The 55,778-nt window shown below is 56.0% G+C and carries 62 protein-coding genes, 4 tRNA genes, 2 rRNA genes and 1 pseudogene (2 of these 69 running past the window's edge); 57 read left to right on the top strand and 12 right to left on the bottom strand.

The window, feature by feature from the left end:
* The 52 genes and pseudogenes from ACZ89R_RS14905 to bfr all read left to right on the top strand — a co-directional run.
* Positions 1–1,008, top strand: a 23S ribosomal RNA gene (locus ACZ89R_RS14905) (it extends 1,884 nt beyond the left edge of the window).
* 160 nt (positions 1,009–1,168) lie between these two features.
* Positions 1,169–1,284, top strand: a 5S ribosomal RNA gene (gene rrf / locus ACZ89R_RS14900).
* A gap of 136 nt (positions 1,285–1,420) precedes the next feature.
* On the top strand, positions 1,421–2,380 hold the full coding sequence (gene birA, locus ACZ89R_RS14895; RefSeq protein ID WP_218398907.1) for a bifunctional biotin--[acetyl-CoA-carboxylase] ligase/biotin operon repressor BirA: 960 nt from the start codon (positions 1,421–1,423) through the stop codon (positions 2,378–2,380).
* Entirely contained in the window at positions 2,370–3,119 is a 750-nt protein-coding gene (locus ACZ89R_RS14890) for a pantothenate kinase (RefSeq protein WP_429545391.1), read from the top strand. Before birA ends, ACZ89R_RS14890 begins: the two co-directional genes overlap by 11 nt.
* A gap of 7 nt (positions 3,120–3,126) precedes the next feature.
* Positions 3,127–3,567, top strand: a complete 441-nt coding sequence (locus ACZ89R_RS14885; RefSeq protein ID WP_429545392.1) for a hypothetical protein — start codon at positions 3,127–3,129, stop codon at positions 3,565–3,567.
* Positions 3,568–3,709: 142 nt separating this feature from the next.
* Positions 3,710–3,794, top strand: a tRNA-Tyr gene (locus ACZ89R_RS14880).
* A 24-nt stretch (positions 3,795–3,818) separates the two neighbouring features.
* A tRNA-Gly gene (locus tag ACZ89R_RS14875) sits at positions 3,819–3,892 on the top strand.
* 26 nt (positions 3,893–3,918) lie between these two features.
* Positions 3,919–3,994 (top strand) — tRNA-Thr (locus tag ACZ89R_RS14870).
* 84 nt (positions 3,995–4,078) lie between these two features.
* Positions 4,079–5,272, top strand: a complete 1,194-nt coding sequence (gene tuf / locus ACZ89R_RS14865; protein WP_007896619.1) for an elongation factor Tu — start codon at positions 4,079–4,081, stop codon at positions 5,270–5,272.
* Positions 5,273–5,325: 53 nt separating this feature from the next.
* A tRNA-Trp gene (locus ACZ89R_RS14860) sits at positions 5,326–5,401 on the top strand.
* 45 nt (positions 5,402–5,446) lie between these two features.
* A complete protein-coding gene (gene secE / locus ACZ89R_RS14855; RefSeq protein WP_192345266.1) occupies positions 5,447–5,815 on the top strand; it encodes a preprotein translocase subunit SecE in 369 nt (122 codons plus the stop codon).
* A 9-nt stretch (positions 5,816–5,824) separates the two neighbouring features.
* Entirely contained in the window at positions 5,825–6,358 is a 534-nt protein-coding gene (gene nusG / locus ACZ89R_RS14850) for a transcription termination/antitermination protein NusG (RefSeq protein WP_007896622.1), read from the top strand.
* A gap of 117 nt (positions 6,359–6,475) precedes the next feature.
* Positions 6,476–6,907, top strand: a complete 432-nt coding sequence (gene rplK / locus ACZ89R_RS14845) for a 50S ribosomal protein L11 (RefSeq protein WP_008008888.1) — start codon at positions 6,476–6,478, stop codon at positions 6,905–6,907.
* Complete coding sequence (gene rplA / locus ACZ89R_RS14840; RefSeq protein ID WP_007896626.1) at positions 6,907–7,602, top strand: 50S ribosomal protein L1; 696 nt, start codon at positions 6,907–6,909, stop codon at positions 7,600–7,602. The genes rplK and rplA overlap by 1 nt, the downstream gene beginning before the upstream one ends.
* Positions 7,603–7,800: 198 nt before the next feature.
* Positions 7,801–8,301, top strand: coding sequence for a 50S ribosomal protein L10 (gene rplJ, locus ACZ89R_RS14835; protein WP_007896629.1), 501 nt, complete (start codon positions 7,801–7,803; stop codon positions 8,299–8,301).
* An 80-nt stretch (positions 8,302–8,381) separates the two neighbouring features.
* Positions 8,382–8,747: a 50S ribosomal protein L7/L12 gene (gene rplL / locus ACZ89R_RS14830; RefSeq protein WP_008073881.1), complete on the top strand. Its 366-nt coding sequence runs from the start codon at positions 8,382–8,384 to the stop codon at positions 8,745–8,747.
* A 220-nt stretch (positions 8,748–8,967) separates the two neighbouring features.
* Positions 8,968–13,042 (top strand): annotated as a pseudogene (gene rpoB / locus ACZ89R_RS14825) (DNA-directed RNA polymerase subunit beta).
* Positions 13,043–13,106: 64 nt separating this feature from the next.
* Positions 13,107–17,306, top strand: coding sequence for a DNA-directed RNA polymerase subunit beta' (gene rpoC, locus ACZ89R_RS14820; RefSeq protein WP_007896632.1), 4,200 nt, complete (start codon positions 13,107–13,109; stop codon positions 17,304–17,306).
* 216 nt (positions 17,307–17,522) lie between these two features.
* Positions 17,523–17,894 carry a 30S ribosomal protein S12 gene (gene rpsL / locus ACZ89R_RS14815; RefSeq protein ID WP_002555494.1) on the top strand — a complete coding sequence of 124 codons (372 nt, stop codon included), beginning with the start codon at positions 17,523–17,525 and terminating at the stop codon, positions 17,892–17,894.
* A gap of 118 nt (positions 17,895–18,012) precedes the next feature.
* Positions 18,013–18,483 (top strand): 30S ribosomal protein S7, encoded by a 471-nt coding sequence (gene rpsG / locus ACZ89R_RS14810; RefSeq protein WP_002555493.1) that lies wholly within the window; start codon positions 18,013–18,015, stop codon positions 18,481–18,483.
* Between the two features lie 30 nt (positions 18,484–18,513).
* On the top strand, positions 18,514–20,619 hold the full coding sequence (fusA, locus tag ACZ89R_RS14805; RefSeq protein ID WP_007896659.1) for an elongation factor G: 2,106 nt from the start codon (positions 18,514–18,516) through the stop codon (positions 20,617–20,619).
* A 31-nt stretch (positions 20,620–20,650) separates the two neighbouring features.
* A complete protein-coding gene (gene tuf / locus ACZ89R_RS14800) occupies positions 20,651–21,844 on the top strand; it encodes an elongation factor Tu (RefSeq protein ID WP_007896660.1) in 1,194 nt (397 codons plus the stop codon).
* Positions 21,845–22,001: 157 nt separating this feature from the next.
* Complete coding sequence (gene rpsJ, locus ACZ89R_RS14795) at positions 22,002–22,313, top strand: 30S ribosomal protein S10 (protein ID WP_003186070.1); 312 nt, start codon at positions 22,002–22,004, stop codon at positions 22,311–22,313.
* A gap of 80 nt (positions 22,314–22,393) precedes the next feature.
* Positions 22,394–23,029 carry a 50S ribosomal protein L3 gene (rplC, locus tag ACZ89R_RS14790; RefSeq protein WP_003186059.1) on the top strand — a complete coding sequence of 212 codons (636 nt, stop codon included), beginning with the start codon at positions 22,394–22,396 and terminating at the stop codon, positions 23,027–23,029.
* Between the two features lie 12 nt (positions 23,030–23,041).
* Positions 23,042–23,644 (top strand): 50S ribosomal protein L4, encoded by a 603-nt coding sequence (gene rplD, locus ACZ89R_RS14785; protein WP_095630591.1) that lies wholly within the window; start codon positions 23,042–23,044, stop codon positions 23,642–23,644.
* Positions 23,641–23,940, top strand: coding sequence for a 50S ribosomal protein L23 (rplW, locus tag ACZ89R_RS14780; protein ID WP_002555488.1), 300 nt, complete (start codon positions 23,641–23,643; stop codon positions 23,938–23,940). Before rplD ends, rplW begins: the two co-directional genes overlap by 4 nt.
* Positions 23,941–23,954: 14 nt before the next feature.
* A complete protein-coding gene (gene rplB / locus ACZ89R_RS14775; protein WP_003176423.1) occupies positions 23,955–24,779 on the top strand; it encodes a 50S ribosomal protein L2 in 825 nt (274 codons plus the stop codon).
* A 16-nt stretch (positions 24,780–24,795) separates the two neighbouring features.
* Positions 24,796–25,071 (top strand): 30S ribosomal protein S19, encoded by a 276-nt coding sequence (rpsS, locus tag ACZ89R_RS14770; RefSeq protein WP_002555486.1) that lies wholly within the window; start codon positions 24,796–24,798, stop codon positions 25,069–25,071.
* A 13-nt stretch (positions 25,072–25,084) separates the two neighbouring features.
* Positions 25,085–25,417 carry a 50S ribosomal protein L22 gene (rplV, locus tag ACZ89R_RS14765; RefSeq protein ID WP_003103908.1) on the top strand — a complete coding sequence of 111 codons (333 nt, stop codon included), beginning with the start codon at positions 25,085–25,087 and terminating at the stop codon, positions 25,415–25,417.
* Between the two features lie 13 nt (positions 25,418–25,430).
* Positions 25,431–26,117: a 30S ribosomal protein S3 gene (gene rpsC / locus ACZ89R_RS14760; protein ID WP_003176422.1), complete on the top strand. Its 687-nt coding sequence runs from the start codon at positions 25,431–25,433 to the stop codon at positions 26,115–26,117.
* A gap of 12 nt (positions 26,118–26,129) precedes the next feature.
* Positions 26,130–26,543 carry a 50S ribosomal protein L16 gene (gene rplP / locus ACZ89R_RS14755; protein WP_007896757.1) on the top strand — a complete coding sequence of 138 codons (414 nt, stop codon included), beginning with the start codon at positions 26,130–26,132 and terminating at the stop codon, positions 26,541–26,543.
* Positions 26,543–26,734, top strand: coding sequence for a 50S ribosomal protein L29 (rpmC, locus tag ACZ89R_RS14750; protein WP_002555481.1), 192 nt, complete (start codon positions 26,543–26,545; stop codon positions 26,732–26,734). The genes rplP and rpmC overlap by 1 nt, the downstream gene beginning before the upstream one ends.
* Positions 26,735–26,736: 2 nt before the next feature.
* Positions 26,737–27,003: a 30S ribosomal protein S17 gene (rpsQ, locus tag ACZ89R_RS14745; protein WP_003176419.1), complete on the top strand. Its 267-nt coding sequence runs from the start codon at positions 26,737–26,739 to the stop codon at positions 27,001–27,003.
* Positions 27,004–27,026: 23 nt separating this feature from the next.
* Complete coding sequence (gene rplN / locus ACZ89R_RS14740; RefSeq protein WP_002555479.1) at positions 27,027–27,395, top strand: 50S ribosomal protein L14; 369 nt, start codon at positions 27,027–27,029, stop codon at positions 27,393–27,395.
* A gap of 11 nt (positions 27,396–27,406) precedes the next feature.
* A complete protein-coding gene (rplX, locus tag ACZ89R_RS14735) occupies positions 27,407–27,721 on the top strand; it encodes a 50S ribosomal protein L24 (RefSeq protein WP_007896770.1) in 315 nt (104 codons plus the stop codon).
* Between the two features lie 20 nt (positions 27,722–27,741).
* Positions 27,742–28,281, top strand: a complete 540-nt coding sequence (gene rplE, locus ACZ89R_RS14730) for a 50S ribosomal protein L5 (protein ID WP_003176415.1) — start codon at positions 27,742–27,744, stop codon at positions 28,279–28,281.
* Between the two features lie 13 nt (positions 28,282–28,294).
* Positions 28,295–28,600, top strand: coding sequence for a 30S ribosomal protein S14 (gene rpsN, locus ACZ89R_RS14725; RefSeq protein WP_003176414.1), 306 nt, complete (start codon positions 28,295–28,297; stop codon positions 28,598–28,600).
* Positions 28,601–28,810: 210 nt separating this feature from the next.
* Complete coding sequence (rpsH, locus tag ACZ89R_RS14720; RefSeq protein ID WP_003186040.1) at positions 28,811–29,203, top strand: 30S ribosomal protein S8; 393 nt, start codon at positions 28,811–28,813, stop codon at positions 29,201–29,203.
* A gap of 12 nt (positions 29,204–29,215) precedes the next feature.
* Positions 29,216–29,749, top strand: coding sequence for a 50S ribosomal protein L6 (gene rplF / locus ACZ89R_RS14715; protein WP_003176412.1), 534 nt, complete (start codon positions 29,216–29,218; stop codon positions 29,747–29,749).
* A 10-nt stretch (positions 29,750–29,759) separates the two neighbouring features.
* Positions 29,760–30,110 (top strand): 50S ribosomal protein L18, encoded by a 351-nt coding sequence (gene rplR / locus ACZ89R_RS14710; protein ID WP_003186037.1) that lies wholly within the window; start codon positions 29,760–29,762, stop codon positions 30,108–30,110.
* 3 nt (positions 30,111–30,113) lie between these two features.
* Positions 30,114–30,614, top strand: a complete 501-nt coding sequence (gene rpsE / locus ACZ89R_RS14705) for a 30S ribosomal protein S5 (RefSeq protein ID WP_003186035.1) — start codon at positions 30,114–30,116, stop codon at positions 30,612–30,614.
* A gap of 2 nt (positions 30,615–30,616) precedes the next feature.
* Complete coding sequence (gene rpmD, locus ACZ89R_RS14700) at positions 30,617–30,793, top strand: 50S ribosomal protein L30 (protein WP_003186033.1); 177 nt, start codon at positions 30,617–30,619, stop codon at positions 30,791–30,793.
* A 3-nt stretch (positions 30,794–30,796) separates the two neighbouring features.
* The gene (rplO, locus tag ACZ89R_RS14695) at positions 30,797–31,234 is read left to right on the top strand and encodes a 50S ribosomal protein L15 (protein WP_007896782.1); all 438 of its coding nucleotides are present in this window, start codon (positions 30,797–30,799) and stop codon (positions 31,232–31,234) included.
* Complete coding sequence (gene secY, locus ACZ89R_RS14690; RefSeq protein WP_008073883.1) at positions 31,235–32,563, top strand: preprotein translocase subunit SecY; 1,329 nt, start codon at positions 31,235–31,237, stop codon at positions 32,561–32,563.
* Between the two features lie 27 nt (positions 32,564–32,590).
* Positions 32,591–32,707: a 50S ribosomal protein L36 gene (rpmJ, locus tag ACZ89R_RS14685; RefSeq protein ID WP_002555468.1), complete on the top strand. Its 117-nt coding sequence runs from the start codon at positions 32,591–32,593 to the stop codon at positions 32,705–32,707.
* Positions 32,708–32,837: 130 nt separating this feature from the next.
* The gene (gene rpsM / locus ACZ89R_RS14680) at positions 32,838–33,194 is read left to right on the top strand and encodes a 30S ribosomal protein S13 (protein WP_003186020.1); all 357 of its coding nucleotides are present in this window, start codon (positions 32,838–32,840) and stop codon (positions 33,192–33,194) included.
* Positions 33,195–33,224: 30 nt separating this feature from the next.
* Positions 33,225–33,614: a 30S ribosomal protein S11 gene (gene rpsK / locus ACZ89R_RS14675; protein WP_002555466.1), complete on the top strand. Its 390-nt coding sequence runs from the start codon at positions 33,225–33,227 to the stop codon at positions 33,612–33,614.
* A gap of 18 nt (positions 33,615–33,632) precedes the next feature.
* Positions 33,633–34,253, top strand: a complete 621-nt coding sequence (rpsD, locus tag ACZ89R_RS14670) for a 30S ribosomal protein S4 (protein WP_003176404.1) — start codon at positions 33,633–33,635, stop codon at positions 34,251–34,253.
* 22 nt (positions 34,254–34,275) lie between these two features.
* Positions 34,276–35,277, top strand: a complete 1,002-nt coding sequence (locus tag ACZ89R_RS14665) for a DNA-directed RNA polymerase subunit alpha (RefSeq protein ID WP_003186012.1) — start codon at positions 34,276–34,278, stop codon at positions 35,275–35,277.
* 42 nt (positions 35,278–35,319) lie between these two features.
* Entirely contained in the window at positions 35,320–35,706 is a 387-nt protein-coding gene (gene rplQ / locus ACZ89R_RS14660) for a 50S ribosomal protein L17 (protein WP_007896790.1), read from the top strand.
* A 240-nt stretch (positions 35,707–35,946) separates the two neighbouring features.
* On the top strand, positions 35,947–37,395 hold the full coding sequence (locus tag ACZ89R_RS14655) for a catalase (protein ID WP_429545393.1): 1,449 nt from the start codon (positions 35,947–35,949) through the stop codon (positions 37,393–37,395).
* A 155-nt stretch (positions 37,396–37,550) separates the two neighbouring features.
* The gene (bfr, locus tag ACZ89R_RS14650) at positions 37,551–38,015 is read left to right on the top strand and encodes a bacterioferritin (RefSeq protein ID WP_007896795.1); all 465 of its coding nucleotides are present in this window, start codon (positions 37,551–37,553) and stop codon (positions 38,013–38,015) included.
* Positions 38,016–38,076: 61 nt separating this feature from the next.
* Here bfr and uvrA read toward each other — a convergent pair whose 3' ends face one another.
* Positions 38,077–40,911 carry an excinuclease ABC subunit UvrA gene (gene uvrA / locus ACZ89R_RS14645; RefSeq protein ID WP_429545394.1) on the bottom strand — a complete coding sequence of 945 codons (2,835 nt, stop codon included), beginning with the start codon at positions 40,909–40,911 and terminating at the stop codon, positions 38,077–38,079.
* Between the two features lie 191 nt (positions 40,912–41,102).
* On the opposite strand from uvrA, the gene ACZ89R_RS14640 reads away from it, so the two are divergent.
* Both ACZ89R_RS14640 and ACZ89R_RS14635 read left to right on the top strand, forming a co-directional pair.
* On the top strand, positions 41,103–42,500 hold the full coding sequence (locus ACZ89R_RS14640) for an MFS transporter (protein WP_429545395.1): 1,398 nt from the start codon (positions 41,103–41,105) through the stop codon (positions 42,498–42,500).
* Between the two features lie 9 nt (positions 42,501–42,509).
* Positions 42,510–43,031, top strand: a complete 522-nt coding sequence (locus ACZ89R_RS14635) for a single-stranded DNA-binding protein (protein WP_007933689.1) — start codon at positions 42,510–42,512, stop codon at positions 43,029–43,031.
* 71 nt (positions 43,032–43,102) lie between these two features.
* Here the strand turns inward: ACZ89R_RS14635 and ACZ89R_RS14630 are convergent, their stop codons facing one another.
* The 10 genes from ACZ89R_RS14630 to ACZ89R_RS14585 form a co-directional block, all read right to left on the bottom strand.
* A complete protein-coding gene (locus ACZ89R_RS14630) occupies positions 43,103–45,307 on the bottom strand; it encodes an OsmC domain/YcaO domain-containing protein (protein WP_429545396.1) in 2,205 nt (734 codons plus the stop codon).
* Positions 45,308–45,413: 106 nt separating this feature from the next.
* Complete coding sequence (locus tag ACZ89R_RS14625; RefSeq protein WP_429545397.1) at positions 45,414–46,571, bottom strand: glutathionylspermidine synthase family protein; 1,158 nt, start codon at positions 46,569–46,571, stop codon at positions 45,414–45,416.
* 12 nt (positions 46,572–46,583) lie between these two features.
* Entirely contained in the window at positions 46,584–47,309 is a 726-nt protein-coding gene (locus ACZ89R_RS14620; protein WP_429545398.1) for a DUF1190 domain-containing protein, read from the bottom strand.
* 19 nt (positions 47,310–47,328) lie between these two features.
* On the bottom strand, positions 47,329–47,757 hold the full coding sequence (locus ACZ89R_RS14615; RefSeq protein WP_429545399.1) for a DUF350 domain-containing protein: 429 nt from the start codon (positions 47,755–47,757) through the stop codon (positions 47,329–47,331).
* Between the two features lie 14 nt (positions 47,758–47,771).
* Positions 47,772–48,446 (bottom strand): DUF2491 family protein, encoded by a 675-nt coding sequence (locus ACZ89R_RS14610; protein ID WP_429545400.1) that lies wholly within the window; start codon positions 48,444–48,446, stop codon positions 47,772–47,774.
* On the bottom strand, positions 48,433–49,467 hold the full coding sequence (locus tag ACZ89R_RS14605) for an ion channel (protein ID WP_429545401.1): 1,035 nt from the start codon (positions 49,465–49,467) through the stop codon (positions 48,433–48,435). The genes ACZ89R_RS14610 and ACZ89R_RS14605 overlap by 14 nt, the downstream gene beginning before the upstream one ends.
* Positions 49,468–49,538: 71 nt before the next feature.
* Entirely contained in the window at positions 49,539–50,102 is a 564-nt protein-coding gene (locus ACZ89R_RS14600) for a rhomboid family intramembrane serine protease (protein WP_429545402.1), read from the bottom strand.
* Positions 50,103–50,210: 108 nt separating this feature from the next.
* Positions 50,211–50,909 carry a PspA/IM30 family protein gene (locus tag ACZ89R_RS14595; RefSeq protein ID WP_123498461.1) on the bottom strand — a complete coding sequence of 233 codons (699 nt, stop codon included), beginning with the start codon at positions 50,907–50,909 and terminating at the stop codon, positions 50,211–50,213.
* A gap of 24 nt (positions 50,910–50,933) precedes the next feature.
* A complete protein-coding gene (locus ACZ89R_RS14590) occupies positions 50,934–51,515 on the bottom strand; it encodes a YjfI family protein (RefSeq protein WP_429374670.1) in 582 nt (193 codons plus the stop codon).
* A gap of 322 nt (positions 51,516–51,837) precedes the next feature.
* Complete coding sequence (locus tag ACZ89R_RS14585; protein WP_429545403.1) at positions 51,838–52,386, bottom strand: cysteine hydrolase family protein; 549 nt, start codon at positions 52,384–52,386, stop codon at positions 51,838–51,840.
* Positions 52,387–52,487: 101 nt separating this feature from the next.
* Here ACZ89R_RS14585 and ACZ89R_RS14580 point away from each other — a divergent pair, with 101 nt between their 5' ends.
* From ACZ89R_RS14580 to ACZ89R_RS14570, 3 genes are all read left to right on the top strand, one after another.
* Positions 52,488–53,483, top strand: coding sequence for a GlxA family transcriptional regulator (locus ACZ89R_RS14580; protein ID WP_429545404.1), 996 nt, complete (start codon positions 52,488–52,490; stop codon positions 53,481–53,483).
* Positions 53,484–53,791: 308 nt separating this feature from the next.
* Entirely contained in the window at positions 53,792–54,901 is a 1,110-nt protein-coding gene (locus tag ACZ89R_RS14575; RefSeq protein ID WP_429545405.1) for a DUF3182 family protein, read from the top strand.
* Positions 54,891–55,649, top strand: coding sequence for an alpha/beta hydrolase family protein (locus ACZ89R_RS14570; RefSeq protein ID WP_429545406.1), 759 nt, complete (start codon positions 54,891–54,893; stop codon positions 55,647–55,649). The genes ACZ89R_RS14575 and ACZ89R_RS14570 overlap by 11 nt, the downstream gene beginning before the upstream one ends.
* Positions 55,650–55,735: 86 nt before the next feature.
* Here ACZ89R_RS14570 and ACZ89R_RS14565 read toward each other — a convergent pair whose 3' ends face one another.
* Positions 55,736–55,778, bottom strand: partial view of a lysylphosphatidylglycerol synthase domain-containing protein gene (locus tag ACZ89R_RS14565; RefSeq protein ID WP_429545407.1) — the end only. The gene runs 947 nt beyond the window's last position; only the last 43 of its 990 coding nucleotides appear in the window; the start codon falls outside the window, past its right edge; its stop codon occupies positions 55,736–55,738.

Genomic DNA, 55,778 nt, shown 5'->3' with positions numbered 1-55,778 from the left:
GTAAACGGCGGCCGTAACTATAACGGTCCTAAGGTAGCGAAATTCCTTGTCGGGTAAGTTCCGACCTGCACGAATGGCGTAACGATGGCGGCGCTGTCTCCACCCGAGACTCAGTGAAATTGAAATCGCTGTGAAGATGCAGTGTATCCGCGGCTAGACGGAAAGACCCCGTGAACCTTTACTATAGCTTTGCACTGGACTTTGAATTTGCTTGTGTAGGATAGGTGGGAGGCTTTGAAGCGTGGACGCCAGTTCGCGTGGAGCCAACCTTGAAATACCACCCTGGCAACTTTGAGGTTCTAACTCAGGTCCGTTATCCGGATCGAGGACAGTGTATGGTGGGTAGTTTGACTGGGGCGGTCTCCTCCTAAAGAGTAACGGAGGAGTACGAAGGTGCGCTCAGACCGGTCGGAAATCGGTCGTAGAGTATAAAGGCAAAAGCGCGCTTGACTGCGAGACAGACACGTCGAGCAGGTACGAAAGTAGGTCTTAGTGATCCGGTGGTTCTGTATGGAAGGGCCATCGCTCAACGGATAAAAGGTACTCCGGGGATAACAGGCTGATACCGCCCAAGAGTTCATATCGACGGCGGTGTTTGGCACCTCGATGTCGGCTCATCACATCCTGGGGCTGAAGCCGGTCCCAAGGGTATGGCTGTTCGCCATTTAAAGTGGTACGCGAGCTGGGTTTAGAACGTCGTGAGACAGTTCGGTCCCTATCTGCCGTGGACGTTTGAGATTTGAGAGGGGCTGCTCCTAGTACGAGAGGACCGGAGTGGACGAACCTCTGGTGTTCCGGTTGTCACGCCAGTGGCATTGCCGGGTAGCTATGTTCGGAATAGATAACCGCTGAAAGCATCTAAGCGGGAAACTAGCCTCAAGATGAGATCTCACTGGGACCTTGAGTCCCCTGAAGGGCCGTCGAAGACTACGACGTTGATAGGTTGGGTGTGTAAGCGCTGTGAGGCGTTGAGCTAACCAATACTAATTGCCCGTGAGGCTTGACCATATAACACCCAAGCAATTTGCTGACCTGAAGAGGCACCAGATTGCGGTGTGTGAAGACGAACCGAACCGAAAGTTTGTGACACTCACAAAACACCAAACTATCGCATACCCATTCGCTGGAGCGTGAACCCGCAAGGGCCCACGACCTGGCTACCGAATTTCTTGACGACCATAGAGCATTGGAACCACCTGATCCCATCCCGAACTCAGCAGTGAAACGATGCATCGCCGATGGTAGTGTGGGGTTTCCCCATGTGAGAGTAGGTCATCGTCAAGATTAAATTCCGAAACCCCTATCTGCGTATGCAGGTAGGGGTTTTGTTTTGTCCGCAGGAAAATCTCGCTTGTAGGGTTTCTATGCAACAGCCCGGGGCATGGATATCATGCGGGCCTCATTGTGAGGCGAGACTTGCATGCTGACGTTGTTAAAGCTTCTTAAGGATGGTCGATTCCATTCGGGCCAAGCCCTGGGTGCTGCCTTGGGCGTCAGTCGTAGCGCTGTATGGAAGCAACTTCAGCACCTGGAAGCTGAACTCGGTTTATCCATTCACAAAGTGCGCGGTCGCGGCTATCAACTAGCTGCGCCATTGACACTGCTTGATCCTGCGGAAATAAGCGCGCAGGCGCCTTCTTGTGAGTGGCCCATTCTAGTCTTCGACTCAATTGACTCCACCAACGCTGAAGCCTTGCGCGCTATCGAGCGTGGCCAGCCTGCGCCATTTCTGGTGCTCGCTGAGCGGCAAACGGCCGGTCGTGGACGGCGTGGGCGCAAATGGGTCAGCCCATTCGCGGAAAACATCTATTACAGTCTGGTGCTGCGTATTGATGGTGGGATGCGGCAGCTGGAGGGCTTGAGTCTTGTTGTCGGGCTTGCCGTAATGCAGGCCTTGCGAGAGCTTGGTGTCTCGGGTGTGGGGTTGAAGTGGCCGAATGATGTTCTGGTGGGGCAGCAAAAAATTGCTGGAATACTGCTCGAGTTGGTGGGGGATCCTGCTGATGTGTGTCACGTGGTGATCGGTGTCGGAATAAATGTGAACATGCAGATGACCGATGAGGTTGATCAGCAATGGACGTCCATGCGCCTCGAGTCGGGTAAGGCAGTTGATCGCAATCATCTGGTTGCGGAGTTAGGGTTGATGCTCCAGGCCTATTTAAATCGCCACCAGGCCGGCGGGTTTTCGGCTATCCAGGCGGAGTGGGAGCAAAATCATCTATGGCAGGGGCGGGCGGTATCGTTGATTGCCGGTGTGAGTCAGATAGATGGGGAGGTGCTGGGTATCGATAGTCAGGGTGCCTTGCGCTTGAAGGTGAATGGTGTGGAGAAGGTCTTTAGTGGTGGCGAGCTCAGCCTGAGGTTGCGTGATGATTCTTGAGCTCGATTGTGGAAACAGTTTCATCAAATGGCGTGTGCTCGGCGAGGATGTCCGGCGGGTGATTGGCGAGGGGGTCGTTGATACAGATCTCGCATTGCTGGAGAGCTTGAGAGGGCTCAAGGGGCTCGCTCTCATGAATTGTCGTTTGGTTAGTGTCAGAACCGCCGAAGAAACCAGTGCACTGATTTCTCTGTTGGCCGAGGCTTTTGGCGTTTCCGTCGTGTGCGCGGCACCGGCTCGGGAGATGTCCGGGGTTCGAAATGGCTATGAGGAGTTCGAGCGGCTAGGGCTCGATCGCTGGCTCGCAATACTCGGAGGATTTCATCTGGCTTCGGGTGCTTGTCTGGTGCTCGACTTTGGTACGGCTGTTACGGCTGACTTTATTGCAGGGGGTGGTGAGCATCTCGGAGGATTTATCTGTCCGGGGATGCCTTTGATGCGCAACCAGCTGCGTACCCATACCCGTAGAATTCGCTATGGAGATCTTGCTGCCGAGCGCGCTTTGGAGAGTCTTGTTCCTGGGCGTACAACCGTCGAGGCGGTCGAGCGAGGTTGTTTGCTAATGTTGAGAGGGTTTGTCCTGACTCAGCTAGAGTTGGCGCGCAGCTACTGGGGAGAAGATTTCGCAGTCTTCCTGACTGGAGGGGATGCTGATCTGGTCTCCGAGATTGTGCCCGAGGCCAGGGTGGTTCCGGACCTGGTATTTGTAGGTTTGGCGATGGCGTGTCCCTTGTCCTGAGGTATTTATGCGTTGGTTGTTCCTGCTGTTGCTTGTTCTCAATGTGTTCTATTACGTCTGGCACCAACAGGAGGCTCCGCTTCGCGCGAAGGATGTAACGCCCTTGAGTTTGTATCGCGGCTCGCAGCAGGATATTCGTTTGTTGAGCGAGGCGACGGATACGGCTCGAGACAAAGGAAAATCCACGCAGGCGGATAGCAGTTGTCTCTATCTGGGAGGTTCTGCTCGACAGGACGTCGCCCAGGTAATCGAGCGTCGATTGAGTGACATGGGTATCAGGTTTCAGTCCTTGCCGAAGGATCTCCCCGAATATGCTGGTTACTGGGTGCGCATAGCCCCGGAAAGCCGGCGTTTGCTGGGTGACTCGCAGTTGCAAAACCTTTCTAAAGAATTCAATGAGTTAAAACATAAAATAATGCCGTGCGAGGGGGTTGCACCCGTCGAATAGTTTGCATAGAATGGCGCCCGCTTCGCAGTGAAGACCTTTAGCGGTCAGCAGTGTGGCGCGAGGTCAACGCAGCTAACCTCAGGTTTTTAATGAGAAAATGCTTGACAGAAGGCTGGCATGATATAGAATGCCGGCTCGCTTAGGAGGGGTTCCCGAGCGGCCAAAGGGATCAGACTGTAAATCTGACGTCTACGACTTCGAAGGTTCGAATCCTTCCCCCTCCACCATTTTTAGCGAGAGCTGCAAGCTCCGCGGGTATAGTTTAGTGGTAGAACCTCAGCCTTCCAAGCTGATGATGCGGGTTCGATTCCCGCTACCCGCTCCAAGTTTGCAGGTCCTGCAAAGTGTTACGCTCTTGTAGCTCAGTTGGTAGAGCACACCCTTGGTAAGGGTGAGGTCAGCGGTTCAAATCCGCTCAAGAGCTCCATATAACAAGGCAGATATGAAAATATCTGCCTTTGTTTTAATGGCTGATAGTACTTGCTTAATTCTTCTGCTAGGGGTGATTTCGATGGCTAAGGAAAAGTTCGAACGTAACAAGCCGCACGTCAACGTTGGCACCATTGGTCACGTAGACCATGGCAAGACGACCTTGACCGCCGCTCTGACCCGCGTCTGCTCCGAAGTGTTCGGTTCGGCAAAGGTTGACTTCGACAAGATCGATAGCGCCCCAGAAGAAAAAGCTCGTGGTATCACCATTAATACTGCTCACGTTGAGTACGATTCGGCTGTGCGTCACTACGCACATGTTGACTGTCCAGGTCACGCCGACTACGTAAAAAACATGATTACCGGTGCTGCGCAGATGGACGGTGCGATTCTGGTTTGCTCGGCCGCTGATGGTCCGATGCCGCAAACCCGTGAGCATATCCTGTTGTCCCGTCAGGTTGGCGTTCCGTACATCGTTGTCTTCCTGAACAAGGCTGACATGGTTGACGACGCTGAGTTGCTGGAGCTGGTTGAGATGGAAGTGCGCGATCTGCTGAGCACTTACGATTTCCCAGGTGATGACACTCCGATCATCATTGGTTCGGCGCTGATGGCGTTGAATGGTCAAGACGACAACGAGATGGGTACTACTGCCGTCAAGAAGTTGGTCGAGACTCTGGATAGCTATATTCCGCAGCCTGAGCGTGCTATCGATAAGCCGTTCCTGATGCCGATCGAGGATGTGTTCTCGATCTCTGGTCGCGGTACTGTTGTGACTGGTCGTGTTGAGCGTGGCATTGTCCGCATTCAGGAAGAAGTTGAGATTGTTGGTCTTCGTGACACTGTCAAAACTACTTGCACTGGTGTTGAAATGTTCCGCAAGCTGCTCGACGAAGGTCGGGCGGGTGAGAACTGCGGTGTTTTGCTGCGTGGTACCAAGCGTGATGATGTTGAGCGTGGCCAGGTTCTGGTCAAGCCCGGCACTGTCAAGCCGCATACCAAGTTCACTGCTGAGGTTTACGTTCTGAGTAAGGAAGAAGGCGGTCGTCACACTCCGTTCTTCAAGGGCTACCGTCCACAGTTCTACTTCCGTACAACTGACGTGACTGGTAACTGTGAGCTGCCAGAAGGTGTTGAAATGGTGATGCCGGGTGATAACGTTCAAATGACCGTTACCCTGATCAAAACCATCGCGATGGAAGATGGTCTGCGTTTCGCTATCCGTGAGGGCGGTCGTACCGTCGGCGCTGGTGTCGTAGCAAAAGTCATCGAGTAATTTGTTGTAATGTCTTTTTCGGGCCGGCATAATGGTCGGCCTGATTTTGTTTTAGGTCAGTAGCTCAATTGGCAGAGCGACGGTCTCCAAAACCGTAGGTTGGGGGTTCGATTCCCTCCTGACCTGCCAGATTCACTTGGTGTGTCTGGCTTTCTTTTCACAGGATCTTCATAGATGACTCCTAAAGCTGAAGCTCAAGGCTCTCGCTTCGATCTGCTCAAGTGGCTAGTAGTAGTCGCTTTGGTGGTTGTTGGCGTTGTTGGCAATCAGTATTACTCTGCTTCGCCGATCCTGTACCGCGTACTTGCTTTGCTTGTCATTGCTGTTGTAGCTGCCTTTGTAGGCCTGCAGACAGTCAAGGGCAAGTCTTTCTTTGTACTGGTTAAGGAAGCTCGCACCGAGATTCGTAAAGTCGTATGGCCAACTCGCCAAGAAACCACGCAGACCACGCTGATTGTTGTGGCTGTTGTCCTGGTTATGGCGTTGCTGTTGTGGGGGCTTGATTCCCTGCTCGGCTGGCTTGTTTCCTTGATTGTCGGCTAAGGGTGTCCCGTGGCTAAGCGTTGGTACGTTGTGCATGCTTACTCCGGTTACGAGAAGCATGTCATGCGCTCGTTGGTAGAGCGCGTAAAGCTGGCTGGCATGGAAGATGGCTTTGGCGAAATTCTGGTTCCCACTGAAGAAGTGGTTGAAATGCGTAATGGCCAGAAACGCAAAAGCGAGCGCAAGTTCTTCCCGGGTTATGTGCTGGTCCAGATGGACATGAACGAGGGTACTTGGCACTTGGTCAAGGATACTCCTCGGGTGATGGGTTTCATCGGCGGTACTGCTGATAAGCCTGCGCCGATCACTGATAAAGAGGCAGAAGCGATTCTGCGTCGCGTTGCTGATGGTAGCGACAAGCCGAAGCCGAAGACGTTGTTCGAGCCGGGTGAGTCGGTACGTGTCAATGACGGGCCGTTTGCTGATTTTACTGGCACGGTTGAAGAAGTTAACTACGAGAAGAGCCGGATCCAGGTGGCAGTGCTCATTTTCGGTCGCTCTACTCCGGTAGAGCTAGAGTTCAGCCAGGTCGAAAAGGTCTAGCTGAGCAAGCATCCCAACCCCGCAGCCCTAGGCTGTGGGGTTTTGTCGTCACTGGGATAAACGCGCAAGTAACCGGGGAGCCTTACGAGGCGTTCGAACCCGTAATTGGAGTGCCTCATGGCCAAGAAGATTACCGCTTACATCAAGCTGCAAGTGAAGGCCGCTCAGGCTAACCCAAGTCCACCTGTTGGTCCTGCTCTGGGTCAGCACGGCGTGAACATCATGGAATTCTGCAAGGCTTTCAACGCCCGTACTCAGGGTATTGAGCCAGGTCTGCCGACTCCAGTGATCATCACTGTCTACAGCGACCGTAGCTTCACTTTCGAAACCAAATCCACACCTGCTTCGGTTCTGCTGAAGAAGGCTGCTGGTCTGACTAGCGGTTCCGCTCGTCCGAACACCGTTAAGGTTGGCACCGTGACCCGTGCTCAGCTGGAAGAAATCGCGAAAACCAAAAACGCGGATCTGACTGCAGCTGATATGGAAGCAGCCGTGCGTACTATCGCCGGTTCTGCTCGTAGCATGGGCCTTAACGTGGAGGGTGTGTAATGGCTAAGTTGACCAAGCGTCAAAAGGCTATCGCCGGCAAAATCGAAGCAGGCAAGTCCTACAACTTTGTAGACGCTGCTGCTTTGCTGGCTGAGCTGTCGACTGTCAAGTTCAGCGAGTCGTTCGACGTTGCTGTGAACCTGGGTGTTGACCCGCGTAAATCCGACCAGGTCGTTCGTAGCGCTACCGTGCTGCCACACGGCACTGGCAAGACTGTTCGCGTTGCTGTGTTCACCCAGGGTCCAGCTGCCGAGGCTGCTCTGGCTGCCGGCGCTGACCGTGTAGGTATGGACGACCTGGCTGCCGAAATGAAAGGCGGCGACCTGAACTATGACGTAGTTATCGCATCCCCGGATGCCATGCGCGTTGTTGGTCAGTTGGGTCAGATCCTGGGCCCACGCGGCCTGATGCCTAACCCTAAAGTCGGCACTGTAACTCCAGACGTAGCTACCGCGGTTAAAAACGCCAAGGCTGGTCAGGTTCGTTATCGCACCGACAAAAACGGCATCATCCACACCTCCGTTGGCAAAGTCGGCTTCGATGCCGTCAAGCTGAAGGAAAACGTTGAAGCCCTGATCGCTGATCTGAAGCGTATCAAGCCAGCTTCCTCGAAAGGTATTTACGTCAAGCGCGTTACCCTGAGCACCACCATGGGTCCAGGTCTGGTCATCGACCAAGGCTCGCTCGACGCGTAAGACACAGGTTGGCGCAAGCGATTGCGCCAATTGAAAGATTGGGGTCCCTGCCTGGCGGGGGCTATCCAAGACCGTAGGCGACGCAAGTCTTAAACCTCAAGCCTACGCAGATGGTGCTCCCGGTTCCTTACCGAATCAGACACCAAAACGACATCCGGCTTCGGTTGGATGAAACGGTAACAAGCAGGAGTTAAACCCGTGGCAATTAAACTCGAAGACAAGAAGGCCATCGTCGCTGAAGTCAACGAGGCTGCCAATGTTGCCCTGTCTGCTGTTGTGGCTGATGCCCGCGGCGTGACAGTTGGCGCTATGACCGGACTCCGTAAAGAGGCTCGTGAAGCTGGCGTTTACGTACGTGTTGTACGTAACACCCTGCTCAAGCGCGCCGTTGCTGGCACTCAATATGACGTGCTCAACGACGTGTTCACCGGCCCGACCTTGATTGCATTTTCGAAAGAACATCCGGGCGCTGCTGCTCGTATCTTCAAAGAATTCGCAAAAGGTCAGGATAAGTTCGAGATCAAGGCAGCTGCGTTCGAGGGCAAGTTCCTCGCAGCTAATCAGATCGACGTACTGGCAAGTCTGCCGACCCGTGACGAAGCAATTTCTCAGCTGATGAGCGTGATTCAAGGCGCAACCAGCAAATTGGCTCGTACTCTGGCGGCCCTTCGCGACCAGAAAGAAGCTGCCGCAGCCTAAGGCTGAGCGACTCCTTTCAGCGTTTATTGTTTATTTCGATGGCCGCGTAGGCTGTCACCCCAATACAGGAATTTATAGTCATGTCTCTGACTAACGACCAAATCATCGAAGCAATCGGCGAAAAATCCGTTCTGGAAATCGTTGAGCTGATCAAGGCCATGGAAGAGAAGTTCGGCGTTTCCGCTGCCGCTGCTTCCGCTGGTCCAGCTGCTGTTGCTGCCGTTGTTGAAGAACAAACTGAATTCAACGTCATGCTGACCGAAGCTGGCGAGAAGAAAGTTAACGTGATCAAGGCAGTACGTGAACTGACCGGTCTGGGCCTGAAAGAAGCCAAGGCTGTAGTTGACGGCGCTCCTGCCATGGTTCTGGAAGCTGTTTCGAAAGACGCAGCTGACAAAGCCAAAGCAACTCTGGAAGAAGCAGGCGCTAAAGTCGAGCTGAAGTAAGCATCGACTTTGCACCTCCAGCCCGAGCGTTAAGCGAAAGGCTGATGGCTGGTGGCTCTTGCCACCGGCCTTTTTCCGTTATTGGCAGCCGACTGGGTCGGTGCTGATAACGAGCTGTAACCACCCGATGCGGTGGCGCAAACCATGGGGTTTGCACGATTTTCTGGCTGCTCCCGTCGGGAGGGGCCAAACAAGCAGGTGACCAAGCTGGGGAACGCTGATGGCTTACTCATATACTGAGAAAAAACGTATCCGCAAGGACTTTAGCAAGTTGCCGGACGTCATGGATGTGCCGTACCTCCTGGCCATCCAGCTGGATTCGTATCGTGAATTCTTGCAAGCGGGAGCGACTAAAGATCAGTTCCGCGACGTGGGCCTGCATGCGGCCTTCAAATCCGTTTTCCCGATCATCAGCTACTCCGGCAATGCTGCGCTGGAGTACGTCGGTTATCGCCTGGGCGAACCGGCATTTGATGTCAAAGAATGCGTATTGCGCGGTGTAACTTACGCCGTACCTTTGCGGGTAAAAGTGCGCCTGATCATTTTCGACAAAGAATCGTCGAACAAAGCGATCAAGGACATCAAAGAGCAAGAAGTCTACATGGGTGAAATCCCCCTGATGACTGAAAACGGTACCTTCGTAATCAACGGTACCGAGCGTGTAATCGTTTCCCAGCTGCACCGTTCCCCGGGCGTGTTCTTCGACCACGACCGTGGCAAGACGCACAGCTCCGGCAAACTGCTGTACTCCGCGCGCATCATTCCTTACCGCGGTTCGTGGCTGGACTTCGAGTTCGACCCGAAAGACTGCGTGTTCGTGCGTATCGACCGTCGTCGCAAGCTGCCTGCATCGGTACTGCTGCGCGCGCTGGGCTATACCACTGAAGAAGTGCTGGACGCGTTCTACACCACCAACGTCTTCCACGTGCAAGGTGAAAACCTCAGCCTGGAACTGGTGCCTCAGCGCCTGCGTGGTGAAATTGCTGTCCTGGATATCCTGGATGACAAAGGCAAGGTTATTGTCGAGCAAGGTCGTCGTATCACTGCTCGTCACATCAACCAGCTGGAAAAAGCAGGGATCAAAGAGCTGCAGGTGCCTCTGGACTACGTCCTGGGTCGCACTACAGCCAAGGTCATCGTGCATCCGGCAACCGGCGAAATCCTGGCAGAGTGCAATACCGAGCTGAACACCGAAATCCTGGCGAAAATCGCCAAGGCTCAGGTTGTTCGCATCGAAACTCTGTATACCAACGATATCGACTGCGGTCCGTTCGTCTCCGACACTCTGAAGATCGACTCCACCAGCAACCAGTTGGAAGCGCTGGTCGAGATCTATCGCATGATGCGTCCTGGCGAGCCGCCAACCAAAGACGCTGCCGAGACCCTGTTCAACAACCTGTTCTTCAGCCCTGAGCGCTATGACCTGTCTGCGGTCGGCCGGATGAAGTTCAACCGTCGTATCGGTCGTACCGAGATCGAAGGTTCGGGCGTGTTGTGCAAGGAAGACATCGTCGCGGTACTGAAGACTCTGGTCGACATCCGTAACGGTAAAGGCATCGTCGATGACATCGACCACCTGGGTAACCGTCGTGTTCGCTGCGTAGGCGAAATGGCCGAGAACCAGTTCCGCGTTGGCCTGGTACGTGTTGAGCGTGCGGTCAAAGAGCGTCTGTCGATGGCTGAAAGCGAAGGCCTGATGCCGCAAGACCTGATCAACGCCAAGCCAGTGGCTGCGGCGGTGAAAGAGTTCTTCGGTTCCAGCCAGCTTTCCCAGTTCATGGACCAGAACAACCCGCTGTCCGAGATCACCCACAAGCGTCGTGTTTCTGCACTCGGCCCTGGCGGTTTGACTCGTGAGCGTGCTGGCTTTGAAGTGCGTGACGTACACCCGACTCACTACGGTCGTGTATGCCCGATTGAAACGCCGGAAGGTCCGAACATCGGTCTGATCAACTCCTTGGCTGCCTATGCGCGCACCAACCAGTACGGCTTCCTTGAGAGCCCGTACCGTGTGGTGAAAGACGCTCTGGTCACCGACGAGATCGTGTTCCTGTCCGCCATCGAAGAGGCTGATCACGTGATCGCTCAGGCTTCAGCCACGATGAACGACAAGAAAGTCCTGATCGACGAGCTGGTGGCTGTTCGTCACTTGAACGAGTTCACCGTCAAGGCGCCGGAAGACGTCACCTTGATGGACGTATCGCCGAAGCAGGTAGTTTCGGTTGCAGCGTCGCTGATCCCGTTCCTCGAGCACGACGACGCCAACCGTGCGTTGATGGGTTCGAACATGCAGCGTCAAGCTGTACCAACCCTGCGCGCTGACAAGCCGCTGGTCGGTACCGGCATGGAACGTAACGTAGCCCGTGACTCCGGCGTTTGCGTCGTGGCTCGTCGTGGCGGCGTGATCGACTCCGTCGACGCCAGCCGTATTGTGGTTCGTGTTGCTGATGATGAAGTTGAAACCGGCGAAGCTGGTGTCGACATCTACAACCTGACCAAGTACACCCGCTCCAACCAGAACACCTGCATCAACCAGCGTCCGCTGGTGAGCAAGGGTGATCGGGTTCAGCGCAGCGACATCATGGCCGACGGTCCGTCCACCGATATGGGTGAACTGGCTCTGGGTCAGAACATGCGTATCGCGTTCATGGCATGGAACGGCTTCAACTTCGAAGACTCCATCTGCCTGTCCGAGCGTGTTGTTCAGGAAGACCGTTTCACCACGATCCACATTCAGGAACTGACCTGTGTGGCGCGTGACACCAAGCTTGGGCCAGAGGAAATCACTGCAGACATCCCGAACGTGGGTGAAGCTGCACTGAACAAACTGGACGAAGCCGGTATCGTTTACGTAGGTGCTGAAGTTGGCGCAGGCGACATCCTGGTTGGTAAGGTCACTCCGAAAGGCGAGACCCAACTGACTCCGGAAGAAAAACTGCTGCGTGCCATCTTCGGTGAAAAAGCCAGCGACGTTAAAGACACTTCCCTGCGTGTGCCTACCGGCACCAAAGGTACTGTCATCGACGTACAGGTCTTCACCCGTGACGGCGTTGAGCGTGATGCTCGTGCGCTGTCGATCGAGAAGACTCAACTCGACGAGATCCGTAAGGATCTGAACGAAGAGTTCCGTATTGTTGAAGGGCGCCACTTTCGAACGTCTGCGTTCCGCTCTGGTCGGCCACAAAGCCGAAGGCGGCGCCGGTCTGAAGAAAGGTCAGGAAATCACCGACGAAGTTCTCGACGGCCTTGAGCATGGTCAGTGGTTCAAACTGCGCATGGCTGAAGATGCTCTGAACGAGCAGCTCGAGAAGGCTCAGGCCTACATCGTTGATCGCCGCCGTCTGCTGGACGACAAGTTCGAAGACAAGAAGCGCAAACTGCAGCAGGGCGATGACCTGGCTCCAGGCGTGCTGAAAATCGTCAAGGTTTACCTGGCAATCCGTCGTCGCATCCAGCCGGGCGACAAGATGGCCGGTCGTCACGGTAACAAGGGTGTGGTCTCCGTGATCATGCCGGTTGAAGACATGCCGCACGATGCCAATGGCACCCCGGTCGACGTCGTCCTCAACCCGTTGGGCGTACCTTCGCGTATGAACGTTGGTCAGATCCTTGAAACCCACCTGGGCCTCGCGGCCAAAGGTCTGGGTGAGAAGATCAACCGGATGGTAGAAGAGCAGCGTAAAGTTGCTGAGCTTCGCACCTTCCTGGACGAGATCTACAACCAGATCGGCGGTCGTAACGAAGATCTGGATAGCTTCTCCGACCAGGAAATCCTGGATCTGGCGAAGAACCTGCGTGGCGGCGTACCAATGGCCACTCCAGTGTTCGACGGCGCCAAGGAAAGCGAAATCAAGGCCATGCTGAAACTGGCAGACCTGCCAGAAAGCGGCCAGATGCAGCTGACCGACGGCCGTACCGGCAACAAGTTCGAGCGCCCGGTTACTGTTGGCTACATGTACATGCTGAAGCTGAACCACTTGGTAGACGACAAGATGCACGCTCGTTCTACCGGTTCGTACAGCCTGGTTACCCAGCAGCCGCTGGGTGGTAAGGCACAGTTCGGTGGTCAGCGTTTCGGGGAGATGGAGGTCTGGGCACTGGAAGCATACGGTGCTGCTTACACTCTGCAAGAAATGCTCACAGTGAAGTCGGACGATGTGAACGGTCGGACCAAGATGTACAAAAACATCGTGGACGGCGATCACCGTATGGAGCCGGGCATGCCCGAGTCCTTCAACGTGTTGATCAAAGAAATTCGTTCCCTCGGCATCGATATCGATCTGGAAACCGAATAACACGTGACGCGAATCGAGAGCGGGGCAGGATTGCCCGCTCTCTGCTCCGCCAGGAGGAAAGGCCTTGAAAGACCTACTGAATTTGCTGAAAAACCAGGGTCAAGTCGAAGAGTTCGACGCCATCCGTATTGGATTGGCATCGCCTGAGATGATCCGTTCGTGGTCGTTCGGTGAAGTTAAAAAGCCGGAAACCATCAACTACCGTACGTTCAAACCTGAGCGTGACGGCCTGTTCTGCGCCAAGATCTTTGGCCCGGTAAAGGATTACGAGTGCCTGTGCGGTAAGTACAAGCGCTTGAAGCACCGTGGTGTGATCTGCGAGAAGTGCGGCGTTGAAGTCGCGCTGGCAAAAGTTCGTCGTGAGCGCATGGCGCACATCGAACTGGCCTCGCCAGTTGCCCACATCTGGTTCCTGAAATCGCTGCCGTCCCGTATCGGCTTGCTGATGGACATGACCCTGCGTGATATCGAACGCGTTCTCTACTTCGAGAGCTATGTCGTTATCGATCCAGGCATGACCACCCTTGAAAAGGGTCAGCTGCTTAACGACGAGCAGTACTTCGAAGCGCTGGAAGAGTTCGGCGACGATTTCGATGCCCGCATGGGTGCCGAAGCTGTCCGTGAACTGCTGCACGCTATCGACCTGGAGCACGAGATTGGTCGCCTGCGTGAAGAAATTCCGCAAACCAACTCCGAAACCAAGATCAAGAAGCTGTCCAAGCGTCTGAAGTTGATGGAAGCCTTCCAGGGTTCCGGCAACCTGCCAGAGTGGATGGTGCTGACCGTTCTGCCGGTTCTGCCGCCAGATCTGCGTCCACTGGTCCCGCTGGATGGCGGTCGCTTCGCGACTTCCGACCTCAACGATCTGTATCGTCGAGTGATCAACCGTAACAACCGCTTGAAGCGTCTGCTCGATCTGTCCGCTCCGGACATCATCGTGCGCAACGAAAAGCGTATGTTGCAGGAAGCCGTCGATGCACTGCTCGACAACGGTCGTCGTGGCCGCGCTATCACTGGTTCCAACAAGCGTCCTCTGAAATCCCTGGCTGACATGATCAAGGGTAAGCAGGGTCGTTTCCGTCAGAACTTGCTCGGTAAGCGTGTTGACTACTCCGGTCGTTCGGTAATTACCGTAGGTCCGACCCTTCGTCTGCACCAGTGCGGTCTGCCGAAGAAGATGGCTCTCGAGCTGTTCAAGCCGTTCATTTTCGGCAAGCTGGAAATGCGTGGTCTTGCTACCACCATCAAAGCTGCCAAGAAGATGGTCGAGCGTGAGCTGCCAGAGGTTTGGGACGTTCTCGCTGAAGTGATTCGCGAACACCCGGTTCTCCTCAACCGTGCACCGACCCTTCACCGTCTGGGTATCCAGGCGTTTGAACCGGTACTGATCGAAGGTAAGGCTATCCAGCTGCACCCTCTGGTCTGTGCTGCGTACAACGCCGACTTCGACGGCGACCAAATGGCCGTGCACGTACCGCTGACGCTGGAAGCCCAGTTGGAAGCGCGTGCGTTGATGATGTCGACCAACAACATTCTGTCGCCAGCCAACGGTGAGCCAATCATCGTTCCGTCGCAGGACGTTGTGTTGGGTCTGTACTACATGACTCGTGAAGCGATCAACGCCAAGGGCGAAGGTCGTGTGTTCGCGGATCTGCAAGAAGTTGACCGTGTGTTCCGTGCCGGCGAAGCCGCACTGCACGCTAAAGTCAAAGTGCGGATCAACGAAACCGTCAACGATCGTGATGGTGGCAGCGTCAAGAACACCCGTATCGTCGACACCACTGTCGGCCGTGCGCTGTTGTTCCAGGTTGTTCCACCTGGCCTGTCGTACGACGTCGTCAACCAGCCGATGAAGAAAAAGGCGATCTCCAAGCTGATCAACCAGTGCTACCGCGTGGTTGGTTTGAAAGAGACCGTGATCTTCGCTGACCAGTTGATGTACACCGGTTTTGCTTATTCGACCATTTCCGGCGTTTCCATCGGTGTTAACGACTTCGTTATCCCGGATGAAAAAGCCCGCATCATCGGTGCAGCCACCGACGAAGTGAAAGAGATCGAAAGTCAGTACGCCTCCGGCCTGGTAACCCAGGGCGAGAAGTACAACAAAGTGATCGACCTTTGGTCCAAGGCGAACGACGAAGTTTCCAAGGCGATGATGGCCAACCTCTCGAAAGAGAAAGTCATCGACCGTCATGGCGTCGAAGTCGATCAAGAGTCTTTCAACTCGATGTACATGATGGCCGACTCGGGCGCACGGGGTTCTGCTGCGCAGATCCGTCAGCTCGCCGGTATGCGTGGCCTGATGGCCAAGCCGGACGGTTCCATCATCGAAACGCCGATTACTGCGAACTTCCGTGAAGGTTTGAGCGTACTTCAGTACTTCATCTCCACTCACGGTGCTCGTAAAGGTTTGGCGGATACCGCGTTGAAAACTGCGAACTCCGGTTACCTGACTCGTCGTCTGGTAGATGTGGCGCAGGATCTGGTTGTGACCGAGATCGATTGCGGCACCGAACATGGCCTGGTAATGACTCCGCACATTGAAGGCGGTGACGTTGTTGAGCCGCTGGGTGAGCGCGTATTGGGTCGTGTTATTGCCCGTGACGTTTTCAAGCCAGGTACCGAAGAAATCATCGTTCCTGCCGGCACGCTGGTAGACGAGAAGTGGGTCGAGTTCATCGAGCTGAACAGCATCGACGAAGTGATCGTGCGTTCGCCGATCAGCTGCGAAACCCGCTACGGCATTTGCGCCAAGTGCTACGGTCGTGACTTGGCTCGTGGTCACCAGGTGAACATCGGTGAAGCGGTCGGCGTTATCGCTGCCCAGTCCATCGGTGAGCCGGGTACCCAGCTGACCATGCGTACGTTCCACATCGGTGGTGCGGCAAGCCGGACCTCCGCAGCCGACAGCGTTCAGGTGAAGAATGGCGGTACCGTCCGTCTGCATAACCTGAAGCACGTTGAGCGAGTGGATGGTTGCCTGGTTGCTGTGTCTCGTTCCGGTGAGCTGGCGATCGCTGATGACTTCGGTCGTGAGCGCGAGCGTTACAAGCTGCCGTACGGTGCTGTGATTTCGGTTAAAGAAGGTGACAAGGTCGACGCTGGCGCAATCGTGGCCAAGTGGGATCCGCACACTCACCCAATCGTTACCGAAATGAAAGGTACCGTGACCTACGTGGGCATGGAAGAAGGCATCACGATCAAGCGTCAGACTGACGAATTGACCGGTATGACCAACATTGAAGTACTCGACGCCAAAGACCGTCCAGCTGCCGGTAAAGATATCCGTCCTGCTGTGAAGATGGTTGATGACAACGGCAAGGATCTCTTGCTGCCGGGTACCGACGTAATTGCTCAGTACTTCTTGCCTGCTAACGCCCTGGTCGGTGTAGCGGACGGCGCGAAAATCGCGATCGGTGATGTTATCGCTCGTATTCCGCAAGAGACTTCGAAGACCCGTGACATCACCGGTGGTCTGCCGCGTGTTGCCGACTTGTTCGAAGCCCGTCGTCCGAAAGAAGCCTCGATTCTGGCTGAAGTCAGCGGCACCATCGCGTTCGGTAAAGAAACCAAAGGCAAGCGCCGTCTGGTTATCACCCCGAACGACGGTAGCGATCCGTACGAAGAGCTGATTCCTAAGTGGCGTCACCTGAACGTCTTCGAAGGCGAACAGGTAAACCGCGGCGAAGTTATCTCCGACGGCCCGAGCGATCCACACGACATCCTGCGTCTGCTGGGTGTTAGTGCGCTGGCCAAGTACATCGTGAACGAGATCCAGGACGTTTATCGTCTGCAAGGCGTGAAGATCAACGATAAGCACATCGAGACCATCCTGCGTCAGATGCTGCGTAAAGTTGAAATCGCTGAATCCGGCGATTCCAGTTTCATCAAGGGCGACCAGATGGAATTGACTCACGTTCTGGTAGAGAACGAGCGTCTGGCTGGCGACGAGAAGTTCGTTTCCAAGTTCACTCGCGTATTGCTGGGTATCACCAAGGCGTCGTTGTCCACTGAATCGTTCATCTCGGCGGCTTCCTTCCAGGAAACCACTCGCGTACTGACCGAAGCGGCGGTAACCGGCAAGCGCGATTACCTGCGCGGCCTGAAAGAAAACGTGGTCGTGGGTCGTTTGATCCCGGCGGGTACCGGTCTGGCTTACCACAGCGAGCGCAAGCGCCGCCGTGATGCTGACAAACCGTTGCGCGTAAGCGCCAGTGAAGTGGAAGCTGCACTGACCGAAGCGCTGAACTCAAGCGGTAACTGAGTTCTGCGATAAATGAGCGTAAGGCCCTGGCCGTTCCGTTCATCGAATCGAGACAATTTGTCGAGGTTGGATGAGCGGGGAGGTCGGGGCCTTGCCTTGACTGGGGGCAAGATCCTCTTTAGACTCTTGTACCCCTAAATTTGGCGGGAATTCGTTCCTGCCATTTTGCTTTTCTTGCAAGACAATAGCGTCGCAAGACAACAGTGGAGCTAGTAGATGGCAACTATCAACCAGCTGGTACGTCAGCCGCGTAAGCGTATCGTCGAGAAATCCGACGTGCCTGCGCTGCAGAACTGCCCGCAACGTCGTGGCGTATGCACCCGTGTGTATACCACCACGCCGAAAAAACCTAACTCGGCACTGCGTAAAGTATGCCGTGTGCGTCTGACCAACGGTTTCGAGGTTTCCTCGTACATCGGCGGTGAAGGCCACAACCTGCAAGAGCACAGCGTGGTACTGATCCGCGGCGGTCGTGTAAAAGACTTGCCAGGTGTTCGTTACCACACCGTACGCGGTTCTTTGGATACTTCCGGCGTTAAAGGTCGTAACCAGGGTCGTTCGAAGTACGGTACCAAGAAGCCTAAGTAGTAGTGGCTTTTTGTAAAAACTGATTTTCTATTTTTCTGAGTCGATAAGAGTAAGGTCGGAGGCGTCCCGAAAGGGCACCGATTCCGAGCGAACCTGAAGACCGTTTGAGGGCTTATCCATGCCAAGAAGACGCGTAGCAGCCAAGCGCGAAGTGCTTGACGATCCAAAGTACGGCAGCCAAATCCTGGCCAAGTTCATGAACCACGTTATGGAAAGCGGCAAGAAAGCCGTTGCCGAACGTATCGTTTATGGCGCGCTGGAAAAGGTTAAAGAACGCAAGAACAGCGATCCCCTGGAAATCTTCGAGAAAGCTCTCGACGCCATCGCTCCGCTGGTCGAAGTAAAGTCGCGCCGTGTAGGCGGTGCTACTTACCAGGTTCCGGTCGAAGTTCGTCCGTCCCGTCGTAACGCTCTGGCAATGCGCTGGTTGGTAGACTTCGCCCGTAAGCGCGGCGAGAAGTCTATGGCTCTGCGTTTGGCTGGCGAACTGTTGGACGCTGCCGAAGGCAAAGGTGCTGCAGTTAAGAAGCGTGAAGACGTGCACCGTATGGCTGAAGCCAACAAGGCTTTCTCGCACTACCGCTTCTAATTTTAGCGTCACTAATTTTGCGAGGGCTTTATGGCTCGTACTACACCGATTAACCGCTACCGTAACATTGGTATCGTTGCTCACGTGGATGCTGGTAAAACCACCACCACCGAGCGCGTCCTTTTTTACACTGGCAAAAGTCACAAAATGGGCGAGGTGCATGACGGCGCCGCGACCACAGACTGGATGGTGCAGGAGCAGGAGCGTGGTATTACCATTACTTCTGCTGCAATCACCGCCTTCTGGCAGGGTTCCGAGAAGCAGCACAAGGACCAATACCGCTTCAACGTCATCGACACCCCGGGCCACGTTGACTTCACTATTGAAGTTGAGCGTTCCCTGCGTGTTCTCGATGGTGCGGTCGTTGTGTTCTGCGGCACCTCGGGTGTTGAGCCTCAGTCGGAAACCGTATGGCGTCAAGCCAACAAATACGGCGTTCCACGTCTTGTTTACGTAAACAAGATGGACCGTGCTGGTGCGAACTTCCTGCGCGTGATCGGTCAGATCAAGCAGCGTCTGGGTCACACTCCGGTGCCAATCCAGTTGGCCATCGGTTCCGAAGACAACTTCCAGGGTCAGATCGATCTGATGTCTATGGAAGCTGTTTACTGGAATGACGCTGACAAAGGCATGGTTCCAGTTCGCAAACCTATCCCTGCTGAGCTGCAGGAACTGGCTGACGAGTGGCGCGGCAACATGGTTGAGGCTGCGGCCGAAGCCAGCGAAGAGCTGATGAACAAGTACCTCGAAGGTGAAGAGCTCACCAACGCGGAAATCAAGGCCGCTCTGCGTCAGCGTACTATCGCTGGTGAGATCGTTCTGGCTGTTTGCGGTTCTTCCTTCAAGAACAAGGGTGTTCCCCTGGTTCTCGACGCCGTGATCGACTACCTGCCTGCTCCTACCGACATTCCTGCCATCAAGGGTACTGACCCGGATGACGAGACCAAGGAAATGGAGCGTCACGCAGACGACAGCGAGCCGTTCTCGGCTCTGGCGTTCAAGATCGCTACCGACCCATTCGTGGGTACCTTGACCTTTGTTCGAGTTTACTCGGGCGTGTTGGCCTCCGGCGACGGCGTGATCAACTCGGTTAAAGGCAAGAAAGAGCGCGTGGGTCGTATGGTGCAAATGCACGCAAACGCCCGTGAAGAAATCAAGGAAGTGCGCGCTGGTGACATCGCGGCCTTGATCGGCATGAAGGACGTCACCACTGGTGAAACTTTGTGCAACGCTGACAAGCCAATCATCCTGGTTCGCATGGACTTCCCGGAGCCGGTTATTTCGGTTGCCGTAGAGCCTAAGACCAAGGACGACCAGGAAAAAATGGGTATCGCTCTGGGCAAGCTCGCTCAGGAAGATCCATCTTTCCGCGTTAAGACTGATGAAGAGACTGGTCAAACGATCATCTCCGGCATGGGCGAGTTGCACCTGGACATCCTGGTTGACCGGATGCGCCGTGAGTTCAACGTCGAAGCCAACATCGGCAAGCCTCAAGTTTCGTACCGTGAGCGCATCACGAAGAGCTGCGAGATTGAAGGCAAGTTCGTTCGCCAGTCCGGCGGTCGTGGCCAGTTCGGTCACTGCTGGATTCGTTTTGCTCCTGCTGACGAAGGTCAGGAAGGTCTGCAATTCCTGAACGAAGTAGTGGGTGGTGTGGTTCCTAAGGAATACATCCCGGCTATCCAGAAGGGTATCGAAGAGCAGATGAAGAACGGCGTTGTTGCCGGCTATCCGCTGATCGGCCTGAAGGCTACCGTGTTTGATGGTTCCTACCACGACGTCGACTCCAACGAGATGGCGTTTAAAGTGGCTGCTTCCATGGCAACCAAGCAACTGGCCCAGAAGGGTGGTGGTGAGTTGCTTGAGCCGATCATGGCGGTAGAGGTTGTTACGCCTGAAGACTATATGGGTGACGTGATGGGCGACCTTAACCGTCGTCGCGGCATGATCCTGGGTATGGAAGACACGGTCTCCGGCAAAGTGATTCGCGCCGAAGTGCCGCTGGGTGAGATGTTCGGTTATGCGACCGACGTCCGTTCCATGTCCCAAGGTCGCGCAAGCTACTCTATGGAATTCAAAAAATACAATACAGCTCCGTCGCATATCGTCGAAACTGTTACCAAAAAACAAGGCTGATTCAGCCCCTTTAGGCTAGGAGTTAATTGTCGTGGCTAAAGAAAAATTTGACCGTACCCTCCCGCACGTCAACGTTGGCACCATCGGTCACGTCGACCACGGTAAAACCACGCTGACCGCTGCTCTGACTCGCGTCTGCTCCGAAGTTTTCGGTTCGGCCGTTGTTGCTTTCGACAAAATCGACAGCGCTCCGGAAGAAAAGGCTCGTGGTATCACCATCAACACCGCGCACGTTGAATACAACTCGCTGATCCGTCACTACGCTCACGTTGACTGCCCAGGTCACGCTGACTATGTGAAGAACATGATCACCGGTGCTGCTCAGATGGACGGCGCTATCCTGGTTTGCTCGGCCGCTGATGGTCCGATGCCACAAACCCGTGAGCACATCCTGCTGTCCCGTCAGGTTGGCGTTCCGTACATCGTTGTCTTCCTGAACAAGGCTGACATGGTTGACGACGCTGAGCTGCTGGAACTGGTTGAGATGGAAGTGCGCGATCTGCTGAGCACTTACGACTTCCCAGGTGATGACACTCCGATCATTATCGGTTCGGCTCTGATGGCTCTGAACGGCCAAGACGACAACGAAATGGGCACCACTGCCGTTCGTAAACTGGTTGAGACTCTGGACAGCTACATCCCGGATCCAGTCCGTGTTATCGACAAGCCGTTCCTGATGCCAATCGAAGACGTATTCTCGATCTCCGGTCGCGGTACTGTTGTAACTGGCCGTATCGAGCGCGGTATCGTCAAGGTTCAGGATCCACTGGAAATCGTTGGTCTGCGTGACACTACCGTCACCACCTGCACCGGTGTTGAAATGTTCCGTAAGCTGCTCGACGAAGGTCGTGCTGGCGAGAACTGCGGCGTTCTGCTGCGTGGTACCAAGCGTGACGACGTTGAGCGTGGCCAGGTTCTGGTTAAGCCAGGTTCGGTTAAGCCGCACACCAAGTTCGAAGCTGAAGTCTACGTTCTGAGCAAAGAAGAAGGCGGTCGTCACACTCCGTTCTTCAAAGGCTACCGTCCACAGTTCTACTTCCGTACTACTGACGTGACTGGTAACTGCGAACTGCCGGAAGGCGTTGAAATGGTAATGCCGGGCGACAACATCAAAATGGTTGTCACCCTGATCAAGACCATCGCAATGGAAGACGGTCTGCGTTTCGCTATCCGTGAAGGCGGTCGTACCGTCGGCGCTGGCGTCGTAGCCAAAATCATCGAGTAAGCTCTTTTTTGAGTTAGCTTTGATGGGTTGAAAAAGCCTCCGCTTAGCGGGGGCTTTTTTATTGGGTTGACACCTATATGGGGCGTCTATAGAATTGCGCCTCCTTTTAACGGGCGTATTGCGCTCGGTGGGAATAGCAGCCGGAGTCTGAAATCCAATGCAAAATCAGCAAATCCGTATCAGGTTGAAGGCTTTTGACCATCGCCTGATCGACCAATCCACCCAGGAAATCGTGGAAACCGCGAAACGTACTGGTGCTCAAGTGCGTGGTCCAATTCCACTGCCTACCCGTAAAGAGCGGTTCACCGTTCTGGTCTCCCCGCACGTCAACAAAGACGCGCGTGACCAGTACGAGATCCGTACTCATAAGCGCGTTCTGGACATTGTCCAGCCAACGGACAAAACCGTTGATGCACTTATGAAGCTTGATCTTGCGGCCGGTGTGGAAGTGCAGATCAGCCTCGGCTAAGACTCGGTCTTAGTCGTGTAACGCTCTGAAATGGGCGGCCATAGCGGGTGAAAGCCCCGTACACTCATGAGGTTTACAACATGACTATTGGTGTAGTCGGTCGTAAATGCGGTATGACCCGTATTTTCACCGAAGAAGGTGTCTCCATTCCGGTCACGGTCATTGAGATCGAGCCGAATCGCGTCACCCAGTTCAAAACTGAAGAGACCGATGGCTATCGTGCAGTGCAAGTCACTGTAGGCGAGCGTCGTGCTTCGCGTGTTACAGCTGCTCAGGCTGGCCACTTCGCTAAAGCGAACGTTGCCGCTGGTCGTACCGTAATGGAATTCCGCCTTGAAGAAGGCGAGTACCAGGCCGGCGATCTGATCAACGCTGAAATCTTCGCTGCTGGTCAACTGGTTGATGTAACCGGTCAGTCCAAAGGTAAAGGCTTCCAGGGTACGATCAAGCGTTGGAACTTCCGCGGGCAAGATAATACCCACGGTAACTCCGTGTCCCACCGCGTTCCAGGCTCTATCGGCCAGTGCCAGACTCCTGGTCGTGTATTCAAGGGCAAAAAAATGTCCGGTCATATGGGCGCTGAGCGCGTGACCGTGCAGTCCCTCGAAGTAGTGCGCGTGGACGCTGAACGCAATCTGTTGTTGGTCAAGGGCGCTGTTCCTGGCGCTACTGGCGGCAACTTGGTTGTACGTCCAGCAGCCAAGGCTCGCGGTTAAGGGGAAGCTGACATGCAATTAAATGTAAATGACGCTCAAGCGATCGAAGTTTCCGAACTGACATTTGGCGGCGAATTCAACGAGACGCTGGTTCACCAAGCAGTCGTGGCCTACATGGCCGGCGGCCGTCAAGGTAGCAAGCAGCAAAAGACCCGTTCCGACGTTCGTGGTGGTGGTAAGCGCCCATGGCGTCAGAAAGGTACTGGCCGTGCTCGTGCCGGTACTATCCGTAGCCCAATCTGGCGTGGCGGCGGTACCACTTTCGCAGCTCGTCCTCAGGATCACACCCAGAAGCTGAACAAGAAGATGTATCGCGCAGCAATGCGTTCCATCCTTGCTGAGCTGGTGCGTACTGATCGTCTGGTTGTGGTTCAGGACTTCGCTGTTGATGCACCGAAGACCAAAGATCTGCTGAGCAAACTGACCGGCATGGGCCTGACTGACGTCTTGATCGTGTCTGAAGTGGTTGATCAGAACCTGTACCTGGCTGCTCGCAACCTGCCGCACGTTGACGTACGTGACGTGCAAGGTTCCGATCCAGTTAGTCTGATCGCATACGACAAGGTGTTGATCACCGTGTCGGCCGTGAAGAAATTCGAGGAGCTGCTGGGATGAACCAGGAACGCGTATTTAAAGTTCTGCTTGGCCCGCACGTTTCCGAGAAGGCTACGGTTCTGGCTGACAAGAAAGGCCAGTTCGTTTTCAAGGTTGCAACTGACGCAACCAAGCTGGAAATCAAGAAGGCCGTCGAAAGCCTGTTCAGCGTGAAAGTAGAGCGTGTTACTACCCTGAATGTTCTGGGTAAGAGCAAGCGCACTGCTCGCGGTCTGGGCAAGCGTAATGACTGGAAGAAGGCAGTTATCTCCCTTCAGCCAGGCCAAGATCTCGATTTCAGCAGCAGTGCTGAGTAAGGAAGGGGTGCATCATGGCAATCGTTAAATGCAAACCGACTTCCCCTGGCCGCCGTTTTGTGGTCAAGGTGGTCAACCAGGAGCTGCATAAAGGCGCTCCTCACGCACCGCTGCTCGAGAAAAAATCGAAGACTGGTGGTCGTAACAACAATGGTCGTATTACCACTCGTCACATCGGTGGTGGCCATAAGCAGCATTATCGTCTGGTCGATTTCCGTCGCAACGACAAAGATGGCATCTCTGCCACTGTCGAGCGTATTGAATACGATCCAAACCGTACTGCTCACATCGCTCTGCTGCTGTACGCAGATGGCGAGCGTCGCTACATCATCGCCCCTAAAGGCGTGAGTGCTGGTGACCAGCTGATCGCAGGTGCTTTGGCACCGATCAAGCCGGGCAACGCTCTGCAACTGCGTAACATTCCAGTTGGTAGCACCGTACACGGCATCGAATTGAAGCCAGGTAAAGGCGCGCAAATCGCTCGTTCCGCTGGTGCTTCGGCTCAGCTGATCGCTCGTGAAGGTGTCTACGTGACCCTGCGTCTGCGTTCTGGTGAGATGCGTAAAGTGCTGGCTGAATGCCGCGCGACCCTGGGTGAAGTCTCGAACTCCGAGCACAGCCTGCGTTCGCTGGGTAAAGCTGGTGCCAAACGCTGGCGTGGCGTTCGCCCAACCGTTCGTGGTGTTGCCATGAACCCGGTTGACCACCCACATGGTGGTGGTGAAGGTCGTACCTCTGGTGGTCGTCATCCGGTATCGCCATGGGGCTTCCCGACTAAGGGCGCGAAGACTCGTGGTAATAAGCGTACCGACAAAATGATCGTCCGTCGTCGCAAGTAAATAGAGGGATACGACAGTGCCACGTTCTCTGAAAAAAGGTCCTTTTATTGATCTTCACCTACTGAAGAAGATCGAAGTGGCGGCGGAAAAGAACGATCGCAAACCAGTTAAGACCTGGTCGCGTCGTTCGATGATCCTGCCACAAATGGTCGGTCTGACCATTGCAGTGCATAACGGTCGTCAACATGTTCCAGTTCTCGTGAACGAAGACATGGTCGGCCACAAACTGGGCGAGTTTGCCGGTACCCGCACATATCGTGGGCACGTGGCAGACAAGAAAGCCAAGCGTTAAGGGGTAAGGAACGATGGAAGTAGCCGCTAAGTTGTCGGGCGCTCGAATCTCCGCCCAGAAAGCCCGCTTGGTCGCCGACCAGATCCGCGGGAAGAAGGTGGGCGAAGCGCTCAACCTGTTGGCTTTCAGCAGTAAGAAAGCCGCCGAGATCATGAAGAAAGTGCTGGAGTCGGCCGTAGCCAACGCCGAGCATAACGAAGGCGCAGACGTTGATGACCTGAAGGTCAGCACCGTTTTCGTCAACGAAGGGCGTTCGCTGAAGCGAATCATGCCACGTGCCAAAGGCCGTGCTGATCGCATCGTCAAGCGGTCTTGCCATATCACTGTCAAGGTTGCTGACAAGTAACGGAGTCGAAGAGATGGGTCAGAAAGTACATCCCATTGGCATTCGCCTGGGAATCGTCAAGGAGCACACCTCCGTCTGGTACGCAGACGGTCGGACTTATGCGGACTATTTGTTCGCTGATCTGAAGGTGCGTGAGTATCTCCAAGACAAACTAAAAAGCGCGTCCGTAAGCCGTATCGATATCCATCGTCCGGCTCAGACTGCACGTATCACCATCCACACCGCTCGTCCAGGTATCGTTATCGGGAAGAAAGGTGAAGATGTTGAGAAACTGCGTCAGGACCTGACCAAGCAAATGGGTGTGCCTGTGCACATCAATATCGAAGAGATCCGCAAGCCGGAGCTCGACGGTATGCTGGTTGCGCAGAGCGTAGCTCAGCAGCTGGAGCGTCGCGTAATGTTCCGTCGCGCTATGAAGCGCGCTGTTCAGAACGCCATGCGCATTGGTGCCAAAGGCATCAAAATCCAAGTGAGCGGTCGTCTCGGCGGTGCTGAAATCGCACGTACTGAATGGTATCGCGAAGGTCGTGTGCCACTGCACACCCTGCGTGCCGACATCGACTATGCCAACTACGAAGCTCACACCACTTACGGTGTGATCGGTGTAAAGGTTTGGATCTTCAAAGGCGAAGTAATTGGTGGTCGCCAAGAAGAACTGAAACCACAAGCACCAGCGCCTCGTAAAAAAGCTGCTAAGTAAGGGGTACGCCAAATGTTGCAACCAAAGCGTACGAAGTTCCGCAAGCAGATGACAGGCCACAACCGTGGTCTGGCTCAGCGCGGTAGCAAAGTCAGCTTCGGCGAGTTCGCGCTGAAGTCTGTAGCTCGTGGTCGTCTCACCGCTCGTCAGATCGAGTCAGCGCGTCGTGCTCTGACCCGTCACGTTAAACGTGGCGGCAAGATCTGGATCCGTGTATTCCCGGACAAGCCTATTTCCAAAAAGCCACTCGAAGTTCGGATGGGTAAAGGTAAGGGTAGTGTGGAGTACTGGGTTGCCCAGATTCAGCCAGGCAAAGTCCTGTATGAAATCGAGGGTGTTTCTGAAGAGCTGGCGCGTGAGGCTTTTGCCCTGGCTGCTGCAAAGCTGCCGCTCGCCACCGCCTTTGTTAAACGGACGGTGATGTGATGAAAGCGAATGAACTTCGTGAAAAATCCGCACAGCAGCTGAACGAGCAACTGCTCGGCTTGCTGCGCGACCAGTTCAATCTGCGTATGCAGAAAGCAACTGGCCAGTTGGGGCAGTCTCATCTGCTCTCGCAAGTTAAGCGTGACATCGCTCGCGTGAAGACTGTGCTCAACCAGCAGGCAGGTAAGTAATCATGGCTGAAGCCGAAAAAACTGTCCGTACGCTGACTGGCCGTGTTGTCAGCGACAAGATGGACAAAACCATCACCGTTCTGATCGAGCGTCGCGTTAAGCACCCGATCTACGGTAAATACGTTAAGCGTTCGACTAAGCTGCACGCGCACGACGAAACCAATCAGTGCCACATCGGCGACAAAGTCACTATTCGTGAAACTCGTCCTTTGGCCAAGACCAAGTCTTGGGCGCTGGTTGATGTTCTCGAACGCGCTGTGGAAGTCTAAGGACTAGGGGTCGGAGAAATTATATGATTCAGACTCAATCCATGCTCGATGTGGCCGATAACAGCGGCGCTCGCCGTGTTATGTGCATCAAGGTGCTGGGTGGCTCCCATCGTCGTTACGCTGGTATCGGTGACATCATCAAAGTTACCGTGAAGGAAGCAATTCCTCGCGGTAAAGTGAAAAAAGGCCAAGTGATGACTGCTGTAGTAGTCCGCACTCGTCACGGCGTACGTCGTGCTGATGGCTCCATTATCCGCTTTGATGGCAACGCTGCTGTTCTTCTGAACAACAAGCAAGAGCCGATCGGCACCCGTATCTTTGGGCCAGTGACCCGTGAACTTCGTACTGAGAAGTTCATGAAGATCGTCTCGCTCGCCCCAGAAGTGCTGTAAGGAGATCCGACATGCAAAAGATTCGTCGTGACGACGAGATCATCGTGATCGCCGGCAAAGACAAAGGTAAGCGCGGTAAGGTGCTTAAGGTTCTCGCTGACGACCGTCTGGTCGTTGGTGGTCTGAACCTGGTTAAGCGTCATACCAAGCCAAACCCGATGTCGGGCGTACAAGGCGGTATCGTCGAGAAAGAAGCGCCACTGCACGCTTCCAACGTTGCCATTTTCAACGGCGAAACCAACAAGGCTGATCGCGTTGGTTTTAAAGTAGAAGACGGCAAGAAAATTCGTGTCTTCAAGTCGACCCAAAAAGCGGTTGATGCTTGAACACTGCTAGGTAGAAGACCATGGCACGACTAAAAGAGATTTACTGGAAGGAAATCGCACCGAAGCTTAAGGAAGAACTTAAGCTTTCGAACGTGATGGAAGTTCCACGCGTTACCAAAATCACCCTGAACATGGGTCTGGGCGAAGCAGTCGGTGACAAAAAAGTCATCGAGCACGCTGTTGCCGACCTGGAAAAGATCACCGGTCAGAAAGTCGTTGTGACTTACGCTCGGAAATCCATCGCTGGCTTTAAAGTCCGTGAAGGTTGGCCGATCGGCGTCAAAGTGACTCTGCGCCGTGAGCGTATGTATGAATTCCTGGATCGTCTGCTGTCGATCTCCCTGCCTCGGGTTCGCGACTTCCGCGGCCTGAATGCCAAGTCCTTCGATGGTCGTGGTAACTACAGCATGGGCGTTAAAGAGCAGATCATCTTCCCGGAAATCGACTACGACAAGATCGATGCTCTCCGCGGTCTGGACATTACCCTGACCACCACTGCCAAGAACGATGATGAAGGTCGCGCTCTGCTGCGCGCTTTCAAATTCCCGTTCCGCAACTGATTGGAGTAGGAAAATGGCCAAGATGAGCATGAAAAACCGCGAGCTGAAGCGTCAGCTCACGGTTGCCAAGTACGCCAAAAAGCGTGCAGCACTGAAAGCTATCATCGTTGATCTGAACGCAAGTCCAGAAGCGCGTTGGGAAGCTACAGTAGCTCTGCAGAAGCAGCCACGTGACGCAAGCGCTTCGCGCATGCGTAACCGCTGCCGCCTGACCGGTCGTCCACACGGCGTTTACCGCAAGTTCGGCCTTGGCCGTAACAAACTGCGTGAAGCTGCTATGCGTGGTGACGTACCTGGTCTGGTTAAAGCCAGCTGGTAAGCACTGTCAAAGTCTCGGTGTTCGGGATCGCAAGATCCTGACCATCGGTGACCTTGAACTTGAATCAAGCCCCTATTGGGGCTTGATTCATTTGTGGGGTGTGTCTAGAATACCCGGCTCGCCTGAGCCCGTGCTTTTTTCGCGCGGATGTACTCGGCGACACGTAGTAGCCGCAAGGCTAATTTTTTGTGTATTAGGAGCGTCTAGCCCATGAGTATGCAGGACCCGTTAGCGGACATGCTAACTCGAATCCGTAATGCCCAGATGGCTGAAAAGTCCGTCGTAAGCATGCCATCTTCTACTTTGAAGGTAGCTGTTGCCAAAGTCCTGAAGGACGAAGGTTACATTGCGGGTTATCAGATCAGCAGCGAAATCAAACCACTGCTGTCCATCGAGCTGAAGTACTTCGAAGGCCGTCCGGTCATCGAAGAAGTGAAGCGCGTTAGCCGTCCAGGCCTGCGTCAGTACAAGTCCGTCGATGATCTGCCAAAAGTTCGTGGCGGTCTCGGTGTGTCTATCGTCTCCACCAACAAAGGTGTGATGACGGATCGTGCTGCGCGCGCTGCCGGTGTCGGCGGCGAAGTTCTTTGCACTGTGTTCTAAGGGGGGATAAGCATGTCACGCGTCGCTAAGAACCCCGTTAAGCTGCCAGCCGGTGTCGAAGTCAAATTCGCAGGCCAACAGCTTTCGGTGAAGGGTGCCAAGGGTACTCTCGAACTGAACATCCATTCGTCCGTTGAGATTGTTGAAGAAGCTGGTGAGCTGCGTTTTGCTGCTCGCAATGGCGATCAACAGACTCGCGCAATGGCTGGTACCACTCGTGCGTTGGTTAACAACATGGTCCAAGGCGTAAGCCAAGGCTTCGAGCGCAAGCTCCAGCTGGTCGGTGTTGGTTATAAAGCGCAAGCAAAAGGCACAGTGCTGAACCTGGCTCTTGGCTTCTCGCACCCAGTGGATTATGAACTGCCGGAAGGCATCACCGCTGAGACTCCTAGCCAGACCGATATCCTGATCAAGGGCATCGATAAGCAGCTGGTAGGTCAAGTGGCCGCCGAGATCCGCGACTTCCGTCCACCAGAGCCGTACAAAGGCAAAGGTGTGCGCTACGCGGACGAAGTCGTCCGTCGTAAAGAAGCCAAGAAGAAGTAGGGCATAGCAAATGACCGACAAAAAAGTTACTCGACTGCGTCGCGCTCGCAAAGCACGCCTGAAAATGCACGAACTCGAAGTCGTGCGTCTCTGCGTGTTCCGCTCGTCGCAGCACATCTACGCCCAGGTCATTTCGGCCGACGGCAACAAAGTCCTGGCAAGTGCCTCGACTTTGGATAAAGAACTGCGTGATGGCGCCACTGGCAACATCGACGCGGCCACTAAGGTTGGCCAGCTGGTCGCTACGCGTGCTAAAGCCGCTGGCGTCTCGCAGGTGGCTTTCGACCGCTCTGGCTTCAAGTATCACGGTCGCGTCAAGGCGCTGGCTGATGCTGCTCGTGAAGCTGGGCTGGAGTTCTAAGTTATGTCAAATAACGACCAAAAGCGCGACGAAGGCTACATCGAGAAGCTGGTTCAAGTTAACCGCGTAGCCAAAACCGTTAAAGGCGGCCGTATCTTCACTTTCACCGCGTTGACCGTGGTTGGTGATGGTAAAGGGCGTGTTGGCTTCGGCCGTGGCAAGTCGCGTGAAGTGCCTGCTGCGATCCAGAAGGCAATGGAAGCTGCTCGCCGCAACATGATCCAAGTTGATCTGAACGGCACCACTCTGCAGTACGCAATGAAGTCCGCCCATGGCGCTTCGAAGGTGTACATGCAGCCTGCTTCTGAAGGTACCGGTATCATCGCTGGCGGCGCTATGCGTGCTGTCCTCGAAGTTGCTGGCGTTCAGAACGTTCTGGCCAAGTGCTACGGCTCGACTAACCCGGTAAACGTGGTTCACGCCACTTTCAAAGGTTTGAAAGCTATGCAGTCTCCTGAATCCATTGCCGCCAAGCGTGGCAAAAGCGTCAAGGAGATCTTCTGATCATGGCTACCGTTAAAGTTACGCTGATCAAAAGCATGACCGGCCGCATCCCTAACCACAAACTGTGCGTTAAGGGTCTGGGTCTGCGTCGCATCGGTCACACTGTAGAAGTGCTTGATACTCCCGAGAATCGCGGGATGATCAACAAGGCTTACTACATGCTGCGTGTCGAGGGTTAATCGATGAAACTCAATGATCTGAGTCCAGCGCCGGGTTCCCGTCGCGAAAAGCATCGTCCGGGCCGTGGTATCGGTAGTGGTTTGGGTAAGACCGGTGGCCGTGGCCACAAAGGTCAGTCCTCCCGCTCCGGTGGCACCATTGCTCCAGGCTTTGAAGGCGGTCAACAGCCGCTGCATCGTCGCCTGCCGAAGTTCGGTTTCGTTTCCCTGAAGGCCATGGATCGCGCAGAAGTGCGTTTGTCCGAGCTGGCTAAAGTGGAAGGCGACATCGTCACCGTGCAGTCCCTGAAAGATGCCAACGTGATCAACGTCAACGTTCAGCGTGTGAAAATCATGCTGTCCGGCGAAGTTACTCGCGCTGTCACCATCGGAAAGGGAATCGGCGCCACCAAAGGTGCGCGTGCGGCTATCGAAGCAGCTGGCGGCAAGTTCGAGGAATAAATGGCTAAGCAAGGTGCTCTCTCTGCGCTCGGCAAAGGCGGTATGTCTGAACTCTGGGCTCGTCTGCGTTTTCTATTCTTGGCGATTATCGTCTACCGAATAGGCGCACACATCCCGGTTCCAGGTATCAACCCGGACCGACTCGCGGACCTGTTTCGACAGAATGAGGGGACCATTCTTAGCTTGTTCAACATGTTTTCCGGCGGCGCGCTGGAACGGATGAGCATCTTTGCACTGGGGATCATGCCGTACATTTCGGCATCGATCATCATGCAGCTGATGACCGCCGTCAGCCCGCAGCTGGAGCAGTTGAAGAAGGAAGGTGAAGCTGGGCGTCGCAAGATCGCCCAGTACACCCGCTACGGCACTGTCGTCCTCGCTCTCGTTCAGGCAATTGGCATGTCCATTGGCCTGGCGGGGCAGGGCGTTTCGTTCACTGGTGACTTTGGCTTCCATTTCGTCGCGGTATCCACGTTTGTGGCTGGTGCGATGTTCATGATGTGGCTGGGTGAGCAGATTACTGAGCGTGGTGTTGGCAACGGTATCTCGATGTTGATTTTCGCAGGTATCGTCGCCGGTCTTCCGAGAGCGATCGGGCAGTCTTTCGAGTCTGCGCGTCAGGGTGATATCAACATTTTTGCCCTGGTTGCCATCGGTTTGCTGGCAGTAGCGATTATCGGTTTCGTGGTGTTCATTGAGCGTGGTCAGCGTCGTATTGCTGTTCATTACGCCAAGCGCCAGCAAGGCCGCAAGGTCTTTGCTGCGCAGACTAGCCACTTGCCGTTGAAGGTGAACATGGCCGGTGTTATTCCGGCCATTTTCGCGAGCAGCATTTTGCTGTTCCCGGCTTCGTTGGGTACCTGGTTTGGTCAGTCTGAAGGTATGGGCTGGCTGCAGGACATCTCGCAGTCGATCGCTCCTGGTCAGCCGTTGAATATTCTGCTGTTTAGTGCAGGGATTATTTTCTTCTGCTTCTTCTATACGGCGTTGATGTTCAATCCGAAAGACGTAGCGGAAAACCTGAAGAAGTCCGGTGCCTTTATTCCGGGCATCCGTCCAGGTGAGCAGTCTGCGCGCTACATTGATGGCGTTCTGACTCGTTTGACCCTGTTCGGTGCTCTATATATGACGGCCGTGTGTCTGTTGCCCCAGTTCCTGGTGGTTGCGGCAAACGTTCCGTTCTACCTTGGCGGGACCTCGTTGCTGATCGTCGTCGTGGTTGTGATGGACTTCATGTCCCAAGTACAATCGCACCTCGTTTCGCACCAGTACGAATCCCTGATGAAGAAAGCCAACCTGAAGGGTTACGGCAGCGGCATGTTGCGCTGAGTACCCATAAGGTTCGAGGAGTTGGTGATGAAAGTTCGTGCATCGGTGAAAAAGCTGTGCCGTAACTGCAAGATTATTCGCCGCGAAGGTGTTGTTCGAGTAATTTGCAGCGCGGAACCGCGTCACAAACAGCGCCAAGGCTGAGTGTGATTGTGCTTCAAGCCCGGCAGCTAGTGCGCTGCCGGGTTGATTATTTGTTATTACAGCGATATTATCTCGCGCCCTATTTCTTGGCTTCCGGGGCGTAGGTAGCTGTCAATTGGAGTCCCACTGAATGGCCCGTATTGCAGGCGTTAACATTCCAGATAACAAGCATACTGTTATCTCGCTGACCTACATCTATGGTGTTGGTCGCACTACTGCACAGAAAATTTGTGCAGTGACTGGGGTAAACCCAGCCGCAAAGATCAAAGATCTGAGCGACGAGCAGATTGAACAGCTGCGTGGCGAAGTGGCGAAGTTCACCACTGAAGGTGACCTGCGTCGCGAAATCAACATGAAAATCAAGCGTTTGATGGACCTCGGTTGCTATCGCGGTCTGCGTCATCGTCGTGGTCTTCCAGTACGCGGTCAGCGTACCAAGACTAACGCGCGTACCCGTAAAGGTCCGCGTAAGCCGATCCGCAAGTAATCGCCCCAGCGAATCGACAGGAAATTAATCATGGCTAAACCTGCTGCTCGTCCTCGTAAAAAAGTTAAAAAGACAGTGGTTGATGGCATCGCCCACATCCATGCTTCTTTTAACAACACAATCGTGACCATCACCGACCGTCAAGGCAACGCTCTTTCCTGGGCTACCTCCGGTGGTTCGGGTTTCCGCGGTTCCCGCAAGTCCACCCCGTTCGCTGCTCAAGTAGCTGCTGAACGTGCTGGTCAAGCTGCGCTGGAATACGGCCTGAAAAACCTCGACGTTAACGTCAAAGGTCCAGGCCCAGGTCGTGAATCCGCAGTCCGCGCTTTGAACGGCTGTGGCTACAAGATCGCCAGCATCACCGACGTGACGCCAATCCCGCACAACGGGTGCCGTCCGCCGAAGAAGCGCCGCGTGTAATCCAGGAGATTGTAAAGAATGGCTCGTTACATTGGTCCAAAATGCAAACTCGCTCGTCGCGAAGGCACCGATCTCTTTCTGAAGAGCGGCGTGCGCGCGATCGAATCGAAGTGCAACATCGAAGCAGCACCTGGTATCCACGGCCAGCGCCGCGGTCGCCAGTCCGATTACGGCACCCAACTGCGTGAAAAGCAGAAGGTCCGTCGTATCTACGGCGTTCTCGAGCGTCAATTCAGCGGCTACTACAAAGAAGCTGCTGGCAAGAAAGGCGCAACTGGCGAAAACCTGTTGCAGCTGCTCGAATGCCGTCTGGACAACGTTGTATACCGTATGGGTTTTGGCTCTACTCGTGCCGAATCCCGTCAGCTGGTATCGCACAAGTCGATCAGCGTTAACGGTCAGACCGTAAACGTTCCGTCTTACCAGGTTCGTGCTGGTGACGTGGTCGCAGTTCGCGAGAAAGCAAAGAACCAACTTCGCATTGTCCAAGCTCTCGATCTGTGTGCCCAACGTGGCCGCGTAGAATGGGTAGAAGTAGACACTGAGAAGAAGTCGGGCGTTTTCAAGAACGTTCCTGCTCGCAGTGATCTGTCCGCCGACATCAACGAAAGCCTGATTGTCGAGCTCTACTCCAAGTAAGGGCTAGAAAATAGGTGCATCCATGCAGATTTCGGTAAATGAGTTCCTGACACCCCGCCATATTGATGTGCAGGTTGTCAGTCCAACCCGCGCCAAGATCACTCTCGAGCCTCTCGAGCGTGGTTTTGGCCACACCCTGGGCAACGCGCTGCGCCGCATCCTGTTGTCCTCAATGCCCGGCTGTGCAGTAGTCGAGGCCGAGATTGACGGTGTGCTCCATGAGTACAGCGCCATCGAAGGTGTACAGGAAGACGTAATTGAAATCCTGTTGAACCTTAAAGGTCTGGCTATCAAGCTGCACGGTCGAGACGAAGTTACGCTGACCTTGTCGAAGAAGGGTTCGGGGGTGGTTACCGCTGCCGATATTCAGCTGGATCATGATGTCGAGATCGTTAACCCCGATCACGTAATCGCTAACCTGGCGTCTAACGGCGCCCTGAACATGAAGCTCACCGTAGCTCGTGGTCGTGGTTATGAACCGGCAGACTCGCGTCAGAGCGATGAAGACGAAAGCCGCAGCATCGGTCGCTTGCAGCTTGACTCTTCGTTCAGCCCGGTTCGCCGTATCGCTTACGTGGTGGAAAACGCCCGTGTCGAACAGCGTACTAACCTGGACAAGCTGGTTATTGATCTGGAAACCAACGGTACCCTGGATCCTGAAGAGGCTATCCGCCGTGCTGCAACCATCCTGCAACAGCAGTTGGCTGCGTTCGTCGATCTCAAAGGTGATAGTGAGCCAGTGGTTGTCGAGCAGGAAGACGAGATCGATCCGATCCTGCTTCGCCCGGTTGACGATCTGGAACTGACTGTACGTTCGGCTAACTGCCTTAAGGCGGAAAACATCTACTACATCGGCGACCTGATTCAGCGCACCGAAGTAGAGCTGTTGAAGACTCCGAACCTTGGCAAGAAATCCTTGACTGAAATCAAGGACGTTCTGGCCTCCCGCGGTCTGTCCCTCGGCATGCGCCTCGACAACTGGCCGCCTGCAAGTCTTAAGAAGGACGACAAGGCGACTGCCTGATCGTCGTAATCACCGAACGTTGTGTTTGGTAAGGAATGAACCATGCGTCATCGTAAAAGTGGTCGTCACCTGAGCCGCACCAGCTCGCACCGCAAGGCCATGTTTCAAAACATGGCGGTGTCGCTGTTCGAGCACGAGCTGATCAAAACTACACTGCCAAAAGCCAAAGAACTGCGTCGCGTTGCTGAGCCGCTGATCACTTTGGCCAAGACAGACAGCCTGGCTAACCGCCGTCTGGCTTTCGACCGTACTCGTTCGAAAGCTATCGTTGGTAAGCTCTTCAACGACCTGGGCAAGCGTTACGCTACCCGTGAGGGTGGCTACCTGCGCATCCTCAAGTGCGGCTTCCGCACTGGCGACAACGCGCCTATGGCGTACGTCGAGTTGGTTGATCGTCCTGTCGGCGGTGAAGCTGTATCCGCTGAGTAAGACGTCAGTCTGAAACAAAGAACCGGGCCTAGTGCCCGGTTTTTTGTGCGTGTCAGAAAACGCGCTGTTCGTACAAGCTTCCTTGCGGTTCATGCCTTCAGTATATGAGCGGGATTGTTGGTAGTATTTTTCTATTGATGTCTGCAAATTAATGAATTTGTAGGTGCCATGATTGATGGTCAATACTCCCTCCCACGCCGATTAGCCGGCAGTTCCAAAACTGACAGAGGATGAGATCGCATGAGCCAAAACAAAACGCTTACGACCGCCAGTGGCGCTCCTGTCGCCGACAACCAGAATTCCCGCTCCGCCGGCCCTCGTGGCCCTTTGCTGCTCGACGATTTCCACCTGATCGAGAAGCTCGCGCATTTCAACCGTGAAAACATTCCTGAGCGTCGTGTACACGCCAAAGGTTCGGGTGCTTACGGTACGTTCACCGTGACTCGCGACATCACTCAGTACACCAGTGCCAAGCTGTTTGAGTCCGTCGGCAAACAAACCCCGACCTTCCTGCGATTCTCCACCGTTGGTGGCGAACGTGGTTCGGCTGACACCGAGCGTGATCCACGCGGTTTTGCCCTGAAGTTCTACACAGAAGAAGGCAACTGGGACATCGTCGGTAACAACACGCCGGTGTTCTTCATTCGTGATCCGCTGAAATTCCCTGACTTCATCCACACCCAAAAGCGCCTGCCGCAAAGCAACCTGAAAAGCGCGCAGGCGATGTGGGATTTCTGGTCGCATTCGCCTGAGGCGTTGCACCAGGTCACTATCCTGTTCTCGGACCGCGGCATCCCTGACGGCTATCGCCACATGCATGGCTTCGGCAGTCACACCTATAGCCTGATCAACGCCAATGGCGAACGTCACTGGGTGAAGTGGCACTACAAAACCAGGCAAGGGATCAAGAACCTCGCTCCGGCAGAAGCAGCACGCCTGGCGGGTACTGATCCGGATTACGCGCAACGTGATCTGTTCGGCGCCATTGAGCGCGGTGATTTCCCGAAATGGAGTGTCAATATCCAGATCATGACCGAGGCTCAGGCTGCGGCTCACTACGAGAACCCATTCGATGTGACCAAGACCTGGTCGCAGAAAGAGTTCCCATTGATCGAGGTGGGTGAGCTTGAACTCAATCGCAATCCGCTGAACTACTTCGCTGAAGTCGAGCAGGCGGCGTTCGGTCCGAGCAACATGGTCCCGGGTGTCGGTCTGTCGCCTGACCGCATGCTGCAAGGTCGCGTGTTCGCTTACGCTGACGCTCACCGCTATCGTGTGGGGACCAATCACCAGCAACTGCCGGTGAACGCGCCTCGCAGCCCGGTCAACACTTACCAGCGCGACGGCTCCATGGCGTTTGGCGCCAATGGCGGCGCAGCGCCGAACTACGAACCGAACAGTTACGTAGAATCACCGAAACAGGCACCGCGCTACGCGGAACCTGCCTTGGCCTTGAGCGGCGCGGCTGATCGTTACGATCATCGCGAAGACACCGACTACTACAGCCACGCCGGTGCGTTGTTCCGTTTGATGAGCGAGGAGCAGAAAAACCTGCTGATCAACAACATTGCCGGCGCAATGGCAGGAGTTTCCAGCGATGTGGTTGATCGCCAATTGCAGCATTTCTTCAAGGCCGACCCGGCGTATGGAGAAGCAATCGCAAAGGCACTCAACGTACAGCTTAACTAAGTCTAAACGATAAGCAGAACCGCCCTCATTTGGGCGGTTTTTGCGTTATTTAAGCTGCTTTTCTAAGAATATCTTCGCTTTTATAGCGTCGGGCGAGTGACCTTCCAGTCAGGTTGGTTCAAACTACAGACTTTAAAGCAGGGAGATGTAGGGCGATGCAAGGTCACCCAGACGTAATCGATTACCTCAACACGTTGCTGACAGGCGAACTGGCAGCCCGTGATCAATATTTCGTCCATTCGCGGATGTATGAGGACTGGGGTTTCACCAAGCTCTACGAACGTATCAACCACGAGATGGAAGAAGAAGCCGGGCACGCTGATGCCCTGATGCGTCGTATTCTGATGCTCGAAGGCACGCCTCGCATGCGTCCGGACGACCTTGATGTTGGCACCACTGTGCCGGACATGCTCGCCGCTGACCTGCGCCTGGAATACAAAGTCCGCGCCGCGCTCTGCAAGGGCATTGAACTCTGCGAGCAGCACAAGGACTACGTCAGCCGCGAGATGCTGCGGGTTCAATTGCATGACACCGAAGAAGACCACACCTACTGGCTTGAAAAGCAGATGGGTCTGATCAAGTTGATCGGTCTCGAGAACTACCTGCAATCCCACGCCTGATTGCACCGATACAAAAGCCCCTGTCACTGAGCAAGTGACGGGGCTTTTTTTGGAGCCGGATTCAGGCCCGATCACGCTCCAGCAGTGGCTTGAGATAGAAGCCTGTGTGGGACTGCTTCATCTCCGACACTTCCTCTGGCGTACCAACGGCAATGATCTGCCCACCCTTGGAACCACCTTCCGGCCCCAGGTCCACCAACCAGTCGGCGGTCTTGATCACGTCCAGGTTGTGCTCGATCACCACCACGGTATTACCGTGGTCGCGCAGACGATGCAGTACGTCGAGCAGTTGCTGGATATCCGCAAAGTGCAGGCCGGTGGTCGGCTCATCGAGGATGTATAGCGTCTTGCCGGTATCACGCTTGGACAGCTCGCGAGACAGTTTCACCCGCTGGGCTTCACCGCCGGACAGCGTCGTCGCCGATTGCCCCAGCTTGATGTAGGAAAGGCCTACGTCCATCAGCGTCTGAAGCTTGCGCGCCAAAGCTGGAACGGCGTCGAAGAATACCCGGGCTTCCTCGATAGTCATCTCGAGGGTTTCGTGGATGCTCTTGCCCTTGTACTTGATCTCCAGCGTCTCGCGGTTGTAGCGCTTGCTCTTGCAGACGTCGCACGGGACATAGATGTCCGGCAGAAAGTGCATTTCCACCTTGATCAGGCCATCGCCCTGACAGGCTTCGCAACGACCACCCTTCACGTTGAAGGAGAAACGCCCCGGTCCGTAACCGCGGGAGCGGGATTCCGGCACGCCGGCGAACAACTCGCGAATCGGCGTGAACAGCCCGGTATAGGTTGCGGGGTTGGAGCGTGGCGTGCGACCGATCGGGCTCTGGTCAATGTCCACAACCTTGTCCAGATGTTCCAGGCCTTTAATGCTGTCGTGAGCAGCCGCTTCCAGCGTCGTTGCCCCATTGAGTGCGGTAGCGCTCAAAGGAAACAGTGTGTTGTTGATCAGCGTTGACTTGCCTGAACCGGAAACACCCGTCACGCAGGTCAACAGGCCGATCGGAATCTCCAGATCGACATTGCGCAAATTGTTTCCGCGAGCGCCCTTGAGGGCCAACGACAACTTCTTGTTACGCGGCGTGCGTTTGGCTGGCACGGCGATCTTCACTCGCCCCGACAAGTACTTGCCGGTCAGCGAATCAGGGTGAGCCATGACCTCGGCCGGCGTACCTTCGGCGACGATATGCCCACCGTGTACACCCGCGCCCGGGCCGATATCCACCACATAGTCGGCCAGACGAATCGCGTCTTCGTCGTGCTCGACCACGATCACCGTGTTACCGATGTCCCGCAGGTGCTTGAGGGTGCCTAGCAACCGGTCGTTGTCCCGTTGGTGCAGTCCAATTGACGGTTCGTCGAGGATATACAGAACCCCCACCAGGCCTGCGCCGATCTGGCTAGCCAAGCGAATCCGCTGGGCCTCACCGCCGGATAGTGTGTCGGCACTGCGATCCAATGACAGATAGTCCAGGCCAACGTTGACCAGGAACTGCAAACGCTCGCGGATTTCCTTGAGAATCTTGTCGGCGATCTCGCCACGGCGACCGGTCAGTTTCAGTAAGCCGAAATATTCGCAGGCGTCGCCGATCGGCAGATTGGTGACAGCCGGCAAGGTCTTCTCGCCAACCCACACGTGCCGCGCCTCGCGACGCAGACGCGTGCCGCGGCAATCCGGGCAGGGCTGGGTGCTGAGGAATTTGGCCAGTTCTTCACGGACCGAAGCCGATTCGGTTTCGCGGTAGCGGCGTTCCAGGTTCGGCACGATGCCTTCGAACGGGTGCGAACGTTTGACGATGTCGCCACGGTCGTTCAGGTATTTGAAGTCGACGTTCTGCGAGCCACTGCCGTGCAGGATGAATTTCTGCTGATCGGCCGGCAGGTCGTTGAACGGCACTTCAAGGCTGAACTTGTAGTGGGCGGCCAGCGACCCGAGCATCTGGAAGTAATAGACGTTGCGCCTGTCCCAGCCGCGAATCGCACCTTCGGCCAGGGTCAGTTCACCGTTCACCAGTCGTTTGGTGTCGAAGAACTGTTTAACCCCCAGGCCATCGCAGGTCGGGCAGGCGCCGGCCGGGTTGTTGAAGGAAAACAGCTTGGGTTCCAGCTCGCTGATGGCGTGGCCGCAGATCGGGCAGGCAAAGCGCGCGGAGAAGATGATTTCTTCGCCGGGTTCGTCATCCATTGGTGCCACAAGAGCGATACCGTCCGCCAGTTTCAGCGCGGTCTCGAACGATTCGGCCAGGCGTTGTTGCAAATCGGCCCGGACCTTGAAGCGATCGACCACAACATCGATCGAGTGCTTCTTCTGTTTATCCAGTTTCGGCAACTCGTCCAGCTCGCAAAGCCTGCCGTTGACCCGGGCCCGTACAAAACCCTGGGCGCGCAGTTCTTCGAAGACCGAGAGGTGCTCGCCCTTGCGCTCGCGGATCACCGGGGCCAGCAGCATCAGTTTGCTGCCCTCCGGTTGTGCCAGCACCAGGTCGACCATCTGGCTGACGGTCTGGGCTTCCAGCGGAATGTCGTGATCCGGGCAGCGCGGAATACCAACGCGGGCATAGAGCAGGCGCAGGTAGTCGTAGATTTCGGTAATGGTGCCAACCGTCGAGCGCGGGTTGTGCGAGGTCGACTTCTGTTCGATGGAGATCGCTGGCGACAGACCTTCAATGGTGTCGACGTCAGGTTTTTCCATCATCGACAGGAATTGCCGGGCGTAAGCCGACAGCGATTCGACATAACGGCGCTGGCCTTCGGCGTACAGCGTGTCGAAGGCCAGGGACGACTTGCCGGATCCGGACAGGCCGGTGATGACGATCAGTTTGTCCCGTGGCAGGGTCAGGTCGATGTTCTTCAGGTTGTGGGTTCGGGCCCCACGAATCAGGATCTTGTCCAAAGTGGCCTCGCTCGGCGGGCGTCGAAAACGTAGGAGTATACGGCCAAATACTGGATGGATGCACACTGTCGAATGAGGGGCGCGCAGCCTTGCATGAAGACTGTGTCATCTATACGCGTCATAGCGTCGCGATATACCCCGTCAATCGATGGGACTGGTAGAATCGCCGCCGGTTCACATGAGGTTTTTCCATGCACGATCCCCACAGCGAACGCATGAGTGGCAGTGAGACCCGCGCAGCAAGCGGTCTGGCCCTGGTGTTCGCCTTCCGTATGCTTGGCATGTTCATGGTGTTGCCGGTTCTGGCGACCTATGGGATGGACCTGGCAGGAGCGACCCCGGCCCTCATCGGGTTGGCGATTGGCGCTTACGGCCTGACCCAGGCGATCTTTCAGATTCCTTTTGGCTTCATTTCCGACCGCATCGGTCGTCGTCCGGTGATTTACCTGGGGCTGATCATCTTCGCCCTGGGGAGTGTGCTGGCGGCCAATGCCGATTCGATCTGGGGCGTTATCGCCGGACGTATCTTGCAAGGTGCCGGGGCGATTTCTGCGGCGGTGATGGCATTGCTGTCAGACCTGACCCGGGAACAGCATCGGACCAAAGCCATGGCCATGATTGGCATGACGATTGGTCTGTCGTTCGCTGTCGCCATGGTTGTAGGCCCGTTGCTGACCCGTGTCTTCGGTCTGTCCGGGTTGTTCTTCGCCACCGGTGGCATGGCGCTGGTCGGCATCGTCATCGTGATGTTCATGGTGCCGCGTGCAACCGGGCCGTTGCAGCACCGCGAGTCCGGCGTTGCGCGCCAGGCGCTGATACCGACACTCAAGCATCCGGACCTGCTGCGCCTGGACCTGGGTATTTTTGTGTTGCACGCGATGTTGATGTCGAGCTTCGTTGCATTGCCCCTGGCCCTGGTCGAAAAAGCCGGACTGCCCAAAGAGCAGCATTGGTGGGTGTACCTGACTGCGTTGTTGATTTCCTTCTTCGCCATGATCCCGTTCATTATCTACGGCGAGAAGCGACGCAAAATGAAACGAGTTTTGCTCGGTGCCGTCGTGACGCTGATGTTCACTGAGCTATTCTTCTGGCAGTTCGGCGACAGCTTGCGGGCTCTGGTGATTGGTACGGTGGTGTTCTTCATCGCGTTCAATCTGCTGGAAGCCTCCTTGCCATCGTTGATCAGCAAGGTTTCACCGGCAGGCGGCAAGGGCACAGCGATGGGGGTATATTCCACCAGTCAGTTCCTCGGTTCGGCACTGGGCGGGATCCTCGGCGGCTGGATGTTCCAGCACGGCGGTTTGTCGGTTGTATTCCTCGGATGCGCCGGCCTGGCTGCCCTCTGGCTGGCCTTTGCTGTTACCATGCGCGAACCACCTTACGTCACGAGCCTGCGCTTGCCGTTGTCGCCCGAGGCGATCCGCGAAGCGGGTCTGGTCGAGCGCCTGAAGGCCGTCGTAGGGGTGACAGATGCAGTGATCGTCGAAGATGAAGCGGCGATTTACATCAAATTGGACACAGAACTATTGGATCGCACCACCCTTGAGCGCCTGGTGAACAACCCGGCCGGGGCAGCGTGCGTAGCCTAGGAGAACGTTATGGCCCGTGGGGTTAACAAAGTCATATTGGTCGGTACTTGCGGCCAGGATCCCGAAGTTCGCTACTTGCCTAACGGTAACGCCGTGACCAACCTGAGTCTGGCGACCAGCGAACAGTGGACCGACAAGCAAACCGGTCAGAAGGTCGAGAAGACCGAATGGCACCGTGTTTCGATGTTCGGCAAGGTTGCCGAAATTGCCGGCGAATACCTGCGCAAAGGTTCGCAGGTGTACATCGAAGGCAAGCTGCAGACCCGCGAGTGGGAAAAAGACGGTATCAAGCGTTACACCACTGAAATCGTGGTCGACATGCAAGGCACCATGCAACTGCTGGGCGGCCGTCCACAGCAGGGCGATCAACAAGGTGGGGGCAATAACTACCAGCAGTCCGCCCCGGCTCCACGCCAACAGGCTCCGCGTCCGCAGCAGTCGGCACCGCAACAGTCGCGTCCGGCTCCACCGCAGGCCGCACCGCAGCCGGCTCCGGATTTCGACAGCTTTGATGACGATATCCCGTTCTAAAAAAGCTGCTATCCAGTAAGTAATAAAAAAAGCGAAGCCAGTGATCTGGCTTCGCTTTTTTGTGGGCGCTGTTATCTGAACAAAGTGGTCACATTGGCCCGTGCCGAGTGCAGTTTCTTGTAGCTATCGATCAACCGCAGGTGCCTGTCGAGCCCCTCCAGTTTCAAGCTGGTCGGCGTCAAGCCATGGAAACGCACGCTGCCGTCTACCGATCCGATTGCTGCATCTGTCCGCTCATTGCCAAACATCCGGCGGAAATTGGCCTCGTAGTCTTCCAGTTCCAGGTCTTCGTCCAGCTTCATCTCCAGCACCACATTGACGGCCTGGTAGAACAGGCCACGCTCAACCGTGTTGTCGTTGTACTGCAGGAACATTTCTACCGCCTCTTTCGCCTCTTCAAATTGCTGCAAGGCGAGATAAATCAGCAGCTTCAACTCCAGGATCGTCAGCTGACCCCACGCTGTATTGTCGTCAAATTCGATGCCGATCAAGGTGGTGATGTCGGTGTAGTCGTCCAGTTCACTTTCCACCAGACGCTCAACCAGCGCTTGCAGTTCGTCTTCGTCCAGGCGATGCAGGTTCAGGATGTCAGTGCGGAAGAACAGCGCTTTGTTGGTGTTATCCCAGATCAGATCGTCCGCGGGATAGATTTCCGAATAGTTCGGCACCAGGATGCGGCATGCCTTCGCGCCGATATGCTCGTAGACCGCCATGTACACTTCCTTGCCCATGCCTTCGAGAATGCCGAATAAGGTCGCGGCTTCCTCGGCGTTCGAGTTTTCACCCTGACCGGAGAAGTCCCACTCCACGAATTCGTAATCCGATTTGGCACTGAAGAAGCGCCACGACACCACGCCGCTGGAGTCGATAAAGTGCTCGACGAAGTTGTTCGGCTCGGTCACCGCATGCCCTTCAAACGTCGGCTGGGGCAAGTCGTTGAGGCCTTCGAAGCTGCGTCCCTGCAGCAATTCGGTCAGGCTGCGTTCCAACGCCACTTCCAGGCTCGGATGCGCGCCGAACGAGGCGAACACACCGCCGGTACGCGGGTTCATCAACGTGACGCACATCACCGGGAATTCACCGCCCAGGGACGCATCCTTCACCAACACAGGGAACCCTTGCTCTTCCAGCGCCTGAATCCCGGCCAGTATCCCGGGGTACTTCGCCAGCACATCGGCCGGCACATCCGGCAGTGCAAATTCGCCTTCGATGATTTCGCGTTTTACCGCGCGTTCGAAGATCTCCGACAGGCACTGCACCTGGGCTTCGGCCAGCGTGTTACCGGCACTCATGCCGTTGCTCAGGAACAGGTTTTCAATCAGGTTGGACGGGAAATACACCACCTCGCCGTCCGACTGGCGCACGTACGGCAGCGAACAGATGCCGCGCTCTTCATTGCCCGAGTTGGTATCGATCAGATGGGAACCACGCAGCTCGCCGTCGCGGTTGTAAATCTTCAGGCAGTACTCGTCGAGAATTTCAGTTGGCAGCTCATCTTTACGGCCAGGTTTGAACCAGCGTTCGTCCGGGTAGTGCACAAACGCTGCGTTGGCGATGTCTTCGCCCCAGAACTGGTCGTTGTAGAAGAAGTTGCAGTTGAGTCGCTCGATAAACTCACCCAACGCCGACGCCAACGCGCCTTCCTTGGTCGCACCCTTGCCGTTGGTAAAGCACAGCGGCGAGTGCGCATCGCGGATGTGCAGCGACCACACATTGGGCACGATATTGCGCCACGAGGCGATTTCAATCTTCATGCCCAGGTCCGCCAGAAGGGCCGACATATTGGCGATGGTTTGCTCCAGCGGCAGATCCTTGCCCGCGATATAAGTGCTCGCTTCTGAGCTGGACGCAGGCATCAGCAACGCCTGGGCATCGGCATCGAGGTTATCGACTTCTTCGATCACAAACTCAGGCCCGGCTTGTACCACTTTTTTCACGGTGCAACGGTCAATGGAGCGCAGGATGCCCTGGCGATCCTTGTCGGAGATGTCCGCTGGCAACTCGACCTGGATCTTGAAAATCTGGTTGTAGCGGTTTTCCGGATCAACAATGTTGTTCTGCGACAGGCGGATGTTATCCGTGGGAATACTGCGCGTGTCGCAGTACAGCTTCACGAAATAAGCTGCACACAACGCCGACGATGCCAGGAAGTAATCGAACGGACCCGGTGCCGAACCATCGCCCTTGTAGCGGATAGGTTGATCGGCCACCACCGTGAAGTCATCGAACTTGGCTTCAAGTCGAAGGTTGTCGAGAAAGTTGACCTTGATTTCCATGGGGGATTACCAGAATAACGGCTAAACGAATGGCCGCCATTATCCGGTATTTCAGCCGTAAGTCTTGTGGGCATCTTGCTTATGTCCACCCTCGGCGATGGATGGGTCAGTCGAGTATCAGGTGCGGCAAGAACCGGCTCGAATCCTTGGTGATCAAACTGTTGTCTTCTCGCACGCCGATACCGGCCGCCTGATCGCCGATAACCCAAGAGCCAACCAGCGTAAAGCTGTCGCCAAACTTCGGCAGTGGGGCGAACTCCTGAAGGATAAATGGCGCGTCGGTGTAGGGTCCGTCCTCTTTTACGATCAGACCCTCAGCGGTTTGCAACTCGATGTTGGCGCCTTCCCGGGAGAAGAACGGTTTGCGCACCCAGCCTTTGGGCACCGCTTTGCTCGGGTCGGCATCCAGGTGCGCCGCGAGCAGGTTCGGGTGACCTTTGTTGAACTCCCACAGCAGCGGCAGGATGCCCTTGTTGGAAATGATGGATTTCCAGGCCGGCTCGAAAAACTGGGTGTCGCTCTGGGCAATCGCTGCACCAAAGGGCTCGTGGAAGATGAACTCCCAGGCATGCAGCTTGAACAGGTGCGGAATCCAGCGATCCTCCAAATCGACGAAACGTCCTTCGTGGGTGAGGCCGATGTCTTCGATATCGATGTGCCGTGATTCGATGCCGACCTTTTCCGCGATCAGGCGCAAGTAGTCGGTGGTGCCTTTGTCTTCGACCGAGTCTTTCATCGAGGCGAAATAGAAGGGCTGTTTGAGCTGCAGTTGGGCAAAGGCCTGATGCAGCTTGGTGTCGATGCTGTTGAACTGGTCGGCATGCTTGGGCAGCAAGCCGCGTTCGATGCATTGCTCCAGCCAGCCCCATTGAAACGCTGCGGCCTCATACAGGCTGGTCGGCGTGTCGTAGTTGAGTTCCAGCAACTTGGCGGGCCCGCTGCCGTTGTAGGAGAAATCCATACGCCCATACAGGTGCGGGTGACCTTCGAGCCATGAAGTGCGAACCATGTCGAAGAATGGCGCGGGAATGCTCAGGCGCTCCAGCAGCTCCTCGCTCTGAACCACGCGGGCCACCAGGTCCATGCACATCTCATGAATCTCGGTGGTCGGGTCTTCGAGATCGTTCTCGATCTGTTTGAGCGTGAACTGGTAATACGCGCTCTCGTCCCAATAGGGTTCGTCGTCGATGGTATGGAACAGAAAACCGAGACTTTCGGCGGTCTGTTTCCAGTCGTGACGCTCGGCGCAGAGGATCTTCTTCATGGTGCTCGTTCCTTAACTGCTCGATCGGCCAGCGCTGCTCGAGCCGCCCCAACCGCTGCGGGCGCTGGCTTTGCTGCCGAAGCCGCCACGGGAGGTGGACGAGTCCACAGACATCGACTTGCTGGTGGAACGGATTGAATCGGCGTAGCTGCTGCTGCCGTACCTCGCCTGATTGGACTTGGTAAAGGTTGAGCCTTTGGAAATCCGCTGGTTGAGCGTCGAGGAGCCATAGTTGCCGCGATCATCGCGGTAGCGGTAGACCGGCTCGGAGAAGTAGCTGTTGCGGTTGCTGCTCAGCATGTTGCCGATCAGCAGGCCGGTCAGCAGGCTGGTGCCGGAGAACCCGGAGCCTCCACTGTTCGCTTCCGAGGCGGGTAATTGAGCCTTGGCTGCGTCCACTTGGGATTGTGTTACCTCGCCAGCGGCAGTCAGTTCGAAACCACCCAGCTTGGGGACGAACTTGCCGGCGGAATCCTGTTGGCACCAGTCGGCGACAAAGTCGGCATCGCAATCGGCCTGGTTGTCGTAGACCGGCGCGATGCGGCGGTGCTCGGCCATGGCGCTCATGTAGGCGTCAGAGCAGACGTCTACCGGGAGCTTTTCATCGGCGCACTGCTGAACGGACTGGAAGTTGTACTTCTTCTGCACCGGGTAGGTTTTTTCCGCTTGCCCGCAACCTGATATCGCCATGGCGACCGACGCGGCCAGCGAGAGCTGAACGTACTTGCTTCGTTTCATCGGGATCTCCGTGGCGCAATCAGTTCTGGGAAGGGGTCATGCAGGCGGCGTTCAACATGCCGACGCTGATGGCCACTGCCGCGACATAGATACCCGCAGCGATTTCGCCTTTTTTAATCCGTTCAGAGGCGCCTTTAAGCACCAGGCTGGTCACCAGAAACGCCAGCAGTTGTACGAAAGCGGCGATCACTGCCCAGACGACGAAGTCCAGAATGCTGATCGAATAGGCGATCACATTGCTGGCCGGAATGGCGAAACCGATGATGGCGCCACCCAGCGCGATCGCGGCCGCAACGTTGCCCGAGCGGATCAGTTCGAATTCTCTGTGCGGGGTGATTCGGGTGTAGATGAACTGGAACAGCGCGAACAGCACGGTGGCGCCGAGGATGTACAACACAAACCCGAGCACGGCGGCTTTGTTCAGGGAGATGGAGAGCGCTTCAAGCATGGACTTCTTCCTTTTTAAAAAGTGTTCAGGTCAGTGGTGTACAACGAAATGCCCAGCGAAGTGCTCAAGCTGATGGTGCCTTCGGCGTCTTCTTCGACGGAAAACAGCAGAAATTCCCGGCGATCGGTCAGGCCGGTTTCGCGGGCATACAGCATCGAACGGTGCTCGATGCTGTAGGACTCATCCGGGTTTTTCAGGTGTTCGCTCAGCGCCACCAGTTCTGTCTGGCCGCTTTCGGTGCCCCATTCTCGGGTGTATTCGACACCGTTGTGGTTGTAGGTCGGCAGCCCGATCAGGCTCTGAGGGCCGGCCAGCCGACTCAGCTCCGCTTCACTGTTGATGGTGATGTAGTTGAGGTAATTGAACAGGATCACCGACTCGACCTGGCCGGCGATGTCGCCGGTGGTGTGCACTTGCAGCCAGTAGTCTTCGTCGTTCATGTAATAGCGCGACAGCCAGGTCGACTGCCCGAGATCAACCGTGCCAGCGCTCCAGATCTGTTGGGAGCCAGGGATGACCACGGTGGTGTTACCGTCGAGCAACAACTTCAGGGTGGTGTCGAACATCACCTCTTTGCCCAATGCCAGGCCCAGCGGACCGATGGCGGGCAGGGTTTCGTTGGCTGTCCATTTCGATTCCGTATTCGCTTTCGGGGCCTCAAGCCCCATCAACTGTTTAAACCATCCCATTGGTGATTTCCTTGAGGCGAGTGGAGGCGATGTAGAAGAGTTCGCCGCCCTCAACGCGAGTGGCGCCGGGCGGGTTGATCGAAGGCTGTCGGGCGCCTTTGGCGCGGTAGCCGATAAGGGTCGCGTTGTGCTGTTCTTTCAGCTGTGCATACAGATCGCCGAACGTGGCTTCAAAGGTCTCGGGCAGTTTCATCAGGTACTGCGTGGCGCCTTGACCCACGCATAGCAATTCATTGATGACCGCAGATGAGCCCGGATCCTGGGAGGCGCGTACCAACATCTCGATGGCCATGCTCGAGGTGCATTCCAGGCTGGGCGCGTAGGCGCTGGCAAGGGCGGCGATTTCGCTTTCATTGAAGTGGGCGACCACATGGCCGACAGGGCCCAGTTGATTGACTGCCAGCACGGTGGCCAGGGTCAGGTCGTCTGAATGGGTTCGCACCAGCACGCGTTCGGCACCGGGAACACCGGCCCGCAGCAACAGCGCGGCAGAGGACAGGCTTTCGCCTTTGATAAAGTCCGTTTTGCCCGGCATGGGATTTTCTTCGAGGTCGCAATCGCAAATGACGATCAGGTTGTCATTGGAGGTTTCGTCCTGCAGCAATAATTCAATGACCCGCTCGCTGGACGCGCCTTCCCAGCCGATGAGTACGGTATGGCCGACCTTGCCGGTGAAATCGCCTTTGCCTTTCATGCCTTTTCTCCATACATCGATGACACTGCTGGTGGTTTTGCCGATGGCTGCCGTCAGTAGCGCAATGCCCCCGAGCATGACCCAGGTAGCCACGAAAATTCGTCCCGCGGCTGTCTGTGGCGCAAGATCGCCATAGCCGACGGTGAGCGTGGTGGTGAGATAGAAATAGGTAAACGTGGCGGGGGCGGTGAGGTGTTGTTCGCCCAGAAGCACCAGGCCGATATAGGCCGTGCTCATGTGTATACCCAGCGCAATGGTCAGGCCTGCCCAGCCGAACCGATGGAAGAAGGACGAGGCGTACGTGCGCAATAAAAGGAAAATCGACATTACATCCCTGACTCCGTGGGGGCTCATTCCTGGCGACGTAATCGCTCTGGCGTCTGAGTGCTCAAGTGCGGTTACCGGGTGGCATTAAACCTGCTGCGCGGCGTAGATAACAGTACCTTGGCTGCAATAAATCCGGCGATCGCACCAAAGATATGCCCTTCGAAAGACATGCCCTGGCGGGGAAGGAAGCCAAAAATCAGGCCACCATAGAGCAGGACCACGACACTGGCTGTTATCAGGTTGCTCCAGCTCCTCTGGAACCAGGCGCGCGACAGGAGGTACGCCCACAGCCCGAATACCCATCCGCTGGCACCGATGTGAACGCCTGCAAAACCGAACAGCCAGACCAGCGAACCGCCCAGCAGAATAATGATGGCGCTGACGGCCATGAAGCGGCTGAGCCCTTCGACAATGACCAAAGTACCGAGGATCAAAAAGGCAATCAGGTTGGTGCTCAGGTGCGCAAAGGACCCGTGCAAGAAAGGCGAGGTGATGATGCCGACCAGTCCCTGCCATGTTCTCGGGACCAGGCCGAAGGCAATAAGGCTGTAGCCGGTCGCCACATTGAGCAGTTGCAGCGCGACCATGAAGAAGGCCACGCCTGCGATTGTCTTGAAACCCTTCAGGGCATCCATCCGTGACCTCAACTCGACTCGACTCGACTCGACGAAAATTGAAACGCAATCCATTGTGGGAGCGAGCAGGCTCGCTCCCACAGGTTATGCATTCGGCACTTGAGTCGGTTACTCAGCCGATTTTTTCTTCAGGCGTTCCAGAATCGCATTGGCGCTGCCTTCGTTCGGCGTGATGCCGGCATCGCGCAGCTTGCGCTCAAGGTCGGTGCCGGTCGACGCATCGGCCAGTTGGTCCTGGGCTTCCAGTTCCGCGGCGCGTTGCTGCTGCTTGGCTTGCAGACGGTTCAGCGTACCGACGGCGGTTTCCAGCTTGCCGTTGGCGCCGCCACTGGCGATCGAAGCACTGACCTGGGCTTTCTGTACGCTTTCACGCGCCTTGGCCATGTCCACTTGCTGACGCAGGCTTTTGATGCGGCTTTCGGCCTTGGTGATGTCTTTGCGCATGTTGTCCGCGTAACCGCCGAATTCGGTGGCCTGCTTTTGCTCGACATCCAGTTCATTGGTCAGGGTCGAAATGGCTTCGGCCACTTCCAGTGCCAGGTCTTCGCGGTTGGCCTGGATCGCGGCCAGGGCCTTGGATTCCAGATCCTTGATCTTGGCGTTGTGCTCGCTGACGCGATCAGCCGACAGTTTGTGCTTGGCCATGATGGTGACCAGCTCACGCTTGGCGTTGGCCAGCGCGCTGTCAGCATCGCGAATTTCCTGGTCGAGGATGCGCAGGGCCTGTTGGTCGACGATCGATTCGCCGACTTCGTTGGCACCGCCACGCAACGCGGTGAACAATTTGCTCCAGATGGACTGAGTCATTGGATATTTCCTGTTCCCGAAAAATTAGATGAAGAAACGTTCAAAGGCTTCGCTGGCGCGCTGGACGTTGTCGACGAGGGTTTTGACCTCGGTCACGACGTTGGTCAGGCTGGAGTCGGAGCTGAGTGCGCCGAACATGTTGTAAACGATCTGCCCGTTGGGCATGGACTCGATACCGATCGAGGACAGCGGGAACATTTCCCGGCTGCGCAGAACGGCATCGTTGAATGCCGGTACGTCGTTGATGGACTCGACATCGACCAGAACGGTATCCACGATGATCTGATCGCCAACCACCGCGATGTAAATCGGCAAGCCACCGAACTCGTTCATTTCCAGCTTGATGCTGGACTCGGAGCCTTGAACGAGGGAGAGGGTGATGTCGTTCGAAACCACTTCGTCGAGGGCCTGAAGGGCGCTGTAGAGGCGATCGATGTTCCAGTTATTACCTGCGCTCATGTAATTCTCCGACATGAATGAGCCAGCCAGGATCGGTTGGCGTAGCTGTTTCTCCATCTGCTTGAGCAGGCTTCGGTTTTCGGGAAGCACCCAAGTCTCGTGTTTCACATACCCGGCGGCACCCAGACCCGCACGCATCTGCTTCATATAGAAACTAGATGGTTTTTTCGCGGACGGTTTCGAGCGCTCTCCCTTTTGACTCGCTGAATCGGTAACAGATCCGGTAGGCGGATCTGATGGAGAGCTGCTTTTCATGATGCTGACCCCGTGGTGAAAAATCTCACGCGTGAGAAACACTACAGGCAATTTTTGCGGACCTCAATAGCTCACGCGTGAGATTTTCGAGCATCGCACAGGCATCGAAATTCTTGTGGGAGCGAGCCTGCTCGCGATGACGGCGGTACATTCAGCATCGATGCTGGCTGATCCGACGCTATCGCGAGCAGGCTCGCTCCCACAGGGTCCTCACTCAACCAGCCAGAAAATCATCGGTGGACACCACGCTGGCATAGGCAAAACCCAGGGCCGACATGAAGGCGGCGTGAACGTGTGCGGCCGGGACGGTGACGCCGTTGAATTCCAGGTCAAGGGTGGCGCAGGCGTCGTGGATCACTGTGACGGTATAGCCCAGGTCGGCCGCTGCGCGGGTTATGCCGTCGATGCACATGTGGCTCATGCTGCCGACGATTACCAGGTGTTCGATGCCTTGCTGGTCGAGGATGGCCTCCAGTTCGGTCTCGCGAAACGAGTTGACGAAGTGCTTGAGTACCACCGGCTCGTCGGCGCGGTTGAGGACTTTAGGGTGCAACTTCGCGCCGTCGGAGCCCGGAGTGAAGAACGGCGCGGCGTCGGAGGTGAATTCGTGGCGGATATGCACCACCGGATCACCGGCCTCGCGAAACGCCTGAATCATCCGTGCGGCGTTGTCTGCTGCGGCATCGGCGCCCACCAGCGGCCACTTGCCCCGGGGGAAGTAGTCGTTCTGGATATCGACTACGATGAGTGCTTGCTTGGCCATGGGTGTTTCCTCGAAGTGCTTGTTGGGTGTGAATCAAGTATTAGGTTTTGCTGGCCGTCCGAGGATTGGCCGCACCGACAATAGAAGGGGGAAAACTGACAATGGGTGTTGAAAAGACAGTCGCCGAACTGGGCGTGCTGATCTATCCAGGTGCGCAGATGGCGGCGGTGCATGGGCTGACGGACCTGTTCGGCGTGGCCAACCGGATCGCCACCGAGCATCAGTCGGCGCAGCTACCGTTGCTGCGGGTCAGTCATTGGCAGGTCGAGGGTGATCAAGTGCCCGAGCGGGTCTATGACACTGATCCCGGCCCGGCCGGCGCATTGGTTGCCGTATTGATCCCGCCCTCGGTCGGAGGTTTTTCCGACGGGCAGGCGCCCCAAGGCCTGATTCGCTGGCTTCGTCAGCAACATGGCAACGGTGCGACCCTCGGCGGGGTCTGTGTGGGTTCTATTCTGTTGGCTGAAAGCGGCTTGCTCGATGGCCGCAGCGCGACTACCCACTGGACCTCGGCCAAGGCTTTCGCCGAGCGTTACCCGGCGATCAAGCTCAAGGCTGACACGCCGATTGTCGATGATGGTGACCTGATCACCACCGCCGGCTTGATGGCCTGGTCAGAGCTGGGATTACGATTGGTGAACCGCTTGCTCGGGCCGAGCATCGCCACCGGCACGGCGCGTTTTCTGGTGGTGGAACACAGCGACAGCGCGAGCGAGTGCGGCAGTAATTTTTCACCGATTCTCAACCATGGCGATGCGTCGATTCTCAAGGTCCAGCATTGGCTGCAAAGCACCGGGGCGAACGATGTCTCATTGGCGGCAATGGCCGAGCGGGCGGGGCTGGAAGAGCGCACCTTCCTGCGGCGATTCCGTGCGGCGACCGGGTTGAAACCCACTGAGTACTGCCAGCACCTGCGGGTTGGCAAGGCGCGGGAAATGCTCGAATACACCAATGGCACCATTGATCACATTGCCTGGACCGTGGGTTATCAGGACCCGAGTGCGTTTCGGGCAACGTTCAAGAAGATTACCGGGCTTGCGCCGAGTGATTACCGGGCGCGGTTTGGTGTGTCTGCGACCGCAGCAGTGGCTCGGTAGCGAGCATCACTGCAGATCTGAAAATGTGGGAGCGAGCCTGCTCGCGATAGCGGTGTGTCATTCAACACAACTATGGAATGTCAGGCCGCTATCGCGAGCAGGCTCGCTCCCACATGGGTTAGGCGGCAGGTTTGAGTCGTGCAAAATGCCGGCAGCATTGAAAGGTGTCGTGCAGAATAAAACAGGCCTTGTGCTACCACCTATTTCGCAATTGGCTGATTTAAAAACCGTTTCTTTCCAGCCGCCATTGGCCTGATCTCTGCACCTCCTTCAGCTACATTTATCAAACGCAGATTGAAGGGGAACGCATGACCCCAACACGTCGCAACAAACTGGTGCTCGCCCATTCGGTGCGCCCCGACGCCTCGCTGCACGAAGTCGAAACCAATCGCGCGTTGGCCCGTTGGCTGGCGCAGGTCGTCGGGCTCGAATACGGCGGCAGTTACGACCCACAGCTGCATAGCGGCCGGGATATCTATCTGTTGCCGACCCAGACGCTGGTGGGTGTCGCTGCCGCCCGGCAGCTGGGGGTCAAAGGGCCGGAGGATTTGTGGGGCGGTTACGTCGACCACGCTTTCATCTGCACCAAAGCCATCAGCCATGGGTTGTTGAACCGCTATGCATTCGCGCCCGAAGGCTGGTCGTCGTTGTTTTCCGAACGGGTACGCAGCGTTGTGCTCGATGGCCTCAGCGTGTTCTCCCTGGACGATGCTCGCCCGGCAGCGGAGCACCTGCTCTACAGCGGTCCGATCCGCATGAAGCCAATTCATGCCTGCGCCGGACGTGGTCAGGAAGTGATCAAAAGCCTCGACCAGTTCGACGCCATCCTCGCGCGCCCCGATGCCAAAACATTGTTCACCGACGGCGTGGTGCTGGAACAAGACTTGACCGAGGTGGTCACCCATAGCGTCGGTCAGAGTTTTATCGGCGACAAAGTGCTGAGTTATTGCGGTGATCAATACTTGACCGAAGACGGTCAGGGCGAGCAGGTTTATGGAGGGTCCAATCTGTTGGTGGTGCAGGGTTATTACGAGGACCTGCTGGCGCTGGAGCTCCCGGACGACACGAGGCTGGCGATCCAGCAAGCGCAGGTATTCGACAGCGCGGCCGATGAAGCCTACCCCGGTTTCTATGCCTCACGGCGCAACTACGACATCGCCCAGGGGCTGGATTGCGATGGCAAACAACGCAGCGGCGTGCTCGAACAATCCTGGCGCCTGGGCGGTGCCAGCAGTGCTGAGGTCGCGGCACTGCAGAGCTTCGTCAACAACCCCGGCTTGCGCGCGATTCGCGTGTCGTCGGTCGAAACCTATACCGATCAACCGCTGCCGGCCAACGCCATTGAGGTCTATCGCGGGCCAGCGGAACACAGTGACTTTCTTCTCAAGTACGTAACGGTCAAATCCTATGACGGCTAGAAGCGAAACCATTGCGATCGACATCGATGATGAACAGATGAGCGGAACCTTCCTCAGCCCCAAATCGAAAGTCCCGGGTGTGCTTTTCGTTCATGGCTGGGGCGGTAGTCAGGAGCGCGACCTGGAACGCGCCAAAGGCATCGCCGGGTTGGGTTGTGTGTGCCTGACATTCGACTTGCGCGGGCACACCGGCGGGACCGGTATTCCGTTATCCCGGGTGACCCGCGAAGACAATCTGCGTGACCTGCTGGCAGCCTATGACCGCTTGCTCGCCCACCCGGCGCTCGACACGTCTGCGATCGCCGTGGTCGGCACCAGTTATGGTGGTTATCTGGCGGCGATCCTTACGTCGTTGCGCCCGGTGCGCTGGCTGGCGCTGCGGGTGCCGGCGTTGTATCGCGACGACTTTTGGCACACGCCCAAGCGTGAGCTGGACAAGCTCGATCTGCGCGATTACCGCAGCACGCGGGTCAGCGCCGACAGCAATCGCGCGCTGCATGCCTGCTCGCAATTTACCGGGGATGTGTTGCTGGTGGAGTCCGAGACCGACGCCTATGTGCCCCACGCGACCATCATGAGTTACCGCGCGGCGTGTCAGCAGACCCACTCGTTGACTCACCGGATTATCGACGGTGCCGATCACGCCTTGAGCGAGCCTGTCTCGCAACAGGCGTACACCTCGATCCTGGTGGGCTGGATCACGGAAATGGTGGTGGGCGAGCGGTTGAGCCTCATTCAGTCATCGTAAAGAGATCGCAGCCTTCGGCAGCTCCTACATGGACATGTGAATACCCGTAGGAGCTGCCGAAGGCTGCGATCTTTTGATTCTGCTTCTTAATTCTGAGGTTTTTTCGAAATCCGCAACGACCTGGCCTTG

This window comes from Pseudomonas sp. TE3728 (assembly GCF_056279145.1).
Note: the sequence above shows the minus strand (reverse complement) of the source record. Positions and strands in the feature narration are given on the sequence as shown.

Coding starts and splice junctions, on each gene's coding strand:
- ACZ89R_RS14600 (WP_429545402.1), bottom strand. CDS start 50,102: ATGGATGCCCTGAAGGGTTTCAAGACAATCGCAGGCGTGGCCTTCTTC.
- ACZ89R_RS14575 (WP_429545405.1), top strand. CDS start 53,792: ATGACCCCAACACGTCGCAACAAACTGGTGCTCGCCCATTCGGTGCGC.
- rpsJ (WP_003186070.1), top strand. CDS start 22,002: ATGCAAAATCAGCAAATCCGTATCAGGTTGAAGGCTTTTGACCATCGC.
- ACZ89R_RS14655 (WP_429545393.1), top strand. CDS start 35,947: ATGAGCCAAAACAAAACGCTTACGACCGCCAGTGGCGCTCCTGTCGCC.
- ACZ89R_RS14615 (WP_429545399.1), bottom strand. CDS start 47,757: ATGCTTGAAGCGCTCTCCATCTCCCTGAACAAAGCCGCCGTGCTCGGG.
- ACZ89R_RS14635 (WP_007933689.1), top strand. CDS start 42,510: ATGGCCCGTGGGGTTAACAAAGTCATATTGGTCGGTACTTGCGGCCAG.
- bfr (WP_007896795.1), top strand. CDS start 37,551: ATGCAAGGTCACCCAGACGTAATCGATTACCTCAACACGTTGCTGACA.
- rpmJ (WP_002555468.1), top strand. CDS start 32,591: ATGAAAGTTCGTGCATCGGTGAAAAAGCTGTGCCGTAACTGCAAGATT.
- rplE (WP_003176415.1), top strand. CDS start 27,742: ATGGCACGACTAAAAGAGATTTACTGGAAGGAAATCGCACCGAAGCTT.
- ACZ89R_RS14605 (WP_429545401.1), bottom strand. CDS start 49,467: ATGTCGATTTTCCTTTTATTGCGCACGTACGCCTCGTCCTTCTTCCAT.
- ACZ89R_RS14610 (WP_429545400.1), bottom strand. CDS start 48,446: ATGGGATGGTTTAAACAGTTGATGGGGCTTGAGGCCCCGAAAGCGAAT.
- rplV (WP_003103908.1), top strand. CDS start 25,085: ATGGAAGTAGCCGCTAAGTTGTCGGGCGCTCGAATCTCCGCCCAGAAA.
- tuf (WP_007896619.1), top strand. CDS start 4,079: ATGGCTAAGGAAAAGTTCGAACGTAACAAGCCGCACGTCAACGTTGGC.
- rpmC (WP_002555481.1), top strand. CDS start 26,543: ATGAAAGCGAATGAACTTCGTGAAAAATCCGCACAGCAGCTGAACGAG.
- rplO (WP_007896782.1), top strand. CDS start 30,797: ATGAAACTCAATGATCTGAGTCCAGCGCCGGGTTCCCGTCGCGAAAAG.
- rpsM (WP_003186020.1), top strand. CDS start 32,838: ATGGCCCGTATTGCAGGCGTTAACATTCCAGATAACAAGCATACTGTT.
- rpsL (WP_002555494.1), top strand. CDS start 17,523: ATGGCAACTATCAACCAGCTGGTACGTCAGCCGCGTAAGCGTATCGTC.
- ACZ89R_RS14620 (WP_429545398.1), bottom strand. CDS start 47,309: ATGAAACGAAGCAAGTACGTTCAGCTCTCGCTGGCCGCGTCGGTCGCC.
- rplK (WP_008008888.1), top strand. CDS start 6,476: ATGGCCAAGAAGATTACCGCTTACATCAAGCTGCAAGTGAAGGCCGCT.
- rpsG (WP_002555493.1), top strand. CDS start 18,013: ATGCCAAGAAGACGCGTAGCAGCCAAGCGCGAAGTGCTTGACGATCCA.
- rpsC (WP_003176422.1), top strand. CDS start 25,431: ATGGGTCAGAAAGTACATCCCATTGGCATTCGCCTGGGAATCGTCAAG.
- birA (WP_218398907.1), top strand. CDS start 1,421: ATGCTGACGTTGTTAAAGCTTCTTAAGGATGGTCGATTCCATTCGGGC.
- rplP (WP_007896757.1), top strand. CDS start 26,130: ATGTTGCAACCAAAGCGTACGAAGTTCCGCAAGCAGATGACAGGCCAC.
- rplD (WP_095630591.1), top strand. CDS start 23,042: ATGCAATTAAATGTAAATGACGCTCAAGCGATCGAAGTTTCCGAACTG.
- rplA (WP_007896626.1), top strand. CDS start 6,907: ATGGCTAAGTTGACCAAGCGTCAAAAGGCTATCGCCGGCAAAATCGAA.
- rpsH (WP_003186040.1), top strand. CDS start 28,811: ATGAGTATGCAGGACCCGTTAGCGGACATGCTAACTCGAATCCGTAAT.
- rplQ (WP_007896790.1), top strand. CDS start 35,320: ATGCGTCATCGTAAAAGTGGTCGTCACCTGAGCCGCACCAGCTCGCAC.
- rplL (WP_008073881.1), top strand. CDS start 8,382: ATGTCTCTGACTAACGACCAAATCATCGAAGCAATCGGCGAAAAATCC.
- rpsN (WP_003176414.1), top strand. CDS start 28,295: ATGGCCAAGATGAGCATGAAAAACCGCGAGCTGAAGCGTCAGCTCACG.
- ACZ89R_RS14625 (WP_429545397.1), bottom strand. CDS start 46,571: ATGAAGAAGATCCTCTGCGCCGAGCGTCACGACTGGAAACAGACCGCC.
- ACZ89R_RS14890 (WP_429545391.1), top strand. CDS start 2,370: ATGATTCTTGAGCTCGATTGTGGAAACAGTTTCATCAAATGGCGTGTG.
- rplC (WP_003186059.1), top strand. CDS start 22,394: ATGACTATTGGTGTAGTCGGTCGTAAATGCGGTATGACCCGTATTTTC.
- ACZ89R_RS14585 (WP_429545403.1), bottom strand. CDS start 52,386: ATGGCCAAGCAAGCACTCATCGTAGTCGATATCCAGAACGACTACTTC.
- rpsE (WP_003186035.1), top strand. CDS start 30,114: ATGTCAAATAACGACCAAAAGCGCGACGAAGGCTACATCGAGAAGCTG.
- rpmD (WP_003186033.1), top strand. CDS start 30,617: ATGGCTACCGTTAAAGTTACGCTGATCAAAAGCATGACCGGCCGCATC.
- rpsK (WP_002555466.1), top strand. CDS start 33,225: ATGGCTAAACCTGCTGCTCGTCCTCGTAAAAAAGTTAAAAAGACAGTG.
- ACZ89R_RS14640 (WP_429545395.1), top strand. CDS start 41,103: ATGCACGATCCCCACAGCGAACGCATGAGTGGCAGTGAGACCCGCGCA.
- ACZ89R_RS14580 (WP_429545404.1), top strand. CDS start 52,488: ATGGGTGTTGAAAAGACAGTCGCCGAACTGGGCGTGCTGATCTATCCA.
- ACZ89R_RS14885 (WP_429545392.1), top strand. CDS start 3,127: ATGCGTTGGTTGTTCCTGCTGTTGCTTGTTCTCAATGTGTTCTATTAC.
- ACZ89R_RS14590 (WP_429374670.1), bottom strand. CDS start 51,515: ATGAAGCAGATGCGTGCGGGTCTGGGTGCCGCCGGGTATGTGAAACAC.
- secY (WP_008073883.1), top strand. CDS start 31,235: ATGGCTAAGCAAGGTGCTCTCTCTGCGCTCGGCAAAGGCGGTATGTCT.
- rplW (WP_002555488.1), top strand. CDS start 23,641: ATGAACCAGGAACGCGTATTTAAAGTTCTGCTTGGCCCGCACGTTTCC.
- rpsQ (WP_003176419.1), top strand. CDS start 26,737: ATGGCTGAAGCCGAAAAAACTGTCCGTACGCTGACTGGCCGTGTTGTC.
- fusA (WP_007896659.1), top strand. CDS start 18,514: ATGGCTCGTACTACACCGATTAACCGCTACCGTAACATTGGTATCGTT.
- rplR (WP_003186037.1), top strand. CDS start 29,760: ATGACCGACAAAAAAGTTACTCGACTGCGTCGCGCTCGCAAAGCACGC.
- rplX (WP_007896770.1), top strand. CDS start 27,407: ATGCAAAAGATTCGTCGTGACGACGAGATCATCGTGATCGCCGGCAAA.
- ACZ89R_RS14570 (WP_429545406.1), top strand. CDS start 54,891: ATGACGGCTAGAAGCGAAACCATTGCGATCGACATCGATGATGAACAG.
- rplF (WP_003176412.1), top strand. CDS start 29,216: ATGTCACGCGTCGCTAAGAACCCCGTTAAGCTGCCAGCCGGTGTCGAA.
- ACZ89R_RS14595 (WP_123498461.1), bottom strand. CDS start 50,909: ATGACTCAGTCCATCTGGAGCAAATTGTTCACCGCGTTGCGTGGCGGT.
- rplB (WP_003176423.1), top strand. CDS start 23,955: ATGGCAATCGTTAAATGCAAACCGACTTCCCCTGGCCGCCGTTTTGTG.
- ACZ89R_RS14665 (WP_003186012.1), top strand. CDS start 34,276: ATGCAGATTTCGGTAAATGAGTTCCTGACACCCCGCCATATTGATGTG.
- secE (WP_192345266.1), top strand. CDS start 5,447: ATGACTCCTAAAGCTGAAGCTCAAGGCTCTCGCTTCGATCTGCTCAAG.
- ACZ89R_RS14630 (WP_429545396.1), bottom strand. CDS start 45,307: ATGGAAATCAAGGTCAACTTTCTCGACAACCTTCGACTTGAAGCCAAG.
- rplN (WP_002555479.1), top strand. CDS start 27,027: ATGATTCAGACTCAATCCATGCTCGATGTGGCCGATAACAGCGGCGCT.
- rpsD (WP_003176404.1), top strand. CDS start 33,633: ATGGCTCGTTACATTGGTCCAAAATGCAAACTCGCTCGTCGCGAAGGC.